At 71.4% G+C, this 45,495-nt stretch carries 50 protein-coding genes; 12 read left to right on the top strand and 38 right to left on the bottom strand.

Going from position 1 to position 45,495, the window contains the following annotated elements; genetic code table 11:
* Positions 1–11: 11 nt before the first annotated feature.
* Positions 12–782, bottom strand: coding sequence for a YwiC-like family protein (locus EII35_RS09270; protein WP_125228190.1), 771 nt, complete (start codon positions 780–782; stop codon positions 12–14).
* 226 nt (positions 783–1,008) lie between these two features.
* The gene (locus EII35_RS09275; protein WP_125228191.1) at positions 1,009–1,383 is read right to left on the bottom strand and encodes a hypothetical protein; all 375 of its coding nucleotides are present in this window, start codon (positions 1,381–1,383) and stop codon (positions 1,009–1,011) included.
* A 235-nt stretch (positions 1,384–1,618) separates the two neighbouring features.
* Between EII35_RS09275 and xseA the strand changes: the two genes are divergently transcribed.
* A complete protein-coding gene (gene xseA / locus EII35_RS09280) occupies positions 1,619–2,830 on the top strand; it encodes an exodeoxyribonuclease VII large subunit (RefSeq protein ID WP_125228192.1) in 1,212 nt (403 codons plus the stop codon).
* Entirely contained in the window at positions 2,823–3,014 is a 192-nt protein-coding gene (locus EII35_RS09285; protein WP_125228193.1) for an exodeoxyribonuclease VII small subunit, read from the top strand. The genes xseA and EII35_RS09285 overlap by 8 nt, the downstream gene beginning before the upstream one ends.
* 11 nt (positions 3,015–3,025) lie before the next feature.
* On the opposite strand, the gene EII35_RS09290 is transcribed toward EII35_RS09285, so the two are convergent.
* The gene (locus tag EII35_RS09290; RefSeq protein WP_125228194.1) at positions 3,026–3,826 is read right to left on the bottom strand and encodes an isoprenyl transferase; all 801 of its coding nucleotides are present in this window, start codon (positions 3,824–3,826) and stop codon (positions 3,026–3,028) included.
* Positions 3,827–3,885: 59 nt separating this feature from the next.
* Here EII35_RS09290 and EII35_RS09295 point away from each other — a divergent pair, with 59 nt between their 5' ends.
* On the top strand, positions 3,886–4,140 hold the full coding sequence (locus EII35_RS09295; RefSeq protein WP_125228195.1) for a hypothetical protein: 255 nt from the start codon (positions 3,886–3,888) through the stop codon (positions 4,138–4,140).
* Here the strand turns inward: EII35_RS09295 and EII35_RS09300 are convergent.
* The 18 genes from EII35_RS09300 to ssd form a co-directional block, all read right to left on the bottom strand.
* Positions 4,103–5,710, bottom strand: a complete 1,608-nt coding sequence (locus EII35_RS09300; RefSeq protein ID WP_125228196.1) for an alpha/beta hydrolase — start codon at positions 5,708–5,710, stop codon at positions 4,103–4,105. The genes EII35_RS09295 and EII35_RS09300 overlap by 38 nt on opposite strands.
* A 5-nt stretch (positions 5,711–5,715) precedes the next feature.
* Positions 5,716–7,389, bottom strand: a complete 1,674-nt coding sequence (locus EII35_RS09305; protein ID WP_185744248.1) for an alpha/beta hydrolase — start codon at positions 7,387–7,389, stop codon at positions 5,716–5,718.
* Entirely contained in the window at positions 7,386–8,216 is an 831-nt protein-coding gene (locus EII35_RS09310; RefSeq protein WP_125228198.1) for a PSP1 domain-containing protein, read from the bottom strand. Before EII35_RS09310 ends, EII35_RS09305 begins: the two co-directional genes overlap by 4 nt.
* A gap of 30 nt (positions 8,217–8,246) precedes the next feature.
* The gene (locus tag EII35_RS09315; protein WP_125228199.1) at positions 8,247–9,710 is read right to left on the bottom strand and encodes a DoxX family protein; all 1,464 of its coding nucleotides are present in this window, start codon (positions 9,708–9,710) and stop codon (positions 8,247–8,249) included.
* An 87-nt stretch (positions 9,711–9,797) separates the two neighbouring features.
* Positions 9,798–10,943, bottom strand: a complete 1,146-nt coding sequence (locus EII35_RS09320) for a DNA polymerase III subunit delta' (protein WP_125228200.1) — start codon at positions 10,941–10,943, stop codon at positions 9,798–9,800.
* A complete protein-coding gene (gene tmk / locus EII35_RS09325; RefSeq protein ID WP_125228201.1) occupies positions 10,940–11,584 on the bottom strand; it encodes a dTMP kinase in 645 nt (214 codons plus the stop codon). Before tmk ends, EII35_RS09320 begins: the two co-directional genes overlap by 4 nt.
* A complete protein-coding gene (locus EII35_RS09330) occupies positions 11,581–12,906 on the bottom strand; it encodes a hypothetical protein (protein ID WP_125228202.1) in 1,326 nt (441 codons plus the stop codon). Before EII35_RS09330 ends, tmk begins: the two co-directional genes overlap by 4 nt.
* Positions 12,907–12,930: 24 nt before the next feature.
* Positions 12,931–15,588: a type I DNA topoisomerase gene (gene topA / locus EII35_RS09335; protein ID WP_125228203.1), complete on the bottom strand. Its 2,658-nt coding sequence runs from the start codon at positions 15,586–15,588 to the stop codon at positions 12,931–12,933.
* 102 nt (positions 15,589–15,690) lie between these two features.
* Positions 15,691–17,184 carry a DUF7059 domain-containing protein gene (locus EII35_RS09340; protein WP_125228204.1) on the bottom strand — a complete coding sequence of 498 codons (1,494 nt, stop codon included), beginning with the start codon at positions 17,182–17,184 and terminating at the stop codon, positions 15,691–15,693.
* Positions 17,185–17,212: 28 nt separating this feature from the next.
* Positions 17,213–17,575 (bottom strand): Rv3654c family TadE-like protein, encoded by a 363-nt coding sequence (locus EII35_RS09345; RefSeq protein WP_125228205.1) that lies wholly within the window; start codon positions 17,573–17,575, stop codon positions 17,213–17,215.
* Complete coding sequence (locus tag EII35_RS09350) at positions 17,572–17,964, bottom strand: hypothetical protein (protein ID WP_125228206.1); 393 nt, start codon at positions 17,962–17,964, stop codon at positions 17,572–17,574. Before EII35_RS09350 ends, EII35_RS09345 begins: the two co-directional genes overlap by 4 nt.
* Positions 17,965–17,969: 5 nt before the next feature.
* The gene (locus EII35_RS09355) at positions 17,970–18,179 is read right to left on the bottom strand and encodes a DUF4244 domain-containing protein (RefSeq protein WP_125228207.1); all 210 of its coding nucleotides are present in this window, start codon (positions 18,177–18,179) and stop codon (positions 17,970–17,972) included.
* A 70-nt stretch (positions 18,180–18,249) separates the two neighbouring features.
* Positions 18,250–20,514 carry a DEAD/DEAH box helicase gene (locus tag EII35_RS09360; RefSeq protein WP_125228208.1) on the bottom strand — a complete coding sequence of 755 codons (2,265 nt, stop codon included), beginning with the start codon at positions 20,512–20,514 and terminating at the stop codon, positions 18,250–18,252.
* A 205-nt stretch (positions 20,515–20,719) separates the two neighbouring features.
* The gene (locus tag EII35_RS09365; protein WP_125228209.1) at positions 20,720–21,628 is read right to left on the bottom strand and encodes a hypothetical protein; all 909 of its coding nucleotides are present in this window, start codon (positions 21,626–21,628) and stop codon (positions 20,720–20,722) included.
* 38 nt (positions 21,629–21,666) lie between these two features.
* A complete protein-coding gene (locus EII35_RS09370) occupies positions 21,667–22,260 on the bottom strand; it encodes a type II secretion system F family protein (RefSeq protein ID WP_185744249.1) in 594 nt (197 codons plus the stop codon).
* Positions 22,257–23,030, bottom strand: coding sequence for a type II secretion system F family protein (locus EII35_RS09375; protein WP_125228211.1), 774 nt, complete (start codon positions 23,028–23,030; stop codon positions 22,257–22,259). Before EII35_RS09375 ends, EII35_RS09370 begins: the two co-directional genes overlap by 4 nt.
* Positions 23,027–24,163 (bottom strand): TadA family conjugal transfer-associated ATPase, encoded by a 1,137-nt coding sequence (locus EII35_RS09380; protein WP_125228212.1) that lies wholly within the window; start codon positions 24,161–24,163, stop codon positions 23,027–23,029. Before EII35_RS09380 ends, EII35_RS09375 begins: the two co-directional genes overlap by 4 nt.
* Positions 24,163–25,134 carry a septum site-determining protein Ssd gene (gene ssd / locus EII35_RS09385; protein WP_185744250.1) on the bottom strand — a complete coding sequence of 324 codons (972 nt, stop codon included), beginning with the start codon at positions 25,132–25,134 and terminating at the stop codon, positions 24,163–24,165. Before ssd ends, EII35_RS09380 begins: the two co-directional genes overlap by 1 nt.
* Positions 25,135–25,260: 126 nt before the next feature.
* Here ssd and EII35_RS09390 point away from each other — a divergent pair, with 126 nt between their 5' ends.
* Entirely contained in the window at positions 25,261–26,031 is a 771-nt protein-coding gene (locus tag EII35_RS09390) for a class I SAM-dependent methyltransferase (protein WP_125228214.1), read from the top strand.
* Between the two features lie 32 nt (positions 26,032–26,063).
* On the top strand, positions 26,064–26,510 hold the full coding sequence (locus EII35_RS09395; protein WP_125228215.1) for a phage holin family protein: 447 nt from the start codon (positions 26,064–26,066) through the stop codon (positions 26,508–26,510).
* Here the strand turns inward: EII35_RS09395 and EII35_RS09400 are convergent.
* The 5 genes from EII35_RS09400 to EII35_RS09420 are packed head-to-tail and all read right to left on the bottom strand — an operon-like array spanning position 26,488 to position 28,677.
* Complete coding sequence (locus EII35_RS09400; protein ID WP_185744251.1) at positions 26,488–27,135, bottom strand: NUDIX hydrolase; 648 nt, start codon at positions 27,133–27,135, stop codon at positions 26,488–26,490. The two genes, EII35_RS09395 and EII35_RS09400, sit on opposite strands and share 23 nt — an antisense overlap.
* Entirely contained in the window at positions 27,114–27,728 is a 615-nt protein-coding gene (nth, locus tag EII35_RS09405) for an endonuclease III (RefSeq protein WP_125228217.1), read from the bottom strand. Before nth ends, EII35_RS09400 begins: the two co-directional genes overlap by 22 nt.
* Complete coding sequence (locus EII35_RS09410) at positions 27,725–28,189, bottom strand: RidA family protein (RefSeq protein WP_125228218.1); 465 nt, start codon at positions 28,187–28,189, stop codon at positions 27,725–27,727. The genes nth and EII35_RS09410 overlap by 4 nt, the downstream gene beginning before the upstream one ends.
* Positions 28,189–28,347, bottom strand: coding sequence for a DUF4177 domain-containing protein (locus EII35_RS09415; RefSeq protein ID WP_125228219.1), 159 nt, complete (start codon positions 28,345–28,347; stop codon positions 28,189–28,191). The genes EII35_RS09410 and EII35_RS09415 overlap by 1 nt, the downstream gene beginning before the upstream one ends.
* A 45-nt stretch (positions 28,348–28,392) precedes the next feature.
* Positions 28,393–28,677: a WhiB family transcriptional regulator gene (locus EII35_RS09420; RefSeq protein ID WP_125228220.1), complete on the bottom strand. Its 285-nt coding sequence runs from the start codon at positions 28,675–28,677 to the stop codon at positions 28,393–28,395.
* 399 nt (positions 28,678–29,076) lie between these two features.
* Between EII35_RS09420 and EII35_RS09425 the strand changes: the two genes are divergently transcribed.
* Positions 29,077–29,631, top strand: a complete 555-nt coding sequence (locus EII35_RS09425; RefSeq protein ID WP_125228221.1) for a WhiB family transcriptional regulator — start codon at positions 29,077–29,079, stop codon at positions 29,629–29,631.
* Between the two features lie 20 nt (positions 29,632–29,651).
* Here EII35_RS09425 and EII35_RS09430 read toward each other — a convergent pair whose 3' ends face one another.
* Genes EII35_RS09430 through pheA form a run of 3 tightly spaced genes read right to left on the bottom strand, consistent with a single transcriptional unit; the run spans position 29,652 to position 32,626 of the window.
* Complete coding sequence (locus tag EII35_RS09430; protein ID WP_185744253.1) at positions 29,652–30,422, bottom strand: HAD family hydrolase; 771 nt, start codon at positions 30,420–30,422, stop codon at positions 29,652–29,654.
* Between the two features lie 14 nt (positions 30,423–30,436).
* Positions 30,437–31,702 carry a serine--tRNA ligase gene (serS, locus tag EII35_RS09435; protein ID WP_125228223.1) on the bottom strand — a complete coding sequence of 422 codons (1,266 nt, stop codon included), beginning with the start codon at positions 31,700–31,702 and terminating at the stop codon, positions 30,437–30,439.
* A gap of 21 nt (positions 31,703–31,723) precedes the next feature.
* Positions 31,724–32,626 (bottom strand): prephenate dehydratase, encoded by a 903-nt coding sequence (gene pheA / locus EII35_RS09440; RefSeq protein ID WP_125228224.1) that lies wholly within the window; start codon positions 32,624–32,626, stop codon positions 31,724–31,726.
* 67 nt (positions 32,627–32,693) lie between these two features.
* Here pheA and EII35_RS09445 point away from each other — a divergent pair, with 67 nt between their 5' ends.
* The gene (locus tag EII35_RS09445; protein ID WP_125228225.1) at positions 32,694–33,197 is read left to right on the top strand and encodes a WXG100 family type VII secretion target; all 504 of its coding nucleotides are present in this window, start codon (positions 32,694–32,696) and stop codon (positions 33,195–33,197) included.
* A gap of 298 nt (positions 33,198–33,495) precedes the next feature.
* On the opposite strand, the gene aat is transcribed toward EII35_RS09445, so the two are convergent.
* Complete coding sequence (gene aat, locus EII35_RS09450; RefSeq protein WP_125228226.1) at positions 33,496–34,209, bottom strand: leucyl/phenylalanyl-tRNA--protein transferase; 714 nt, start codon at positions 34,207–34,209, stop codon at positions 33,496–33,498.
* 110 nt (positions 34,210–34,319) lie between these two features.
* On the opposite strand from aat, the gene EII35_RS09455 reads away from it, so the two are divergent.
* On the top strand, positions 34,320–35,000 hold the full coding sequence (locus EII35_RS09455; RefSeq protein WP_260465083.1) for an EcsC family protein: 681 nt from the start codon (positions 34,320–34,322) through the stop codon (positions 34,998–35,000).
* On the opposite strand, the gene alr is transcribed toward EII35_RS09455, so the two are convergent.
* Entirely contained in the window at positions 34,979–36,103 is a 1,125-nt protein-coding gene (alr, locus tag EII35_RS09460) for an alanine racemase (RefSeq protein WP_125228227.1), read from the bottom strand. The two genes, EII35_RS09455 and alr, sit on opposite strands and share 22 nt — an antisense overlap.
* Before the next feature lie 66 nt (positions 36,104–36,169).
* Here alr and EII35_RS15920 point away from each other — a divergent pair, with 66 nt between their 5' ends.
* Positions 36,170–37,009 carry a hypothetical protein gene (locus EII35_RS15920; protein WP_185744252.1) on the top strand — a complete coding sequence of 280 codons (840 nt, stop codon included), beginning with the start codon at positions 36,170–36,172 and terminating at the stop codon, positions 37,007–37,009.
* A 251-nt stretch (positions 37,010–37,260) separates the two neighbouring features.
* Here the strand turns inward: EII35_RS15920 and EII35_RS09470 are convergent, their stop codons facing one another.
* From EII35_RS09470 to EII35_RS09480, 3 genes are read right to left on the bottom strand one after another with little or no spacing between them, the layout of a single operon-like run.
* Positions 37,261–38,688 (bottom strand): dihydrolipoamide acetyltransferase family protein, encoded by a 1,428-nt coding sequence (locus EII35_RS09470; RefSeq protein WP_125228228.1) that lies wholly within the window; start codon positions 38,686–38,688, stop codon positions 37,261–37,263.
* Positions 38,689–38,709: 21 nt separating this feature from the next.
* The gene (locus tag EII35_RS09475; RefSeq protein WP_125228229.1) at positions 38,710–39,687 is read right to left on the bottom strand and encodes an alpha-ketoacid dehydrogenase subunit beta; all 978 of its coding nucleotides are present in this window, start codon (positions 39,685–39,687) and stop codon (positions 38,710–38,712) included.
* A complete protein-coding gene (locus EII35_RS09480; protein WP_125228230.1) occupies positions 39,684–40,763 on the bottom strand; it encodes a thiamine pyrophosphate-dependent dehydrogenase E1 component subunit alpha in 1,080 nt (359 codons plus the stop codon). The genes EII35_RS09475 and EII35_RS09480 overlap by 4 nt, the downstream gene beginning before the upstream one ends.
* Before the next feature lie 367 nt (positions 40,764–41,130).
* On the opposite strand from EII35_RS09480, the gene EII35_RS09485 reads away from it, so the two are divergent.
* Both EII35_RS09485 and EII35_RS09490 read left to right on the top strand, forming a co-directional pair.
* Positions 41,131–41,331, top strand: coding sequence for a hypothetical protein (locus EII35_RS09485; RefSeq protein ID WP_125228231.1), 201 nt, complete (start codon positions 41,131–41,133; stop codon positions 41,329–41,331).
* Positions 41,285–41,614, top strand: a complete 330-nt coding sequence (locus EII35_RS09490; protein ID WP_125228232.1) for a hypothetical protein — start codon at positions 41,285–41,287, stop codon at positions 41,612–41,614. The genes EII35_RS09485 and EII35_RS09490 overlap by 47 nt, the downstream gene beginning before the upstream one ends.
* Positions 41,615–41,641: 27 nt before the next feature.
* Here EII35_RS09490 and EII35_RS09495 read toward each other — a convergent pair whose 3' ends face one another.
* Both EII35_RS09495 and argF read right to left on the bottom strand, forming a co-directional pair.
* The gene (locus tag EII35_RS09495) at positions 41,642–42,568 is read right to left on the bottom strand and encodes an Abi family protein (protein ID WP_125228233.1); all 927 of its coding nucleotides are present in this window, start codon (positions 42,566–42,568) and stop codon (positions 41,642–41,644) included.
* Positions 42,569–42,577: 9 nt separating this feature from the next.
* Positions 42,578–43,570 (bottom strand): ornithine carbamoyltransferase, encoded by a 993-nt coding sequence (gene argF / locus EII35_RS09500; protein ID WP_125228234.1) that lies wholly within the window; start codon positions 43,568–43,570, stop codon positions 42,578–42,580.
* 72 nt (positions 43,571–43,642) lie between these two features.
* Between argF and EII35_RS09505 the strand changes: the two genes are divergently transcribed.
* Positions 43,643–44,005, top strand: a complete 363-nt coding sequence (locus EII35_RS09505; RefSeq protein ID WP_125228235.1) for a PH domain-containing protein — start codon at positions 43,643–43,645, stop codon at positions 44,003–44,005.
* A gap of 24 nt (positions 44,006–44,029) precedes the next feature.
* Here EII35_RS09505 and EII35_RS09510 read toward each other — a convergent pair whose 3' ends face one another.
* Both EII35_RS09510 and EII35_RS09515 read right to left on the bottom strand, forming a co-directional pair.
* Entirely contained in the window at positions 44,030–45,334 is a 1,305-nt protein-coding gene (locus tag EII35_RS09510; protein ID WP_125228236.1) for a hypothetical protein, read from the bottom strand.
* Between the two features lies 1 nt (position 45,335).
* On the bottom strand, positions 45,336–45,495 hold a 160-nt coding region (locus tag EII35_RS09515), incomplete at its 5' end, for a sigma factor-like helix-turn-helix DNA-binding protein (RefSeq protein WP_312019302.1).

A 45,495-nucleotide genomic window follows, 5' to 3' on the forward strand; every position in this document is an offset into this window, starting at 1 on the left:
GCTGAACCCGCTCACCCGATGAGGGCCGGGACCAGAACCGCCGCCAGAATGAGCGTCGTGACGACCTCCCACATCCCCAGGGACCTGGCCGAGACCGGTCGCCCGCGCATCACGCCGAGGGAGGGCACCAGCCACGCCCTGAGCGCCGTCGCGAGGAAGAACGCCACCAGCCACCACCGTCCCAGGCCCACATCCCAGCAGGCGAACAGCACCGTGAAGGCGAGGTGCCAGGCCACCGAGTAGACGATGAAGTCGACGCGGCCGCGTTCCCGGATGTTGGTCTTGACGTAGAAGACGGTGCCGAAGAAGTAGCCGAAGCAGACGAGCGCCAGCCCGTACAGGGAGGGGCTCACCACCAGCGGCAGCAGGCAGGCGGCCGCGACGGTGGTGAGGTCGGACATCAGGGACCGCTCGTCGCGTCGCCAGGAGAACCACAAGCCGAGGGCGGTCAACGGAGCGAACACCAGCCCCCAGACCCACCAGTCCGGGCGGAGCCACAGCAGCGCCACACCCAGCACGACGGTGATCGACGCGTAGACGACGACGGCCTTCCGGTAGCGGGGCCTGAGGCGGGACTTCAGCCACAACCCGGCGGCGAAGAAGGCGAAGTAGCCGAGCAGCCACGTGGGCCCCAGCACGGCGATCGCGGGATGGAACGCCCCGTGGGCCAGCGCCCAGACGAGGGCCAGGACATAGGGCACGAGGACCATCGCCCAGGCCCCGTGATGATTGGGAACCCAGCCCTGGGACCTCGCCTTGCCTTGACCCGAACGACGCACCATGGAGGCGATCTTAGGACAGCCTCACCAATCGGGACGTCCGGGGCTGACTGTCGACGACGAGGCGTCGGACCCCCAAGCGGGCACGAACCGCCGCTTTGCTTCCGCGAGACGTCGTTTGAAACGTTCAAAACGAAGCAGACCGGCGATTCGTGACCACCACGCGGGAGGGCAGGGACACGGGGCGGCGTCGGCCGCACACCGACGGTGGCGACGACTCCGCCAGGGTTCAGTTGCCGGTCCCGCGGTTGTTGAAGGCCGCCGCCAGGTTCACCAGGACGATACCCGCCCACACCAGCGCCCCCATGAAGGGGCCACCCATCGACATCGAGATGGCGGTCAACGGTACCGCCATCACCAAGGAGACGATCCCCAGGATCAACCCCTGCGACGGCCCCTCCTTCCTGGGCCGGGCCGGGGCCAGCCCGAACTGCTGCTCCTGGGCGCGGGTCAGCGGCCCGGAGCTCATCCCCTGTTGCCGACGCATCTCGGCCAGCACCTTCTCGGTGAAGGACTCGACGAGAGCCGGCTCCATCTCGGACCCCAGGTCCTTGCGGGCCTGCAGCACTGCTTCGAACTCGGACTTGTCCAGTGGCTCCGTCATGGTGCAAGTCTAGATCCGGTCCCGGGCAGCCGCCCAGACCCTCTCACAACCTGTGCAGGAACCGCCGCTCTGCTTGCATGAAACGCGGATGTCAGCGCTGCCATGGAAGAAGGACGGCGATTCGTGTTCGGAGGGGGCGACGACGGGACGGGCTCAGGACAGGGATGGCGACACAACGTCGGACAACCGACGGTTCGTACCTTCTGATCGTCGTGCCCCGGGATACGCTCACTCCATGGCACTGTCCAGCTCGCCCGAACATCCCCAGGCCCTGGCCCGGGTGGTGGGGGCCGTCGCCGACTGGGTCGGCCGCCTGGGCGAGATCTGGGTCAGCGCCGAGATCATCGAGATCAAACGCCGCAATTACGCCACCCAGTTCCTCACCCTCCGCGACCGCACCAGCGACGTCTCCTGCACCGTCACGACGACGGCCTTCGTCCTCGACGCCGCCGGCCCCATCCCCGAGGGCTCCGAGGTCGTCGCCCGCCTCAAACCGCGGGTGTGGGAACGCACCGGCTCCCTCAACTTCGAGTGCCTCGAGATGCGGGTCGCCGGGGTGGGGCGCCTCCTCGCCGAGCTGGACACCCGTCGCCGCAAACTCCAGGCCGAGGGCCTGTTCGACCCGCACCGCAAACGCCCCCTGCCCTTCCTGCCGCGCCGCATCGGCCTCATCACGGGCCGCAACTCCGACGCGGAACGCGACGTGCGACGCAACACCCTGCGCCGCTGGCCTGCACGCTTCGAGATCGAGTACTCCCTCGTCCAGGGACCCCAGGCGGCCTCCCAGGTGATGGCGGCCCTGGAGCGTCTCGACGCCCACGACGAGGTCGACGTCATCGTCATCGCCCGCGGCGGCGGCTCCCTCGAGGACCTCCTGCCGTTCTCCGACGAGGGCCTCGTACGGGCCATCTCCCGCTGCCGCACCCCCGTCGTCTCCGCCATCGGCCACGAATCCGACACCCCGCTCATCGACTTCGTCGCCGACCTGCGCGCCTCCACCCCCACCGACGCGGCCGCGAGGATCGTCCCCGACCTCGCCGCCGAGCAGGAGGAGCTCGACGCCATCCGCCAGTGGCTGCGCACCACCGTCGAGGCCATCCTCCAGCGGGCCGCCCAGGAGCTCGCCCAGCTGCGGTCCCGCCCCGTCCTGGCCTCCCCCGCCGCCGCGCTGACCGGGCACGCGGAGCGGCTGGAACTGCTGCGTCACCGGCTCCGCACCGCCATCGACCGCCACCTCACCCGGGAGCAGGACCTCCTCACCTCCCGCCTCCAGGTGGTGCGGGCGCTGTCCCCCGAGGCCACCCTCAACCGCGGCTACGCCCTCCTCACCGACGGCGCCGCCACCGTCACCGCCACCACCGCCCGGAAGGGCCAGCAGCTCACCGCCCACCTGGCCGACGGCGAACTGGACCTGAAGGTCACTGCCACAAGGAGCAAAGATGAGTGAGACCCCGAGCTACGAGACCGCCAGGGACGAGCTGGCCGCCACCGTCGCCCAGCTGGAGTCCGGCGGCACCACCCTGGCCGAGACCATGACGCTGTGGAAGCGCGGCGAGGAACTCGCCGCCATCTGCCAGGCCCACCTCGACGCGGCCCGCGCCGCCGTCGACGAGGCACGGCAGGAGAGCTGAACGGTCCTCCGTCAGCGGCCGAAACGCCGCTCCCGCTGGGCGTAGCTACGCAGCGCCCGCACGAAGTCGACCTTCCGGAAGTCGGGCCACAGGGCCTCGCAGAAGTAGAACTCGCTGTGGGCGGACTGCCACAGCAGGAACCCGGAGAGCCGTTGCTCCCCGGAGGTGCGGATGATGAGGTCCGGATCCGGCTGGCCGGCGGTGTAGAGGTGCTCGGAGATCTCGTCGATCTCCAGGCTCGCGGCAACCTCCGCCAGGCTCTGTCCCTGCTCGGCCCGCTTGGCCAGCAGGGAGCGCACGGCGTCGCGGAGTTCCTGACGTCCCCCGTACGACACCGCCACGTTGATGTGCATGCCGTGGATCCCGACGGTGCGGTCGGCCGAGGCCCGCAGGCTCGCGGCGCGCTCCTCCGGCAGCAGGTCGAGGGCGCCGACTGCCTGCACCCGCCACCGTCCCGTGACGGCGAGATCACGCACCAGCTCGTCGATGACATCGAGCAGTGGGTTCAGCTCGTCCGCCGCGGAGCGGGTGAGGTTGTCAGTGCTCAGCACCCACAAGGTGATGACGGGGATCCCCGCCTCGTCGCACCAGTCGCAGAACTGCCTGAGCTTCGCCGCCCCGGCCCGGTACCCGGCCACGAGGGCCTGCCCGGGGGCGTTGAGCCGCGCCCAACGCCGGTTCCCGTCGGCCAGCACGGCGACATGGCGTGGCAGGCTCCGCTCGTCGAGCCGCTTCAGCACCGCCGCCTCGTAGGTGGAGTACAGCCACGCCGGGGGCCAGAGTCGGTCGAGGACCCGCGTGATGGCAGACATGACTACAGGGTAACGGTGCCGCGGACACCCCGACACCAACCATGGGCCACAATGGATGCATGACGACGAAACAGAGGCGATTCAGTCGATGGTGGGAGGCCAGGACCCCACTGGTGCGGATCGTCCTGTTCACCGCATCGCTGCTCCTGCTCTTCCTCGCGATGGACCTTCTTCTCTTTCGACGCCTGTCCCACCCGTTCATGTGGCTCTGGGGCACCGCGTTGGCGCTGATCCTGGCCTGGAGCCTGGAATGGCAACGTCGACGGAATGCGGAGTTCACCGAGCAGGACAGGATGCCCCCCGCTCAGGGATGATCCCCAGCGTGAGGTAGCGGGCGACGATGTTCTCGACGCAGGGGTCGCGCCGGTTGAGCGAGGTGTGTCCGGCCCCGTCGACGGTGACGAGGTGACCGGAGTCCAGCCCTGAGGCCAGCTCCTGGGCCGCCGCCAACGGGGTCAACGGGTCACCGGTGCGGCCGAGGACGAGGATGGGCGGGGCGCCCGCGGCCCGTAGTTGCAGCGGTGGCTTCGCCGGGGCGGTCCAGAACTCGCACATCGGCTGGGTGCCGAGGCTCGCAGCGAGGATCGGGGCCGCCGGACGGGCCTCGGCGACGGCGTCGAGGGCGGCCCGGAACCCCTGGTCGGGGCGGTCCGAGCAGGCGATGGCCAGCAGTGCGGAGGCCGCGGGCAGCCAGCCGTCGTCGTAGTCGACGTTGAGGTCGGCCGCATACAGCAGTCCGGCACCGTCACCGTCGAGGGCCTGCTGCACGTCCCTCGCCAGGGCCGGGTAGTGCTGCTCCCCCCAGTACAGGCTGCCCGCGATCCCCCGCACGGCCAGCGACTGGGTGAGGGTGCGGGAGCCGACGGCGAGCGGGGCGGCGTCGAGCTGCTGCAGCAGCGCCGAGATGCGGTCGAGAACCTGGGAGCCGCTGCCGCCGAGGCCGCACCCGTCCTCCGCCCCGCACCAGTTCGCGAACGTCCGCAACCCCTGTTCGAGGGCGGCCAGGCTCACCAGGGGACGCGCCCCGGTGACGTCGACCGCCCCGTCGAGGACCATCCGCCCCACCCGCTCCGGGAACAGCTCCGCATAGGTGGCACCCAGCAGGCTGCCGTAGGAGATCCCCAGGAACGAGACCCGGGGCATCCCGAACAGGTGACGCAGCAGGTCGAGGTCCCGGGCGCTGTCGATGGTGGAGACGTGGTCGAGGAGGATGCCGGAGTGCTCCCGACACGACTCGGCGAGCCCCTGCCACGCCTGCCGCAGCAGTGCCTCCTCCTCGCCGGTATCGGGGCTGCCGTCGGCCTGGTACGCCGCACTCAGGGCCTCGGGGGCGCACCGCACCGCGGTGGACTCCCCGGTCCCGCGCGGGTCCCAGCCGACGACGTCGAAGCCAGGGATGCTGCCCGGTTGCATCCCCTGGACGACGGGGCGGGCCGGGCCGCCGGGGCCGCCCGGGTTGAGGAACAGCGGCCCGAGCAGCGGCACCGTGGCGGGCAGCCGGGTCACCGCGATCTCCAGGGCGGCCAGCCCCGGCCGCTCCCAGTCGAGCGGCACCAGCACCGTCGCGCACTCCGCGGGCCCGCAGTCCTGCCACCGGAGTTCCTGCCCCCAGTACGCCTCGAGGCCCGGCCCCGGCGCGGCGGGCAGCCCCGTCACGTCGTCGCTGCTGACCGGGCGACGATCGGGGCTGTCGAATCCCGGCACCGCAGGGGCGCGATGCTCCGCCACCGGCCTCAGCGGTACTCCTGGCGTGGCGGGAAGCGGCTCCGCGCTGGCGCTGGGGCTGGGGCTCGGCCCGGGGGCCGGCTCCGGCGGGGGCGGGGCGGAGCACGCGGCGAGGATCCCCGTGCCGAGCACGAGGATCCCCAGGAGACGGCGGCTCATCGAGGTCAGGGCGTGCAGACGGTACCCTCCGCCGGGAGCGTGCCCTCGCGCAGGTACGCGTCGATGGCCTCGTCCACGCAAGGGTTGTTCGTGCTGACGGCCCCGTGACCCGGCCCGTCGTAGGTGAGCAGGTGCCCGGACTCGAGCTGCTCCGCCATCGTCACCGCGTGCTGGTAGGGGGTGGCGGAGTCGCCGGTGGAGCCGACGACGAGGATCGGGGCCGCGCCCTGACCCGTCAGTTTCAGGTGCGGGGCGCTGCCCGCCGTCCACAGCTCGCAGGTCGGTTCCATCCCCATGTGCGGGGCGAACAGCGGGGCCTTCGGGATCAGCTTCTGCCACTCACCCTCGAGATCGGCGATGCCGTGGTCGTAGCCGTCAACGCACCGGATGGCGGGGAAGGCGTAGGCCTGGGTGTCCCACCCATCCGGCTCGCGTCCGTTCAGGGCGTCGGAGGCCCGGAGCAGGGCCTCACCGTCACCCGCCATCGCGGCGACGATGGTCTCACTCAACAGCGGGTACAGCTCCGCCCCCTGGTAGAGGAACAGGGCGATGCCGGTGACGCCCACGGCCTGGTTGATCCTGCGATCGCCCACCTCGATGGGTTTCGCGTCGAGGCCGGTGAGGAACTCGGAGACCGTCCTGCCGACCTCCTCGCGGGAGTCGCCCAGCGGGCAGTCGCCCTCGGCGACGCACCAGTCGGCGTAGTTGTCGAAGGCCAGCTGGAAGCCCTCCACCTGCGCGACCTCCTGGTCGTTGGTGATGTCGACGGCGGAGTCGAGCACGAGCCGTCCCGTGTTGGCGGGGAACAGCTCGGCGTACATCGCACCGATGTAGGTGCCGTACGAGATGCCGACGTAGTTGAGCTTCTCCGCGCCGAGCAGGAACCGGATGAGGTCGAGGTCGCGGACGTTCTCGATGGTGGTGATGTGGTCCAGCAGGTCCCCGGAGGCGTCGCGGCACTGCTTGGCGAAATCGGCCCACGCCTCGCGCAGCGCCGTCTTCTCCGCCTCGTCGTCGGGCGACGAGTCGGCCGTGTAGGCCGTGTCGGTCTGCTCGGTGGTGCCGCACTGGACGTGGGTGGAGTCGCCGGAGCCGCGCGGATCCCAGGCGACGAGGTCGTAGCCCTCCCACGCGTCGGCACCCCACGAGCGGGCCAGGCTCTTCGAGCCGACGCCGGGGCCGCCGGGGTTGACGAACAGCGGCCCGAGGGTGGGGTTGGCCGACGGGACGCGCAGGACGGAGATGTCCAGGGCCGCCCTGCCGGGGTTCTCCCAGTCCAGCGGCACCTTGACGGTGGTGCACTGGCCGCCCTGGCAGGGCTCCCAGCTGAGCGTCTGCTCCCAGTACGGCTGGAGGGTGTCCCCCAGCGCGTCGGGCAGGGTGACGGTGGGGGTGCCGCTGGCCTTGTAGTCCAGCTGACGATCCGGGTTGATGGGCTCCGCGGGGGCCTCCCAGACGGCGTGCTCGGCGACGGGGACGGCCGGGACGCCCGGGGTCTGCGACCCGACGGCCGGCGGGGCCTGCGTCGACGGCGTCGCCTTGGGTGAATCGGGCGAGGGCGTGGATTCCGACTGCTTCATCCTCGGCAGCACCACCCCTCCGATGATGGCCGCCACCACGAGGCCGACCGCGAGGAGGACGAGTCCTCGCCGCGCCCACGTCACCCAGTCCCGCATCATGTCTCCTTTCTCAGGGCCCGATCCCGGTCCTCCCGGGCCCTGAAGGTGGAGCATACCGATGTGAGGGGACAACGCCTGATCCCTTCTGTCCCCCTGATGGACAACTCGTCGGTCGGAACGTGGTGCGCGACGACGGTGCCGCCGTCGATCTTCTCACCGATGGCGGGGGCGCGGCGCAGGAAGTCGACGTAGAGCGGGTGCTCGTAGGCGAGGCAGCACAGGAGCTTGCCGCATGCACCCTGGATCCGCAGCGGGTTGGAGGCGAGGTTCTGGCTGCGGGCCAGGCGCATCGAGACCGGTTCGATCTCGTCGAGGAAGAGGGTGCAGCACAACTCCCGCCCGCACATCCCGACCCCGCCGGCCAGCCGTGCCGCATCGCGGGAGGCGACCTGCCTCAGGTCGATGCGCGACGACAGGGCACGGGCCAGGTCGCCGACGAGGGCCCGGAAGTCGACGCGGCCGGGGGCGGTGAAGTACACCACGGCCACCTCGTCGCTGTCGCGGCTGGCGTCGACGACGTCGGTGGCGACGACCTTCATGGGCAGGTCGTGGGCGGCGATCCGCTCCGTCGCGATCTCGTGGATCCGACGGCGACGCTCCCGCCGCTCCTCGTCGCGACGCAGATCCGCCGGGCCGGCCCGCCCCGGGCACACCGGCAGCGGCGCGTCCACCTCGCCCTCCTCGGGCGCCCACACGACCCGGGCCACCTCGGGCCCGTCCTCGGTGGGGTACAGCACCCAGTCCCCGACGGCGTAGTCACCATCAGCCGGGTCGAGGTAGTGGAGTTGTCCGTGCTCCTCGAAGGTGACGGCCATGACGCGTGACATACGCCAAGCCTAGTGCGGGCGTCGTCGGGGTCAGGAGGTGCGCTCGGCCCTGGCGCGGGCCCGGGCGCGACGGAAGGCGCCGTCGATGCCCCAGGCGCCCCCACCGACCGCGATGAACAGCAGGCCGATGGCACCGAGCAGCAGGTCACGGTCGCCGGAGAAGCCCTCGACGCCCTTCATGAACGGGCTGAAGGCACCCCAGCGGTACAGCGCCAGCGTGGCGATCGACAGCACCAGCATGAGCAGGCCGGTGACCCGGACCATCAGGCCGATGACGAGGAACAGGGCGATCCCGGCGAGGGTGAAGCCGAGGACCCAGGCCATGAGCTGGGGCTGCGGGACCAGGGTGGTGGCGAGCCGCTCCGTCGTGGCCTCCGGGGAGGTGAGGATCTGGTAGCCGATGATGCCGAGGATCGTGGCCACCACGACGCGCAGCACGAGCAGACCGAACGACGGCAGGAACCGGTCGGTGGTCCGCGGCGGGGTCGTCTGCGGGGCGTGTACCTCGGAGCCGGAGGACTCGACGACGCCGAGTCGTTCGTTCCGGGCGGCCCTGGCGGCGGCGAGCTGTTCCTCCAGCTGACGTTCCGCGTCGAGTTCCTCAGCGGGGACGACGGGCATGGCGGCGGTGGGTTCCGTGCCCGGCTCCTCGGGCGTCTCGATGATCTCGGTGGGGGCCTCCGCGGCGGGCTCGACGTCGGCATCGCGGAACACCCCCTCGGGCACGGCGTTGACCGGCTGCGCCTGCACCTGCTCGGGGATGATCGGGCGGGGCCGCACCGGCTCGGCGGGCTCCTCGACCACCGGCTCGACGGCCTGCTCCACCGACTCGTCGCTCACCTCGGCCGGGGCCTCGGCGACGGCGGGTGCGGCGGGCTCCTCGGGGACGAGGCGCTGGACGACGGTCTCCTCGTCGGCGGGGTCCTTGGCCTCGGGGGCCTCGTGGAAGAGCGGGACCTCCTGGGTGACGGTGGTCTCGGACTCGGTCTCCACCACGGCCTCACGGGCGGGCTCGGGATCCGCGACGGGGGCGGGCTCGGACACCGCAGGCTCGTGGGCCACGGGTTCGTGCGGCGTCGGCTCCGCCACGGCGGGGATCTCGGGCTCCGTCACCGGGGTCGTCGGCACCGCGGGCTCCGGGACCACGGACTCCGCCGCCTGCTCCTCGTGGTCGGCGTGCAGGACCGCCGCCCGGGCCGGGATGACGGGCTCGTCGAGCTCGGAGGCCGGGATCGGCCGCAGCATCGTCGCCTCGTCCTCGTGCATCGCGTGCGCGGGGGCGTGCGGGTCCTCGAGCAGCACCCGGGTGGTGGGCTCGTCCTCCTCCGAGCGGGCCCTCGACGCGGGCGGGGTCACGCGCTCGGACTGTTCCGGGGTGTAGTCGTTCCATTCGGCAGGGCTGACGGTGGTGCCGTACTCGCTCTGCTCGTCCGCCCAGTCGGTATCCCGGGGCGTCCCCTGACGCACCCAATCGCCACCGTTGTGTGAAGACATGGATCCTCCTGAAGCCGTCAACAGTTGGATCCATCATGGCACCCGGCACCCGCCGCACGGCCGAGGCGCGCCCGCGACCCCCCGCGATCAGGAACGCGACGCCCGACCCAGCTCCACAAGCATCGCCTCCAGCGCCAGCACCGGGGCGACGTTGCGTTCGAGGGCCTCCCGGGCCTCGAGGATCGCGTCGAGGGCCCGCACCGTCTGCTCCGGCCGGGTGCCCCGCGCGAACGGCACGATCTCGTCGGCCAGGTCCGCGTTGATCAGCGGCACCCCCTCGGCCGTCTGCGTCACGAGCACGTCCCGGTACCAGCCGGTCAACTCCGACAGGGCCCGGTCGATGGCGTCGCGCTGGAACCGCTTCACCCGGATCCGCTGCTGCTCCTCGAGGTCCTTCACCGCCCCCTGGGTGCCCCGCGCCTTCGCCCCCTTGACCCCCATCCCCAGCGCCGCCTGGAGCTCCGCCATCTCCTTGGCGTCGAGATCGGCGGTGAGGGCCGTCGCCTCGTCGGAGGCGTCCTCAACGAGGTTCTCCGCCGCGTTGAGGCAGTCCGACAGCGACTTGAGCCTGAGCGGCAGGACCAGGATCCGGCGCCGCCTTGAGCGCACCTTGTCGTTGAGGGCCAGGGCCCGGGCGCGACCAATGTGGCCCTGCGCCGCCCTGGCGGTGTACCAGGCCAGGGCGTCGTGCACCCCGTCGCGACGCATCAGCAGCTTCGCGACGGCCGCCACGCTGGGGGTGACGAGCCGCAGCTCCCGGCAGCGCGACCGGATCGTGACGATGACGTCGTCGGCCGACGGCGCGCACAGCAGCCACACCGTCCTCGGAGCCGGCTCCTCGATGGCCTTGAGGAGGGCGTCCGCGCCGCGTTCGGTGATGCGGTCGGCGTCCTCCACCACGACGACCTGCCAGCGGCCGCCCACCGGCGAGACGTTGGCGCGGGAGACGAGGTCCCGCACCTCGTCGACGCCGATGCTGAGCTTCTCCGTCCGCAGCAGGGTCACATCCGGATGCGCCCCCGACAAAGCAGTTCGACAGTCGTTGCAGGTTCCGCACCCGTTGGAGGAGCACTGGAGTGCGGCCGCGAAGGCCCGGGCGGCGTTGGAACGTCCCGACCCGGGAGGGCCGACGAACAGCCAGGCGTGGGTCATGGCGTGACGGCCGCCCTCCACCGCCCGCTGCAGCGTCCCGATGGCCCGCTGCTGACCGACCAGCTCGTCCCACACGCTCACGGCGTCCTCCCGTCCCTCGCGGCGAGCCGCGCCGCCACCGCCTCCGCCACCGAGGCCGCGATCCGTTCCCGGGGTGCCCTGGCGGGGAGGATGAGGTACCGCTCCGGGGCGCGGCGCGCCAGGTGGAGGAAGTGCTCACGCACACGACGGTGGAAGTCGAGACCGGCAGCCTCCAACCGGTCCTGCTGCCGGATCCGCACCACGGCCTGCCCCGGATCGACGTCGAGCAGGACCGTGAGGTCGGGGACCAGACCTCCCGTTGCCCAGTCAGCGACGCGCTCGATCTCGACTGGGTCGAGCACCCTGCCCGCGCCCTGATACGCGATCATCGAGTCGACGTAGCGGTCACTCAGCACCACCTCACCCCTGGCCAGCGCGGGCCGGATCACCTCGTCGACGTGCTGCGCCTTGTCAGCGGCGTAGACGAGGGCCTCGGTACGGGCCTGGAGTTCCTGATGGTCCGGGTCGAGCAGGATCTCCCGGAGCTTGACCCCGATCCGGGTCCCGCCCGGCTGCCGGGTCACCAGGTGCGGCAGGCCCCGCTCCTCCAGCCACGCGGTCAACCGCCGCACCTGGGTGGACTTGCCCACCCCGTCGCCGCCCTCGAGGACGACGAAGAGTCCCTTGGTCGCGCCCGTCATCGCTTCACCTTCCGCAGCAGCCGCCGGAACTCCTCGAGCCGCTCGGGCCAGGCCGCGACGAAGGCCTCCCGCTCGGCGATGGTCCCCTGGCTCTCCCGCTCGGCCTGCCGGCCCAGCTCGAAGGCCTCCTCGACGCTGAGCCCTGCGAGTTCCGGCCCCGGCACCGTCACCGCACACCGTCGCAGGGCGGCATCGACCTCGTCGAGCCGCGCCATGAGCTGCCGACCCGCCTTCCCGTGGAGCCTCACGGCGACGGCGCCGCTGGCCTGCACCTGATCGGCGGCGGCCCGGGCGGCCGCCCAGTCCTGATCCGAGGAGTCGGGGCCGAGGGTGCGGCACCTCTCGGCCAAGATGTGGGCGCCGTGCTCGGCCCGATCCAGCAGCAGGGCCGCGGCCGGTTCCCGCGAGGCGTCGCCGAGACGTGGCGCCCTCACCGCACCGACGAGCAGGTCGATGGCGTCGAGGGCCTGCGCCCGGGGCGCCACCTCCGTCGCCACGGCCTCCTCCAGGCCACGCAGCCAGGACGGGTCGAGGACGCTGGCCAACCCGCGGGCATGGGCGTGGATGTCGCGCAGCACCGCGGCCAGCTCCTCGGCCCCGGTGAACCATGCGGTCACGAGCGCTCGTAGATCGGCGGCGAAGACGGCGGTGACGAAGGACTCCAGCGTCACGTCGCGACGCCGGAACCTCAGGATGTCGGGGAAGTCGGTTCCCCCCGTCGCCGGTGGGCCGAGTCGCTGCTGCAGGGACGGGAATTCGGTGACGTGGGTGGCGGCGATGGAGTCCATCGCGCCGAGGATGAAGTCACGTTGCCGCCCCGTGAAGCGACTCGACGGGGTGATGGTGGCCTCCCGGTAGCGGGCGGTGGCGACCCCGCCCCGCCGGACGGTGACCTTCTCGTCCCGGATCACCCCCAGCACCCTGCCGTCGCCGCGCAGCAGGTATTCGCTGCGCCGACAGTCCAGCCCCGCGACGGGCCCGACGGCGGCCCGCCGCACGAAGGGCCGGGTCCACGCGACGAGGTCGTCGGGGAGTTCCGCGGCCGCCCCGACCGGGGACACGTGCTCCGCGGGCAGATGGGGTCGCCACGCGGGGGCGGCGAGGTACCAGCTGCCGAGCCCGTCCAGCACCCGGTGCGCCAGCAGGATCCCGGCGCGCAGCAGCCGGTTGTCGGCGGTGTCGAGGATGGTCACGTCGATGGCGTGGCTGGAGGAACGCCGTTCCATGAGGCTGGTGATCCCCGCTTCCTCCGAGACCAGAGGTGGCGGACCCGCCGTGAACGGCAGGTCGAACCGCATCACCGCGGCACCTGAGCTGCCCATGTCCTCACCTCTCCCACACGAGGCTCAGGTCGTCTTCCTGGCCGTGGTCTTCCCCGTCCGCGACGTGCTGGTCCTCTTCGTCGCCGTCCTGCGGGCCGGTTTCTTCGCCGGTCCCTTGGCCCGCTTCTCCGCCAGCAGCTCGAAGGCCCGCTCCGCGGTGATCTCCTCCGGGGAGTCGTCACGGCGCAACGTCGCATTGGTCTCACCATCGGTGACGTACGGGCCGAACCGCCCCGACTTCAACACCACCGGCTTCCCGGATGCCGGGTCCTCACCGAACTCCTTCAACGGGGCGGCCGCGGCGGCCCGGCCCCGGGTCTTCGGCGCCGCGTAGATGCCGAGCGCCTCCGCCAGGGTGATGTCGAAGATCTGCTCCTCCGAGGTGAGGGAGCGGGAATCGGTGCCCTTCTTCAGGTACGGACCGTAGCGGCCGTTCTGGGCGGTGATCTCCACCCCGTCAGGATCGGTGCCGACGACGCGGGGCAGCGACATGAGCCTGAGCGCCGTCTCGAGGTCGATCGAATCGAGCGACATCGACTTGAACAGCGACCCGGAGCGCGGCTTGGCGGACTTCGGCGCGTCCTCCGGCAGCACCTCCGTGACGTACGGCCCGAACCGGCCGTTCTTCGCGACGACGAGGTTGCCGGAGTCCGGATCGACCCCGAGCTCGCGTTCCTCGTCGAGGGGACGGGACAGCAGCTCCTGGGCCACCTCGACGGTCAGCGCATCCGGGGCCATGTCCTCGGGTACGTTGGCGCGTCGCCCCTCGGCGTCCTCCACATAGGTGCCGTAGCGCCCGACTCGCACATCGATGCCGGAGTCGGCGAGCGGGAAGGTCGACAGCCCCTTGGCGTCGATCTCCCCCAGCTCCGTGACGAGCCGCTCCAGCCCCTTCGTCTCGTCCCCGGCGGGGCCGCGGTAGAAGTCGGTGAGGACCTGGAGCCGCTCCGCCCTGCCCCCGGCGATCTCGTCGAGGAGCTCCTCCAGCTGGGCGGTGAAGGCGTAGTCGACGAGCTCCGAGAAGTGCTCCTCCAGCAGCCGGGTGACGGCGAAGGCCAGCCACGTCGGGACGAGGGCCGAGCCCTTCTTGAACACGTAGTCGCGGGCGGTGATGGTGCGGATGATGGAGGCGTAGGTGGAGGGGCGCCCGATCTCCAGCTCCTCCAGCTTCGCCACCAGGGACGGCTCGGTGTAGCGGGCCGGGGGTTTCGTCTCGTGCCCGGCGGCCTTGATCTCGTGGGCGGCCAGCTCGGCCCCGGCGTTGAGCTGCGGCAGCCGCGACTGCTTGTCGTCGCTCGCGCGGTCGTCGTCGGTGCCCTCCACGTAGGCGCGGAGGAAGCCGTGGAACGAGATGGTGCGGCCCGACGCGGTGAGCTCGGCCCGCTCGAATCCCGCCGCCCCCGCCGGTGCGGAGATCGCCACCGAGATCTGCTCGCCCCGGGCGTCGGCCATCTGGGAGGCGAGGGTCCGCATCCAGATGAGCCGGTACAGCTTCGCGGCATCCCCCACCAGCCCCGTGTCGTCGGGGTGACGGAACGCGTCCCCGGCGGGGCGGATGGCCTCGTGGGCCTCCTGCGCGTTCTTCACCTTCGAGGCGTAGACCCGTGGCTTGGCGGGCACGTGGTCCTCCCCGAACAGTTCCTTCGCCTGGGCGCGGGCGGCGTTGATGGCCGCCGTCGACAGGGTGACGGAATCGGTTCGCATGTAGGTGATGAAGCCCTTCTCGTAGAGCTCCTGCGCCACCGACATGGTGCGCTGCGAGGTGAACCCGAGCTTGCGGCCCGCCTCCTGCTGCAGCGTCGTGGTGCGGAACGGCTCGTAGGGGCGCCGCACGTACGGCTTCGCCTCGACCCCGTCGACGGTGAACGTCGCCTCCTTGAGCGCGGCGGCAAGCTGCTCCGCCGCGGCCTGGTCGAGGATGACGGTCTGCCGGTTCGTCGCCTGCCCGGAGGCGTCGAAGTCCCGCCCCTGGGCGACCCGGACCCCGTCGAGTCCGGTGAGGCGGGCCGGGAACAGCCGCGGATCGGCGTCGGCCCCGGCGTCGAGGGTGGCATCGAGGTCCCAGTAGGCGGCGGGCACGAAGGCCATGCGTTCGCGTTCCCGATCGACGACGAGCCTGGTCGCCACCGACTGGACGCGGCCCGCCGACAGCTTCGGCATGACCTTCTTCCACAGCACCGGCGACACCTCGTAGCCGTAGAGGCGGTCGAGGATGCGGCGGGTCTCCTGGGCGTCGACGAGATCGGCGTCGAGGTCGCGGGGGTTGGCGACGGCGTCCGCGATGGCGCCGGGGGTGATCTCGTGGAACACCATGCGGCGGGCGGGCACCTTCGGCTTGAGCTCCTCCATGAGATGCCAGGCGATGGCCTCCCCCTCGCGGTCACCATCGGTGGCGAGCAGGAGCTCGTCGGCCTCCTTGAGCTTCGCCTTCAGCTCGCGGATGGTGCTCTTCTTGTCGGCCGCGACGACGTACAGCGGCGCGAAGTCCTCGTCGATGTTGACCCCGGTGCGGGCCCACTTGGCGCCCTTGAACTTCTCCGGGATCTCCGTCGCCTTCGTCGGGAGGTCACGCACATGGCCGCGGCTGGACTCCACGATGTAGCCGTCGCCGAGGTACCCGGCGATCTTCGTGGCCTTCGTGGGCGACTCGACGATCACGAGCCTCTTCAGCTTCTGAGCCATGTTTCCTCCTGTCCCGGTGCATGGGAACAATAGCCCACGCCCCAACGCGGGGGTGTGAATCCCCTCCTGGCGGCACGGGCATCTCCGGTCGTTGCCACCCCCTCACCCGGGGGCACCGCCCCTTCCCGTGGCGACACCGACCAGGTACTGCTCCTCCAGTGCCTGCCGGACCACCGGCAGCACCTCCGCCGCCACCTCGGCCACATCTGCCTCCAGGAGATGGGCCACGGCCGCCACGGTCCGGCCGACCGTCAGCTCCCCGTCGAGGGCGCCCAGCACCGCCCCCGTGACGGTGCTCAAGCGCAGACCCCGCAGCAGTCCCGTCCGCTGCCTGAGCACCAGGTGCTCCGGATCCGCGGCGCCCGGCTGCCCCGTCGTCTCCGTCACGACGTCGGTGAGGACGGGGGCGAGATCCAGGAGCTCGGCATCCGGCAGGGACGCCGCGTCGAGGGCACCGGCGTGGTTCGCGAAGACCTGCCCCACCGGCTGCGCCACCGCGTGCGGCCACGACTCGCAGCGGATCGCGGGCTCCTCGCGCCCCGAGCGGCTGAGCAGCAGCCACCCCATCCCGACCTCCGTCACGCCCAGGGCGTCGAAGTAGTCGAGCCAGCGACGATAGGCGGGCTCCCACCCAGGGGTCCCCGCCAACCCGGCGTCGGTCAGCCACATCTCGATGTAGGCGAACCGGTCCAGCCGCTCCCGTTCGAACACGAGGAGGTCGCAGCCGGAGCCCGCCACCCAACCCGCGAGACGTTCCTCCCACGGCTGGTCCCCGGTGATGGCCCAGTTGGTGAGCAGCTGGAGGTGCCCTCCGGGGCTCAGCAGATCCGGGGCCTGGCGCACGATCGTCGCCACGAGATCATCCCCGGTGAAGGTGGATTCCCGGTAGGTGAGCCGTTCCCCCTCGGGGGGACTCATCACGAACGGCGGATTCGACACGATGAGGTCGAACCGCTCCCCACGGACCGGCTCGAAGAGCGATCCCTCCCGGAAGTCGACGTCCATCCCACTCAGCGCGGCCCCGAAGCGCGCGAGGTCGAGGGCGCGGGGATTGAGATCCGTGGCGACGACCTCCCGACAGTGGCGGCTCAGGTGAAAGCTCTGCACACCGCAGCCGGTGCCGAGGTCCAACGCCCGCCCCACCGGGGTGCGCATGGTGATCTGGGCCAGGGTGAGCGAGGCCGGGGAGGCCCCGAGCACGTAGTCGGGCCGGGTCGGTGTGACGTGACCATCCAGCCCCGGGGTGAGGTCGCTCACGAGCCACCCGGAGGCCCCGTCGTCGGGCGAGCCATAGGGTCGAAGATCCACGACGGCGCGGCAGCCGTCGCCGACGATCGTCAGCACGCGGGCCTGGACGAGCGCATCCAGGTGGGGCCCGAGGGCGGCCTCGACGGCGGCCGGGCGGACCGCCTGCTGCAGCAGGAACAGCCGGATGAGCACCGCCTGGGGGTCGTACTCCCCCGCCAGCGCCACATCCGATGGGATCGTCGAGTTGCGCCCCAGCCCGGCCTGACCGGCCACCCCGATCCGCTCCAGCACGGCGTCGGTGGTGTAGTCGTGAGCGAGCAGGGTCTCCCTGAGGCCGTCGAAGTCCATGACCCCACTGTGCCATCCCCATCGCCCGTCACCCCGTCCCGGCACTCGAGGTGCGTTCAGCCGCGAGACCGACCTGACCGAGCCCCGCCCCGAGCGGCACCCGGACCGTGACCTCCACGACGAAGCTGCGCCGCTGCCCGAGCACGTGACACCCCGTCAGTTCCGCCTCGTTGGCCTCCGCCGTGAGCGCGGCCACCTCGCAGCCGTCCCCGCCGGCGGCGAAGGCCCTCGCCGCGGCCAGGGCCGTCAGGTCGGCCGCACCATGGGCCCGCGAGTCCGACACGAGCCATCCCACGAGGACGGCCGCACCGACGGCCAGCGCCACCAGGGCGAGGATCATCCCCGCCGCGAGCATCGTCCCGGAGCCGCGCTCGTCGAAACGCGCGGTCATGGTCCACGCCCCGGCTCCCACGGCACGAAGGCGCTGGCGCTGAGCGGCACCGCACCCAACCCGGGGATCGGCACCTCCTTCGCGAGCACCACCTCCACGCCCTTGCGGGTGTTCACCGTGCTCAACTCCACCCCGGCGGGGGCCCGCCCCAGCGCCTCATCCGCGGCGCGCCGGTCCCCGCGCGCCAGGTGCCGGGCCACCTCGGTGCTGCTGGTCTGCAACTCCGCCTTGACCACCCCGAGCAGGACCACACCCGCCAACACCCCGAGCATCGTCACCACGGCCAGCAGACCCAGCGCCAGCTCGACGGTGACCATGCCCCGCTGACCGCCGCCACGCCCCCCGGACCGGGCCGGGGAGCGTGGGACGGGATGAGCCGTCCCACGCATGACCGTCAGCTGTGGGGAGCGACCTTCACGAAGAGATCGGTGATCCACTTCATCATCGTGTCGAAGATGGCGTTGTCGTTGAAGATGCGCAGCAGCAGCATTGCCGCGGCGGCCGCCCCGAGCAGGCCGATGGCGTACTCGACGGTGGTCAGCCCCCGCTCAGCGAGACGACGGGCGGGCTTGGCGGAGCGGCGCACAGGAATCAGAGCGGACATGGTTTCCCCTTTCGGATGATCCCGGACGACTGTCGACCGGTGACATCCACACCATGGACAGCCGGAGCCCTCAGGAACGCTTGTCCACAGGTCGGAGCAGCTGATCGAGGAGGTCCGTCGCGGCCGCCCTGTCCAACATCTGGTTGGCGTTGCCGCACTTCGGGGAGACGACGCAGGCCGGGCAGCCGTCGTCACAGCGGCACTGCCGCAACCGCTCCAGCGTCGCGCCCAGCCATTCCTCGGCCACCTCATACCCCCGGGCTGCGAAACCGGCTCCTCCGGCCAGGGCATCGTGGACGAACACCGTCGCCAGGCCCGTGTCCGGGTGCAGGGCCGTCGAGACGCCGCCGATGTCCCACCGGTCGCACGGGGCGAAGGCGGGCAGCAGGCCGATCGCGGTGTGCTCCGCGGCGTGGGCGGCGGCACCGACCGCCAGCTCCCGCGCCACCGTGCCGGGGGTGATCCGTCGCGCGATCCGCTCCGGCACCGTGTACCAGACCGCCTGGGTGACGAGGACGTGCTCGTCACACTCCAGCTCGGTGGCGTCGAGGACGTCGTGGGTCACCTCGTCGCGCCGGAGATACCCCGTCACCTGCCACGTCAGCCGCACCTCCCCGAAGCACACCTCCGTCGCCCCCAGCGGCTTGCGGCTGAGTTCCCGGACGATCTCGATGTCCCGCCGCGACTCCGGCACGGTGTACCAGGTGGGGCGGGAGGCGATCACGAGGGCCTGGCGCTCCGCCAGGTTGAGGGAGGTCACGATGAACGGCTGGCCCTGGTGCAGGTAGACCGCGCCGACGTGGACGGTGCGATCGGCGGCCTCTGGGTCGACCACCCCGATGACGGCCCCCGTCGAACGCTCGATGATCTCGACGGGTCTCGGTCCGGTGGCGCGCAGGTCGATGTGGTCCACCGCCCGGTCGGGACGGGTCCAGAACCAGCGGCCGCCGCGGTCCCGCAGCACGCCCCCCGCCACCAGATGCGCGGCCAACGGCAGCGTCGTCGGACCGAACCAGCGGGCGTCGTCGGCACTGAGCGGCAGCTCCTGCGCGGCGGCGGCCAGGTGCGGGCCGAGCACGTGGGGGTTGCCGGGATGGCAGACCGCGGCCTCGACGGGGCTGTCGAGCACCAACTCGGGGTGGGACAGCAGGTAGGCGTCGAGGGGATTCTCGCTGGCGAGCAGCACGACGAGGGACTCCTGCCCGGCCCGACCCGCCCGGCCGGCCCGCTGCCAGAACGACGACAGTCTCCCCGGGAAGCCGGAGATGAGCACGGCGCTGACCCCGGAGACGTCGATGCCCAGCTCCAGCGCGCTGGTGGTGGCCAGGCCGAGGATGCGTCCCTCCTGCAGGGCCGCCTCGAGGTCCCTGCGTTCCGTCGGCAGGTAGCCGCCCCGGTAGGAGGCGATCCGCGACGGCTCGACGGCGAGTTCCGCCGCGGCCAGGGCAGTGAGCTCGGCCCCGGTCCTGGCGGGGACGAAGGCGAGGGCCTGGGCGCCGGCGTCCGCGAGTCCGGCCAGCAGCCGGGCCGTGTCGTGCCGCAGCGTGGTCGACGGCTGCCACAGCACGACGGTGCGCGGCGGTTCCGGGGCGGTGGACTCGGCGACCACCGCCACCTCGTCCTCCCCGATGAGGGCCCCGGCGAAGCTCGCCGCGTTGGGGGCCGTCGCGGTGCTGAGCAGCACCGTCGGGTCGGCGCCGTGGTGGGAGGCGAGGCGACGCAGCCGCCGGATCACCTGCGCGACGTGGGCCCCGAACACCCCCTGGTAGTGGTGGGCCTCGTCGACGACGATGTACCGTAGCCCGCCGAGCAGCGCCGCCCACCGCTCGTGGCGGGGCAGGACGGAGAAGTGGAGCATGTCCGGGTTGGTGAGCACCAGGTGGGCGTGCTCCCTGGCGAAGCGACGTTCGGCCTCGTCGGAGTCGCCGTCGAGGGTGCCGATCCTCACCCCGTCGGGCGCCAGCTCGGTGGCTGCGCGGGCCTGGTCGTGGGCGAGGGCCTTCGTGGGGGCCAGGTACAAGGTGGTGGGGCGGCGACGGAGGAATCCCCGCGCCGAGATGGTGGCCTCCCCGCAGGCGGCGGTGAACACCGGCATGAGGTAGGCAAGGGACTTGCCGCTGCCCGTGGGGGTGCAGATCGCGGCGTGGCGTCCGGAATGGGCGAGATCGGCGAAGGCCACCTGGTGGGTGAAGGGGCGTTCCAGCCCGGCGTCCCGCAGCGCGGCGAGGACCGAGTCGGGCAGCCACGCCGGCCATTCACCATGGCCGCCGGGACGCCCGTCGAGGCGCCGCACCGTCACGGCCTCGTCGGCCGAGGTCACCCAGTCCCAGTTCACCGGCACCACTCTGCCATCCCGACCACCGCCCCGCCGGTTCGCCTGTCTTGAGTCCGGTTCGCCTGCCATTTCCGCGGCTCGCCTGTCCTGTTGGGCAGGCGAAGTGAAAGAAGGCAGGCGTTTCCCACCCAAGGCAGGCGAAACCAGTGGGAGGTAGACGGAGCGACGGCGGGCAGGTGCGGCGGCGGGACGGCGAGACGTCGCCTCACAGCTCGACGGTGTACCAGCGCGGGCCGTCGAAGAGGTGGGCTCGGGATCCCCGGCAGCTGACGGCGCTCCACCGGCCGGGCGCGACGTCGATCGCCAGTCTGCCCCGCCCGGTCTCGACGAACCTGTCCCCCTCGATGCGCCCCGTCACCCACCGCAGCGGGTCGTCGTAGCTCCCGATGAGCCCGACCCGGTTCCCGGAGACGACCAGACCCAGCGGGCCGTCGACGTTCCTCGTCGGGATGAGCCGGGAGTGTCCCGACTGGATGTGCAGCAGCGGGAAGTCCGGATACGGGCACGCCCACACCTCGTCGTCGCCGACGTTGAGGGCGTAGACGTCGGCGATGATGCTCAGCCCTGCACCCCAGCGCCTCCCGAGGTCCCTGGACCAGGCGACGATGCCGTCGCTGCCGAGCGGCTCCCGCGTTCCGGACCCGGTCCCCCAGCCCCGATTCCCAAAGACCCCCTCGTCGAAGTAGCCGGTCCAGACGGTGTCGTCGGGCGCGACCACGAGGTGCTGGATGCCGTCGCCCAGGCAGCCCTCCCGGGTCACCCGGCCGTCCCGGTCGATCACCAAGGCGTTGTTCTCCGGGCCGGAGGACCTGAAGTGGCAGCGGGCCCCGACCACGAGGAAGGAACCGTCCGAGAACTCCTCGATGAAGGGGAAGGTGACCGGGACGGCGGCGGGGACGCAGGACAGCGGCGTCGTCGAATCGGCGTAGGAGGCCAGCACCACCGGCACCGGCTCCGCCAGCCGCGACACCGCCTGATGGTTGACCCGGGGTGGGTCCGCCAACTCGGTGCTCGTCGCCCACATCGCGACCGGACCACTCACCGAGACCGCGGCGGCGATCAACTGGTCCGCGCCCTCCGGGGGCTCGAGGACCCCGCAGTCCAGCACCTCCATCCGCGATCTCCCCGTCCATGGCTCCCACGGCCCTCTGGTCAGCCGAGGAACCGACTCACGAGCGAGGCTACCAACGGCACGACCCCCAGCAGCACGAAGGCGGGCAGGAAGCAGGCCATGAGCGGCTGCACCGATTTCACCCCCACCGCGCGTGCGGCCCGCATCGCCTCCTCCCTGCGGCGACGCCTGGCCTCCTCCGCGTGGACGCGCAGGCTCTCGGTCATCCCGGTCCCGCTGCGCAGCGACCGGGCCAGATCCCGGGCGGGCAGCCCCCACACCGGATGGTCCGCGAGTCCCAGCCAGGCCTCGCTCGGGTCCCGACCGAGATGCAGGGCAGAGACCACCCCACCCAGCACCTCCGCCGTCGCCGCCGGGCTGAGGTCCCGCATCGTGCCGGCAGCCGCCGTGAGCGTCGCCCCGGATTCCAGGCACACCGCCATGAGTTCCAGGGTCTGGGGCAACTCCGCCGCGACGCGGCTCCTCCCCTTGCGCCGCCCCGGCCGGAGCCGCTCCCACCACCGCCCCGACCGTCCCTGCGGCCGCGGGTCCTCCCGGATCCGCGCCAGCCGATCCGGCGGCCAGGCGAGCAGCACCGCCGCGGCCAGCCCCAACCCGACCAGCAGCCCGGTCATGGCGTCACCGCCAGCCGCTCGGTCCACACCAACCCGATGGCGACCAACCCCACCGCCGCCAGCACCAGCCATCCGCCCGCCGGATGGCCCAGCAGGAACGCGAGCGGGTTCGCGCCCGCTAGGAATCCCAGGCCGAGGGCGAACAACGGCAGCAGCGCCAGCACCCGGGCGCTCCCCCTGGCCATCGACAGCTCCGCCGTCACCACCCCGCGCAGCTCCCGCTCGGCGCGCAGGGCGTCCGCGACCTGCACGAGCACCGACGCCACCGGCGCCCCCAACCGCTCCGCGATCCGCCACGCCACCGCGAGCTGCCCGAAACCCTCCCGCCCCGGGGCCTCCGCCACCGCGGCCAGGGCGTCCGGGACATCCGCACCCAGCCGGGCCGTCGCGACGACGGGGGCCAGCGCCGCGCAGTCCTTCGCCGCCTCCGTCAACGCCGAGGTGGGGATCCGCCCCGCCCGCAGCAGCAGCGCCAACCCCAGGATGGCCCGGGCGGTTTCCTCCTCACGACGCCGCAGCCGCCGCTCCCGCATCGTCCTGGCGGCCAGCCACGTCGCCGTCGCCGCGGCCACGGTCCCGGCCGACACCCACGCCACCGCCCCGCCGCCGCCCAGCAGGACCGCCACCAGCGGCGGCACCGCCCACAGCGCCCGCGGCACACCCCTGCCGCGCCTTGGCCGCGGCGAGGACTCGAGCCGACGCAGCGAGGGCCGCGACCCGAACAGCACCAGCACCGCCACCGCGACGAGCACGCCGACGAGCCAGCTCACGGCACCCACCCCAGCCACCGCTCGAGCCGTTGCCTTCCCGGGCCCGGCTCCTGGCCGCCGTCGTGGAACCGCCACGCCGGCACCACCTCGACCAGCCCGTCACCGGCGCGCTGGCACACCCCCACCTCGGCGAGCCGCCGACCCCCGTCGGCCTCGCGTCGGAGGTGGAGCACAACCCGCAGCGCGGAGGCGACCTGCGCGTGGCAGGCCTCCCGCCCCAGCCCACCGAGGGCCGCGAGCGCCTCCAGCCGGGCCGGGACGTCGTCGGCGGAGTTGGCGTGGATGGTGCCGCAGCCGCCCTCGTGCCCGGTGTTGAGGGCCGTCAGGAGGTCCACGACCTCAGCCCCGCGCACCTCCCCCAGCACCAGCCGGTCCGGGCGCATCCGCAGCGCCTGCCGCACCAGCGCGGTGAGCGTGATGGCGCCGTGCCCCTCGTTGTTCGCCGGTCGCGCCTCGAGACGGACGCAGTGCGGATGCTCCGGCACCAGCTCGCGGGAGTCCTCGACGAGGATGATCCGCTCCCCCGCCGGCACCTCCGCCAGCAGGGCCGCCAGCAGCGTCGTCTTGCCCGTCCCCGTGCCCCCAGAGACCAGATGGGGCAACCGGCGCGCGACGATGGCCCGGCACAGCTCCAGCCCCAACGGCGTGAGCGACCCCGACTCGCGCAGCCGCGCCAGACTGAACCGTCGGGAACCGGGGATCCGCAACGAGATGCACGTGCCGGGGCTCGCCGTCGGCGCGAGGACCGCGTGGAGCCGCACCCCGCCCGGCAACCGGGCGTCGACGAAGGGCTGCGCGTCGTCCAGCCGCCGACCCGCGTTCGCCGCCAACCGGATGGCCAGCCGCCGCACCGCCTCGTCGTCGGGGAAGCCGAGCCCGACGACCTCCAGGCCCGCGCCCCGGTCCACCAGCACCTGGTCCGGGCCGTTGACCAGCACATCCGTGACCTCCGGATCCGCCAGCAGTTCCTCCAACGGCCCGGCCCCCACCGAGTGGCGACGCAGCTCGTCCAGCGCCTCCCGCAGCGACCGATCCGTCACCACCACCCCCATCGCCCGCATCGCCACGGCGACGTCGGCCGGGGTGTGGGGGCGGCCGAGCCTGCCCAGCCGCTGCTGCAACTCGTCGAGCATCACCGCACCTGCTCCAGCACCCGTCGCGAGTCCCGGGCCAGCCGCCTGGCCAGCCGGGACCCCACGCTGATCCCCTCCGCCGCCAGCCGCGGCACCCTCGGATCCTCGCGCACCTGCCCGATCAGCGGCGCCCCCAGCGCCTCGGCGACGGCGTCGGCGGCCAGCGCCCTGCCCCTCCCGCGACGCACCAGCACCCCGACGCCGTGCTCCCCCCACACCTGGGCGGCCGCGACGGAGGAGACATCCGCGCCCACCAGCCTCAGGACGAGGGCCTGACCGACCGACCACGCCCGGGCGGTGTCGCACCCGGCGTCGACCACGACGAGGTCATGGCTGCGGCGCAGGGCCCGCAGCACGGAGTCCACGGCCTCACGACCCGGGTCCCGCCCCAACCGGCGACCCCGCGGCAGGACCTGCACCCGGTCCACCGTCGCGAGATGCGGGGTCAGGTCCCCGATCTCCCCCTGCGCCTCGTGGAGGTCGTCCCAGCTCATCCCCGCCTGGGTCTCCGCCCCGAACAGCAGGTCCAGGCCGCCGCCGCGGGCCAGCTCAACCGCCACGGACCTCAGCCCCGCCTCCGCCGCCCGGGTGGCCAGCGCCGCGCACAGGGAGCTCACCCCCAGGCCGCCGCTGGCCCCCACGACCGCGACGACACGCCCCTCCGCACACTCGGCCCCGCCCGCCGTCATGGCCTCCGCCAGGCGCGACGCCTGATCGGGCAGCAGGAGTGCGGGAATGGACAACTCCGCCGACCGACGCAGCAGCTCCGGCTGGTCGAAACCGACGACCCACGTGCCCGGCGGGGCACCGAGGCCCGCCACGCCCGACGCCTGATCCGCGCCGACGAGACGCAGCGACGCCGCCTGCCACAGTTCCCTGAGCTGCTCGCGCCCACGGACCAGGGTCAGCTCGACGCCGAGCGCCAAGGCTGTCGACTCAACGGTCTCGATGAGGGTCGGGTCGCGAGACACCAGCAGAGGTGACGAGGATTCAACAGTGCTCACATCTACACTGTGGGCAACCGCGAGCCCGATCGTTCATCGAGATTGAAATCGGTGGATAACCTGAACCACACCGGCCCCTACCCACGAGAAGAGATGTCGAAGATCAACCCCCTGCCCCCCGAGGCCCTCACCTGGCTGGCCGTCTGGCCAGGGGTGCGAGGGCTCACCATCGGCAGCCACCAGCTGGCCCGCCGACTGCTGGAGGCCGGGCACACGATGTTCGCGATGGCGCACGAGGAACGCGACATCGACCGGCTCCGCGGCGGCGTCGGCATCACCCCGATCTGGGCCCGCCCCGAGGCGATGCCGATCGACCCGTGCCAGTTCGACGTGGTGTTCTGCCACCAGAGCTTCCACCACTTCGACGCCCCCCGCTCCCTCTCCGAGATCGCCCGGGTGCTGCGTCCCGGCGGCTGCTTCTCCGCCTCGTACGTCGTCCGCGACGACTCGGTCCCGTGGGTGCGGCGCCTCACCGCGCTGCTGCGCCACTACGACCCGATGGCGATGCGCGGCGAGTACGGCCACGACTCGCTGGACGCGATCGACCAGTGCAAGTACTTCCCCGAGGTCGAGCACCGCGCCTTCAGGATCTGGCAGGAGATCTCCCTGCCGGAGCTGCAGAAGCTCGTCGCCTCGCAACCGCTGTCCCGCAACCTCTCCGAGACGCAGTCCCAGCGGCTCCGCGACGAGGTGCGGGAGCTGTTCGAACACGCCGTGCGCCCCGGGGAGAACCTCAAACTGCCGTTCCAGCTGCTGGCGTGGCGCGCCTGGGTGAACCACGACGAGCTGACCGCCCCCGTCGCTCCGCCCGAGACCGGCATCCGGATCGACGTCCAGGTTCCCCAAAACCCCCGGTGGTCGTAGGGTAGGAACAACCTCGTGGCGAAAGGACGACCATGGCACAGCCCAATGCCTTCCAGCTCCTCCGGGACTCCCTGACGGAGTTCGTCTCCCGCGAGAGCGAGCTGGCGAAGGCCGAGATCCTGCCCGCGGCCAAGCACGCCGGAATCGGGTCCGGCCTGGTCGGCGGCGCGGTGGCCTTCCTGCTGCACGCCATCTGGATGCTGGTCATCACGATCGGTTTCGGGGTGGGCTGGATCTTCAACGCGTTGGGCGTCTCGTTCATGGGATCCCTCACCCTGGGCTTCCTCGTCTCCCTGATCCTCGCCGTCCTCTTCGCCGTCATCCTGGCGCTCCTGGCCCGCCGTCGGTTCCGGAAGGTCAAGGCCCCGACGGCGACCATCGAGGAGGCGAAGGCCACCTTCATCGCCCTCACCGACTCCCTGGCGGGTCAGCCCAGCGCGGTGTCCCCGCCCGACCTCACCGCGGAGCTCGATCACTGACCCGATCCCGCAGGAAGCGCTGCGGGACGGGCACGTGACGGTCCCTGGGCCAGGGTCGCTCCCAGCCGCCCACCCGGAGCACCGCGTCGAGCAGGTGGGCGGTCAGCCCCCAGATGAACCACTCCCCCGACGTGAACGCGGGACCGCGGTAGCCGCCGGGCAGGGTGGCCGTCACCCGGGTCGCCGGGTCCGCCAGGTGCCGCAGCCCGGGCCGCAACACCCCCGCCACCTCCGCCGGATCCGACGGGGTCAACGCGACGGGCTCCTCCCACGACGCAACGACGGGGGTCACCCGGTAGCCGCTGACCGGCACCCAGGCCGGGGGCAGGCAGCCGATGGGGGTCACGAGTCGCGGGTCGAGCCCCACCTCCTCCGTCGCCTCCCGCAGCGCCCCCTGGACGGGGTGCTCGCCGTCGTCGAGGCCGCCGCCGGGGAAGGAGATCTGTCCCGCGTGGGCGCGCAGCCCCGCGCTGCGTTCGGTCAGCAGCACCGTCGGGTCGGGCTCGTCGCTGAGGAGGATCAGCACGGCGGCACGACGCGCCCCCTCGGGGGCCGCCCCGAACTGGCCGAGCCGACGGGGCTCCCCCGCCGCCAGGGCAGCCCTCAGACCTGCGAGCTCGGACACAGATCCTCCAGGACACAGTCACCGCAGGCGGGCCGGCGGGCATGGCAGACGCGACGACCGTGCCAGATCAACCGATGACACAGCATGACCCACTCGGGGGCGGGGAATCGCTCCGCCACGGCCCTCTCGACGTCGTCGGGGCGGGCGGAGTCCACCCAGCCGAGCCGGTTCGCCAGCCTGATGACATGGGTGTCGGGGGTGATCCCGGGGACGCCGAAGGCGTTGCCGAGGACCACGTTCGCGGTCTTCCGCCCCACCCCGGGCAGCTTCACGAGCGCGTCGAGGCTGTCCGGCACCTCGCCGTCGTGATCCGCCACGAGCGACGCGGAGAGCGCCACCAGGGAACGCGCCTTGGTGCGGAACAACCCGAGCGAGGAGATCACCGACTCGACGTCGGCGACGTCAGCGCCGGCGAGGTCCTCGGGGTCGGCCCAGCGGGCGAAGAGCCCCGGGGTGACCTCGTTGACGCGGGCGTCGGTGGTCTGGGCCGACAGCACCGTGGCGACGAGCAGCTGGAAGGGGTTGTCATACCGAAGCTCGCAGTGGGCGTCGGGCCATGCCGCCGCGAGCCTCACCGCGACCTCCGCGGTCACGCCTGTCCGTTCAGCTCCGCGACGATCTCCACCTCGACAGGGGCGTTGAGCGGCAGGACCGCCACCCCGACGGCGCTTCGGGCGTGGGCGCTGCCGAACACCTCGCCGATCAGCTCGGAGGCGCCGTTGGCGACGGCCGGCTGGGCGGTGAACGACGGATCGGAGGCGACGAAGACGACGACCTTGACCACCCGGGCGATGCGGTCGAGCCCGCCCGCGGCCTCGGCGGCCGCGGCCAGGGCGTTGAGCGCGCACTGGCGGGCGGCGGCGACGCCGTCGGCCTCGTCGACCCCGTCACCGAGGCGCCCGGTGACGGTGAGGGCACCGTCGCGCATGGGCAGCTGCCCGGAGGTCCAGACCTGGTCACCGACCCGCAGCGCGGGGGTGTAGGCCGCGAGCGGGGTGACGACGGCGGGGAGTTCGAGCCCCAGGTCGGCCAGTCGCTGGGAGGGGGTGGACATCAGCCGGCCAGGGGGCGCTTGAAGTATCCGACCATCGTGTCAGGGTTCGGTCCGGGCGCGATGGCGACGAGTTCCCAGCCCTCGGATCCGAAGTTGTTGAGGATCTGCTGGGAGACGTGGCTGAGGATGGGGGCGGTCAGGTATTCCCACTTGGTCATGCCCCAAGCTTGCCACGTCCGTCGCCGCCACGACGGGTTCCACCCTCAGCTGGCCTTGGGCAGCTGCCCGTAGGTCTGCAGCAGGTCCCGCCAGCACTCGATGTCGGGCCGGGTGCGCAGCAGGTGACGACGCTCGCGCTCCGTCATGCCTCCCCACACCCCCCACTCGATGCGGTTGTCCAGTGCCTCGGCGAGGCACTCCATCCGTACCGGGCAGCCCATGCACACGTTGCGTGCCCGCTTCTGGTCCTTCCCCTCGGGGAACAGTGCATCAGCCATGTCACGACACCTGGCCTGAAGCGTCCAGTCACTCACTTCTGCCAAAGACATCCATGCCCTCCCTCGCGCATCGACACTTCGTTCATCGACGACGCTAGCGCATTCCCCGCGAAAGCAAAAGTGGTAGTAGGAGGGCTCGCGGTGGGCGAATCCGCTCCGGCTGCGGCTCGGGGTCGACCCTGAGGGGGCACCGGGGGAAGCCGGGGGCGCCTCAGGGGAGCCGCTCACCCGCCCAGCCGAAAGTTGGACAGCTCCGTAACCAAAGTGCTTGTCACGTCGAGGTTGACGGGACGGGGCCCATGAGTACGGATACTCACGCCGGACTGTGCTCCGTACTTGGTCAAGTCGGGTAGTACCCCCTACGGAATTCTCTGTTTCACGGCGTTCGATTCCGACACTCTGGAAGGGCAGCAACGAAACAGCAGCCCGACGGGGCAGGGAGGAACCACGATGACCATCGCGCTCGACACCACCATCCCTTGCGTCAAGTTCGCCGCCCTCTACCAGAACCCCCTGCTGGAGGACGAGGCCGGACGCGAGAGTGCCGCCGAGCGCCGTCAGCGCGCAGCGCTGACCGCCCGGGCCGCAGCACTCTGCGCCGGTTGCCCGTTCCGTGAGCAGTGCCTGACCGACGCGGTGGTCGGCCACGACGTCGCCGGGTTCGTCGCCGGAACCACCGAGCCGCAGCGCCGCGAGATCCGCGCCCGGCTCGGCGTGACGGTGGCCCCCGTCGACAACGACACCTACGCCGGGGTGAACTCCGGCCGCTCCTTCAACCAGGAGGAGATCGCCCGGCTCCGCACGGCGAACCCGACCCAGCCGCTGTCCAGCATCGCGGCTCGGCTCGGCTGCTCCGTCTCGACGGTGAAGCGTCACCTGCGCAAGGCCAACGCCATGAGCAAGGCCCCCAAGCCGGTGCGTCCCATGCCCCCGACGAAGGCCCAGGTCATGCAGGTCGCCGCCGAGGTGGTGGCCCCGGAGCCGACGGGCTCAGTCGCAGCCTGACCCGCGGACCCGAACACCCCTCAGCTGCCGGGGAACCAACGGTCGAGTTCGATCACGGTCCCCCCGGCCCGGAAGTCGGCGGTGACGTGGTCGGCGACGGCCCTGACCTCGTCGGGGGCGTTGCCCATCGCGACCCCACGCCCCGCCCAGGTGAGCATCTCGATGTCGTTGCGGCCGTCACCCAGGGCCAGCACATCGGCCTGATCCACCCCGAGGTCCGCGCAGACCCGGGCCAGGGCGTGGGCCTTGTCCACGCCGAGTGGGGCGATGTCGAGCCAGGCGGACCAGCCGACGAAGTAGGACACCTCGTGGAGGCCCAGGGAGTGGACCATCTCCTCGAAAACCTCCTCGGAGCTGTTCGGGTCGCGGATGACGACCCGCGCCGCCGGCTTCGTCCCGAGCCTCTCGATGGGTTCGATCACCATCTCCCCGTGGAGTTCCCCCGGCGGGAACGGCCGGGACACCCGCCACCCCAGGCCGTCCTGGACGGCGATCGCCGCCTGTGGCGCGATGCTCGCGACCTTGGCGATGGTCGCCGCCGGGTCGAAGCACACCTCGTGGAGGAGTTCCAGCGGGGGGTAGCGCAGGATCTGGGCGCCGTTGGCGCAGATGACCGGCCCGGGGGGCAGTTCCAGCTGATCCCAGGCCAGCTTCGTCGACACCCACGAGCGCCCCGTCGCGAGGACGACGGGCACCCCGGCGGCGAGGACCCGGTGCACGGCGTCCCTGATCGACGGTGGGAGGTTGCCCTCCGCGTCGACGATGGTGCCGTCGATGTCGAGGGCGACCAGCCGGGGCGTGAACGTCATCGCAGCACGTCCACGCCGCCGAGGAACGGTCGCAGGGCCTCGGGCACGTGGACGGACCCGTCGGCCTGCTGGTGGTTCTCCAGCAGCATGATGATGATGCGAGTCATGGCGCACAGGGTGCCGTTGAGGGTGGCGACGTGCTCGGTGCCGCCGTCGGTGCGGTAGCGGATGCCGAGCCGCCTGGCCTGGAACTGGGTGCAGTTCGAGGTGGAGGTGACCTCGCGGTAGCGCTGCTGGGTGGGCAGCCACGCGTAGCAGTCGTACTTCCGGGCCGCCGACAGGCCGAGGTCACCGGAGGCGACGTCGAGGACCTGGAACGGCAGCTCCAGCGCAGTCAGGAACTCCTTCTCGAAGCCGAGCAGCTTCTCGTGCCAGGCGGCGGCATCCTCGGGGCGACAGTGGATGAACATCTCCACCTTGTCGAACCAGTGGACGCGGAAGATGCCGCGGGTGTCCTTGCCGTAGGACCCGGCCTCGCGGCGGAAACAGGGCGAGAAGGCGGCGTAACGTCGCGGCAGCGACTCGGCGTCGAGGATCTCGTCGCTGTGGTAGGCGGCCAGCGCCACCTCGGAGGTGCCGACGAGGTACAGGTCGTCGGCGGGAAGGTGGTAGACGTCCTGCGCGGCCTGCCCGAGGAAGCCGGTGCCCGCCATCGCGGACGGCTTGACCAGGGCCGGGGGGATCATCGTCGTGAAGCCCCACTCCGAGGCCTTCGCCATGGCGAGGTTGAGCAGGGCCAGCTCGAGCTGCGCCCCCACCCCGGTCAGCACGTAGAACCGGGAGCCGGAGATCTTCGCGCCCCGCTCCATGTCGATGGCGCCGAGCCGTTCCCCGATCTCCAGGTGGTCCCTCGGGGTGAAGCCCTCCGCCTCGAAGTCGCGCGGGGTGCCGACGGTCTCGATGACCACGCCGTCGTCCTCGCCGCCGCGGGGCACCCCGTCGGCGACGATGTTGCCGAGCCCCATGACGAGTTCGTCGAACCGGGTCGACGCCTCGTCGGAGGCCTCCTTCGCCGCCTTGACCTCAGCCGCGAGCTCCCGGGTGCGGGCCAGCAGCTGGGCCTTCTCCTCTCCCTGCGCCCGCGCGACCTGCTTGCCCAAGCCGTTCTGCTCGGCCCGAAGCTGCTCGAACCGCGCGATCCCGGAACGCCTGGCCTCGTCCGCGGCGAGGATCTCGTCGACGAGCTCGACGGACTCACCGCGCGCCTGCTGCGAGGCGCGGACCGCGTCGGGATGGGTGCGGATGAACTTCGGATCGATCATGGGGGACAGCCTACGCCGCCCTCACCCTCCGAGGCCCTCCAACCAGCGACCGGCCTCGTCGAACGCCTCGTCGTCGAAGCCGCGACGGACGACGGCGGTCTGCTCGTCGGCCCGCGGGTAGGAGCCGAGGAAGACCACGTCGCGGCAGATCCGGTGCAGCCCGAGCATCGCCTCCGCCAACCTCCGGTCGGCGAGGTGCCCCTCCGCGTCGATGGCGAAGCAGTAGCTGCCGAGGAAGGTCTTGGTGGGGCGCGACTCGATCCGGCACAGGTTGACACCCCGCACCGCGAACTGCTGGAGGATCTCCAGCAGGGCGCCGGGGTGGTCCTCGTGCATGTAGGCGACCAGCGTGGTCTTGTCGGCACCGGTGCGTTCCGGCAGCTGACCGGGGCGGGCGACGACGATGAACCGGGTGACGGCGCCCGGGTTGTCCTCGATCGAGTGGGCGAGCTCCTCCAGCCCGTACAGCTCCCCGGCGACGCGGGCGCAGATGGCGGCGTCGTGGCGCGACGACGGGTCCGCGACCTCCTGGGCGGCGCCCGCCGTCGACCCGGCCTCGGTGACGTGGGCGGTGGGGATCATCGTGGCGAGCCAGTCGCGGCACTGGGCGGCCGCGTGGCCGTGGGTGAGAACCGCCCGGACCTCCTCGAGGGTGGTCCCGGGGCGCACGTAGAGGCCGAACTCGACGGGGATCACCACCTCGGCCCGGATGACGAGGGGGTCGCCGTCGACGAGTTTGTCGAGGGTCGCGGAGACGCCCCCCTCGACGGAGTTCTCGATGGGCACGACCGCGCCGTCGACCTGCCCCTGCCTGACGGCGTCGAGGGCCTCCCCGACGCTGGCGAAGGGGACGGCCTCCTCGTCGGTGATGCTGAGGAGGGCCTGGTGGGTGAACGTTCCGGCGGGTCCGAAGTATCCGAGCACGGCCTCAGGGTATCGGGGTTCGGACACCGGCACCCCGGGCGACCGTGAGGGTGGGTAGGGTGGCGGAATGGGAAGGCAGCCAGCGGATCGGGACGCGATGCTTCGTGCCGCAGGGCAGGTCGAGGCCAGCCACCAGAGGATCCACGAGTTGCAGCGCCGCCTGCAGTCGGATCTGCCCCGCCTCGCGGCGGTGCTCGGCGGTGGCCCCTTCGAGGCCTTCCAACGCGACTACAGCGCCTTTGACTCGCAGTTCGAGCGGGTGAAACAGGAGCTCGACGCCGTCCACTCCTCCCTCACGGGGCAGCAGTCGCGGCAGGTCGTCGGTGAGCCCCTGCCCGATGCGGCCCCGCCGGTGGGGCCCGAGTTCCCGGGGGGCCTTCCCGACGGCGCGTCGGAGCTGGCCGGCGCCAATGTCGAGCTGAACTCGCTGCTCACCGCACTCAACTCCGAGTTGGAGGAGACGATGCCCGGCTGGGACGCCGAGGCGAGGAGCGCCTGGCAGTCGGCCCGCCGGTCGTGGGTGGAGGCCAACCGGCGCCAGTCGGAGATCCTGACGCGACTGCTGGGCTGAGCGGGGCACCCCGCCCCTCACCCCTCTCCCCCCGTCGGCCTCCTCCACGCGCTGGTTCGCCTGCCTTGGGTCGGAAACGCCTGCCTTCTTTCAAAACGCCTGCCGAACAAGACAGGCGAGCCACACCCAAGGCAGGCGAACCCGCGACAGGCAGGCGAAACCAGCACGGTCACGAATCGCCGTCCTGCTTCTGCTGAAACGTTTCAAACGACGGGCGGCTCACGGAAGCAGAACGGCGGTTCGTGCCCGGCCCTGCGTGGGCCGTTGGCGCCCCAGGCCCCGGTCCCGGGCGTTGGTCTCAGGCGTGGGCGGGGCCCCGCAGCGCCTCGACGAGCTCCCAGCCCGCCACGCGGGGCGGTCGGTCCGTCCACAGCGGCCCTGGTTCCTCCTCGAGCGCTGTCCCGAGCATCCCCAGGTAGGCGTGCCGTGGCACCTCCAGCGACCCCAGGGACGCCAGGTGTGGGGTCTGCCACTGCACGTCGAGGAGCTCGACACCGGCGGCCCGCAGGTCGACGACGAGCCTCATGAGCGCCACCTTGGAGGCGTCCCGGCCGAGCTCCGGATGGTGGAACATCGACTCGCCGGCGAACAGCCCGGCGATCCGGACCCCGTAGAGCCCCCCGACGAGCCGTCCCTCGTCGTCCCACGTCTCGACGCTGTGCGCGTACCCGGCCTGCTGGAGCGCGGTGTAGGCGAACGAGATCCGCTCGTCGATCCAGCCGTGGGGGCGGGCCGGGTCGGCGCAGGCGGCCAGCACCTCGGGGAAGGCGCGGTTCACCGTCGTCGAGTAGCGGGACGCCGACTTCCGCAGCGATCGCGGCACCCGCAACCGGTCGAGGGGCAGGATGGCCCTCGACATCGGGGACCACCACCCCATCCACGCCTCGAACGGCATCGGGAAGACACCGCACTGATAGGCGACGAGGGCCAGGGCAGGGTCGAACTCGTCGCTGTAGCCGATGAGGTCCCCCCTGGGCCACTGCTGTGGGGCTCCGAACACGGATTCGAGCACGGGGCAAGTCTTGCAGGTCCCGGGGCCTCGCGGGGCCCGTTCCCTGACCCTTCCCTGAACCGTCCCCGAACCCCGTTGGTCGGCGGCCCCGGCTGTGTCACCCTAGAGGGGTGACCGGGAACAACGACGCGCTGGAACTGGCGGACGGCCTGACCGCCGATGTCTTCCACCAGGTGCTGGAGATCGCCATCGAGGGCAGGGGGAAACTGCCGGGGGCCAGGAAGGCGGCCCGCAGTGTCCTGGAACGCACCCGCGACCCGGAGGCGGCCGTGAAATGGGTGGCGAACCAGCACGTCGTCATGGCCAGCGGGCAGGGCTTCGCGACGAACTGGGGCGGGTTCCTGCTGTCCCTGGTGACGATCCCCGCGAACCTCGCCGCCAGCATCTTCGTCCAGGCCCGGGCGGTCGCCGCGATCGCCCACCTGCGGGGCTACGAGCTGTCCGATCCGCGGGTCCGCACCGCGATCCTCATGGTGATGCTCGGCCCGAGCGCCTCCGGTCGGCTCATCGAGTCCGGCGAGTTGCCGACCTCCCCCGCCGCCGTCGCGACGGCACCCGCCTTCGACGCGAAGCTCGACGAACGCGTCTCCCGGGCCCTGTTCGAGAACGCGATGAACCAGGTGGGCGGAAAACGGCTCGGGGTGTTCATCGGCAAGCGCATCCCATTCGTCGGCGGTGGGGTCGGCGCGGTCGTCGACGGCTGGTCCACGGCTGCGATCGTGCGTCACGCCATGCGGGAGTTCATCTCCAGGCGCCCGCGGATCACCCCTTACGCCGAGGTGGTCGAGTAGGTCCTGGGCACCCGAGCGGTGATGAGGCACATCGTCTCGTAGGTGATGGTGCCCATGAGGTCGGCGACCTCCTCCACCGTGATCCGCTCACCCCCCTGTGCCCCGATGAGGACCACCTCGTCGCCCACCTCGACGGCGGGCTCGGTGGGGCCGAGGTCGATCATGGTCTGGTCCATGCAGACCCGTCCGACGATCGCGCGGGACCGGCCGCCCACGAGCATCCGGCCCCGGTTGCTGAGGAGCCGCGAGTAACCGTCGCCGTAGCCGACGGGGACCGTCCCCACCCAGGTGTCGACGGGGGCGGTCCAGGTGCGGCCGTAGCCGACGGTCTCACCCGCCCGGACGCGTTTGAGGAAGGACAGCCGCGAGGTCCAGCGCGCTGCGGGGGTGAGTCCCTGCCATGGGGTCGAGAGGTCGGCGCGACACCCGTAGGCCATGATTCCGGGCCTGACGAGGGTGGTGCCGGTGAGGTCATGGCCGAGGATGGCCCCGGAGTTCCCCGCATGCACCCATGGCACCTCCCCCACCTCACCCCGGATGTCGTCGGTGATGGCCAGGAAGCGACGCAGCTGGGAGCGGGTGAACTCCTCACCGTCGGGCGTGTCGGAGACGGGTAGGTGGGTGAACACCCCGTCGAGGCGAAGATTCGTCGCCCGGGCGACGGCGCGGGCGGTCCCGACGGCGGCGTCGGGTTCGGCACCCACCCTACGCATCCCGGTGTCCACTTTAAGGTGGACACGCGCAGTGGTCCCCACCTCCCGTGCGGCCTCGTCGAGGAGTGCGATCTCCCGGGTCGTGGCGACGGCGAGGGTGAGGTCGAGGGTGACGGCGCGGGCCATGTCCTCGGGCAGGACGGGGGACAGTTTGAGGATGGGGGCGGTGACCCCCGCGGCCCGCAGCATCTCCCCCTCCGAGACGTCGGCAACCCCCAGCCACTGGGCGCTGTCGTGCTCCGTGACGTGCCTGGCCACCGCCACCAGACCGTGTCCGTAGGCGTTGGCCTTGACGGGCAGGAGGACGGCCCTCCCGGGGTGGAGGCGACGCACCAGCGCGAGGTTGGCATCGATCGCCGAGAGGTCGACGTGGAGGGTGGTGGGCGTCATGGGTCCATCCTTGCGCACTCCGAGAGATGGCCGTGGGTCGAGCCGACGGATGGCACAATGTGACGCATGTCCAACAACCAGTGGAACGGCGCCCAGGATTGGAACGCCCAGCCCCAGCAGAACAACGCCCAGGAATGGGGCGCGCAGCCGACCCAGGATTGGAACGCGCAGCCCCAGCAGAACAACGCCCAGGAATGGGGCGCGCAGCCGACCCAGCAGCAGGACTGGGGACAGCCCTCCCAGGACTGGAACGCCCAGCAGTCCCCCCAGCCCACCTCTGACGACTGGACGACGGTCGCCACCCCGCAGAACGAGCAGCCCGCGGCGTCGCCGCAGAGCGCCTCGGGCGAGTGGAACGTCGAGCAGCCCGTCCCCGCCACCGAGCAGACCACGTGGACCGGGGCCGTCCAGTCCTCCGCACCCGAGCACTCCTCCCAGAACACCTGGGGCCAGCAGCAGGACTGGAACACCCAGCCCGCACAGCAGCCCCAGCAGGACTGGAACGCCCAGCCGGCCCAGCAGCCCCAGCAGGACTGGAGCCAGCAGCAGCCCCCGCAGCAGCAGTGGGGCCAGCAGGCCGCCTACGGCGCCCCGCAGCAGCAGTGGGGCCAGCAGCCGATGGCCGTCCCCGGTCAGCCGAACTTCTTCGCGGCCCTGTTCGACTTCAAGCTCAACAACCGGGTCGTGCCGTCCGGTGCCAGCACCGCGTTCCTCATCGTGTTCATCGCGCTGGCCGCACGCCTCGTCTTCGGTCTGGTGGCGGCGTTCAGCGAGTACAACTCCGGCCTCACAATCGCTGGGGTCTTCGTTGCCCTGGCCGAGTTCGTGGCGCTGACGATCGCGGCCCGCGTCCTCATCGAGGGCGTCGCCACGCTGGTCAAGCGCTCCGAGTCCGACAAGGAGTGACCGCAGGCCCCAACCGCGAGGGGTCCCGCCGATCCGGCGGGGCCCCTTTCCTTATCCCGGAACCGCCCGGGTCGCGACGTGGGCGGGGTCGTCCGTGGGCTGCCCGTCGCCCTCGTCGTCCACCCCCACGACGCCACCACACAGCGCCCCCACCGAGCACGAACCGCCGCTCTGCTTCCACGAGACGACGCTTGAAACGTTTCAAGCGAAGCAGGGCGGCGGTTCGTGACCGCACCTGTCCGCGCGCCCGCTCAGAACAGCAACGCCAGGGCCGGTTCAGCGAGGATCTCGGCGACGTCGTGGAGGAAGCGCGAGCCCTGCTCCCCGTCGATGATCCGGTGGTCGAAGGCGATGGAGAGGGTGGTCACCCACCGCGGCACGACCTGTTCCACCCCGCCCTGGCTGACCACCCACGGGCGCCGCTGGATGGCCCCCATGCAGAAGATGGCCGACTCGTCGCCGTTGATGATCGGCGTGCCACCATCCACCCCGAACACCCCGACGTTGGTGATCGTGAAGGTGCCTCCGGCATAGTCGGCGGGCTGGAGCTTGCCCTCCCGGGACACCGCGACGAGCTGGTTGATGGCCCCGCAGAGCTCCAGCAGGCTGAGTTCCTGGGCGGCCTTGATGTTCGGCACCATGAGCCCCCGCGGGGTCGCCGCGGCTATCCCGAGGTTGACGTCACCGTGGAAGACGATCTCCCCCGTCTCGTCGTCCCACGACGTGTTGAGTTCGGGGTTGCGCCCCAGGGCGAGGCAGATGGCCTTGGCGTAGACGAGCAGCGGCGAGATCCGCAGCCCCGCGAACTCACGTCTCCCCTTGAGGGTCTCGACGAAGTCCATCGTGCCGGTGACGTCGACGGTGATCCACTCGGTGACGTGGACGTGGGTGGACACCGACCGAACCATCGCCTCGGCGGTGACCTTCCGCACCCCCTTGATGGGGACGCGCCGCTCACCCCGCCCGGACCGACGCGCCTGGTCCATCCCCTCCGGACCGTGGTCGCCGAAGCTCGCCGCGTCGTTGAGGACCGTCCCGCTGCGAGGCTCCTGCTGGAACGCCCACGCCGCCTTGACGTCGTCGCGGGTGACGGTGCCGCCGATGCCGGTGCCCACCACCTGCCGGATGTCGACGCCGAGGTCCTTCGCGAACTGCCTCACGGGCGGCTTGGCCCGCACCCCGTCGGGGCCGCTGGCCAGGACGAGGGCGGATTCGACGGGGGCCTCCCCCGCCTCGGGCAGCGGGTCGCCGACGGGGGCCGCCCGGACCGGTTCGGCCGGGGCGACGTCGTCGGGGCGGCGGGAGGGCTGGTGGGGTTCGTAGACGGCCTCCACCGCGTCGCGGATCCCCCGCCCCTCCCCGCCGACGGCGGCTCGGCGGCGCCGACGGGTGCGCGGGGCCTCGTCGTCGGCGGGGCCGTAGCCGACGAGGGTCGCCTCGGTGCCGTCCTCGATCTCGATGATCCCGGAGCCGACGTCGACGGTGGTTCCCTCCGCGACGAGCAGCGCCGTGACGGTGCCCGCCCAGGGGGAGGGAAGTTCGACGAGGGATTTCGCGGTCTCGATCTCGACGAGCACGTCGTTGACCTCGACCTCCTGGCCGACGGTGACCCGCCAGGCGACGATCTCCGCCTCGGTGAGGCCCTCACCCACGTCGGGGAGCAGGAATGTGCGTTTCATGGGTGTCTCCTGTGCTCGGGGTCAGTGCTGCAGTGACCGGTCGACCGCGTCGAGGATCCGGTCCACGCCGGGCAGGAACTCCTGCTCCAGACGGGCGGGCGGGTAGGGCATGTCATACCCGGTGACCCGCAGGACCGGGGCCTCCATCTCGTAGAAGAGGTGCTCGTGGAGGTGGGCGGCGATCTCCGCGCCGAGGCCGAGGGTGCGGGATGCCTCGTGGACGACGACGGCGCGTCGGGTCCGTCGCACGGAGGCGGTGAGGCTCACCCAGTCGATGGGGGCGAGGGAGCGCAGGTCGATGACCTCCAGCTGGGTGCCCTCCTGCTCGGCGACGGCGGCCGCGTCGAGGCAGGTCCGCACCATGGGCCCCCACGCGATGAGGGTGGCACGGTCGCCGGAGCGCACCACCTCCGCCTGGTGGAGCGGGCTGGGGCGACGCTCGGCCGCGACGGTGCCGCGGCTGTGGTAGCGGCGCTTGGGTTCGAGGAAGATGACGGGGTCGGGGCTGGCGATGGCCTGCTGGATCATCCAGTACCCGTCGTGAGGGGTGGCCGGGGAGACCACCTTCAGCCCCGGGGTGTGACAGAAATAGGCCTCGGGGGATTCGGAGTGGTGCTCGACGGCGCCGATCCCGCCGCCGTAGGGGATGCGGATGACCATGGGCATGGTCTGCCGTCCGGCGGTGCGGAAGTGGAGCTTGGCGACCTGGGTGACGATCTGATCGAAGGCCGGGTAGACGAACCCGTCGAACTGGATCTCGACGACGGGTCGGTAGCCGCGCAGGGTGAGGCCGACGGCGGTGCCGACGATCCCGGATTCGGCGAGTGGGGAGTCGATGACCCGGTTGGGGCCGAACTCGGCCTGGAGGCCCTCGGTGATCCGGAACACTCCCCCGAGCCGCCCGATGTCCTCCCCCGCGAGGAGGACCTTGGGGTCGGCCTGGAGGGCGCGGCGCAGGCCCGCGTTGATGGCCTTCGCGAGCGTGAGTTCCTGGCTCATGCTTCCTCCTGAGCGACCCAGTCGGCGTACTCGCGGCGCTGGGTCTCGAGCGCGACGGTGTTCTCGGCATGGACGTTGTCGAAGAGTTCGTCGAAGGTGAGGTCCTGCAGCGTCGGGATGGCGGCGCGGATCTCGACCCCGAACTGGCGGGACTCCTCGTCGAGCGCGGCCAGCCAGGCGTCGTCGATGGCTCCCTCCTGGCGCAGGTGGGCGGTGAGTCGGGCGATGGGGTCGCGTCCGGCCCAGCTGCGGGTCTCCTCGTCGGCCCGGTACTTGGTGGGGTCGTCGGAGGTGGTGTGGGCTCCCATGCGGTAGGTGAAGGCCTCGATGAAGGTGGGGCCGTCGCCGCGGTGCGCCCGGTCGAGGGCCCAGCGGGTGACGGCGTGGACGGCGAGCACGTCGTTGCCGTCGACCCGGATGCCGGGGAAGCCGAAGCCGTGGGCCCGCTGGTAGAGGGGGATGCGGGACTGGAGGGCGATGGGTTCGGAGATGGCCCACTGGTTGTTCTGGCAGAAGAAGACGACCGGGGCGTTGTAGCTGGCGGCGAAGACGTAGGCCTCGTTGACGTCACCCTGGGAGCTGGCGCCGTCGCCGTGGTAGGCGATGGCTGCGGCATTGGGACTCTCGGTGTTGCCGACGAGTCCGTCGAGTTGGAGCCCCATGGCGTAGCCGGTGGCATGGAGGGTCTGGGCGCCGATGATGATCTGGTAGTTCTTGAAGCGTTCGAGTCCTTCCCAGGCCCCGGAGTCCGAGCCCCGGAACAGGGCCAGCACCTGGGTCCATGGCAGGCCGAGGGTGATCAGGGCGGCGTGCTCGCGATAGGTGGGGAAGACGACGTCGAGGTCGCCGAGGGCGCGGGCGGAGGCGACCTGCGCGGCTTCCTGGCCGAGGACGGGCGGCCAGAGCCCCAGTTCGCCGTGACGCTGCAGGGCGGTCGCCTCGGTGTCGAACCGCCTGGCCAGGACCATGTCGCGCAGCCAGGTGCGGAGGTCATCGACGCTGGCCTCGCAGTGGAACCGGTCGTGGTCGATGCGCCTCCCCTCGGGGGTCAGCAGTTGCACCATCTCGTCGGACATCGTTCTCCCATCGCCTGCCTACGCTTCCGTAGCCTACGCGAGCGTAGGTAGCGTGGCGGGTTGCTGAACCCCACAACATCCCGCGGCAGATTTGTTGGACCCCCGCCACACCGCCCCGACGACCCGGACCGGCTCGGCGTCGTCCTTCTGGCCGAAGGGGGCACGCCTGTCGGGTTCCGGTGTCGTCGTCGGCTCGGGCCCGGGCCCTGACGGCGGTCGCGCGCTGACAAGGCTGAACGGCCACCCTCCCCGGACGGTGGGCTCGCGGGCCGGGTCGAGGTTCCGCGCGGCAGGGGCCACGGTCGTCACCGTTTCGCGTGGGTGGCACTCCATAAACTTCGCGAGAAGTCGTTGGGAGGGAATGGGCATGACCGAGTGGCGGATTGATCCTGCTGGCGTCAAGGGCGTGGTGGCGCAGACCCGAGGCGCCTCGGAGGAGTTGGGGGCGGCCTTGGCCCCGGAGAGTTTCGACTCCCCGCTGGGGAAGCTCAAGTGGTGCCCCCACCCGGAAGGCCTGACCCATGACCGTCGAGAAAGTGATGGTCACCCCGGCCGAGCCGACCTATGAGAAGATCTGGACGGCGTTCGCCGCGTTCGTCCCGGACGGGGGTGTGCTCTCCGACGGCTTCCCCGTCTCGCTGATCTCCGGCAAGGATGAGCTGTGGCTCAACCTCCACGCCCCCCGCCCCCTCGACGACGACCGGGACGCCCGTCCCCTCCTCGTCGATCCCCCCACACGCATCGCGTGGTGGACCGACGTCATCATCCCCGACTGGAATGCCGAACCCGGCCTGCTCATCATGAAGCTGCTGGCCGACTATCTCGACGGCTCCCTCCACGACCGGGCCTGACCCGAGGGGCTCGGAAGGGGCAGGGTGTCATCGGGTGACGGCACCGGGCCCCGACCACCACTCGGTCACCCATCCCGCGCGGAAACCCATCGCCTCCGCCTCGGATCTTGGGGCCACCAGCTCGACGAGCCGCTCCCCCCACCGGTCCATCGGCGCGACGGTGTGCAGCAGCGACGCCACCGCAGCAGCCACCGCGTGCAGGGTGCGGTCCTGATCCGACGACCACGGCCTGGGCCACGGGACCGGCTCCGGCGGCACCATCGGGTGGCTCGGCAGGGTTGCGTCCCACAAGCGCTCGTGGTGGGCGCAGATGTTGCGCACCCTCACGAAGGACTCCAGCCAGTTCTCCAGAACCGCCGCCGTCAGCCCCAACGACTGCGCCACCGCCTCCTTGTGCGCCGACTTCCGCAGCGCCCGGAACACCCGGGACAGCTGCCCGAGACTCAGCACCTCCACCATGAGCCACGACGGCGGCAGCTCGGGGCTGCGGTACCGCGTCAGGTACTCCTCCAGCGCGGGATGCGGCTGATCGACGGCCTGCTGCACGTTGCCCAGCAGGATCTTGTGGTCGGAGGCGTTGCCGAACAGCGTCGACCTCAGGTACCAGTGCGGGTCCCCGTCGACCTGACTCATCACCTCGCTGAGCGCCGACCGGTACGCCACCTCGATGCGCGCCAAACCGTCGAGGACGAGCAGCCGGAGCCTCCGGTCGAAGGTGTACCGGTCGAGGAGGTCCTCGAAACTCACCCCCTCCCGGTAGCGGTGTCCCGTGCCGGGCATCTCGAAGCCCCGCGAGTACGGCTGCAACCGGTAGTAGCCGATGAGGAACAGGGTGCGGGCGGCGGCGTCACGGTCGGCGACCTCCAGGCCGCGCTCGATCATGAGGTCGATCAACTCCGACGAGCTCAGCGGCGGCTTCCGGAACACCCCGCCGCCACGCCTCGGGCCACCCATGGCGTCCCCTCAGTCGGCGAGGGTCGCGACCAGCAACGCCTTGATGGTGTGCATCCGGTTCTCCGCCTGATCGAAGACGATGCTCGCCGGGGACTCGAACACCTCGTCGGTCACCTCCAGCGCCTCCAGACCCGTGACCTCGTGGACCTCGCGTCCCACCGTCGTGTTGAGGTCGTGGAACGCAGGGAGGCAGTGCATGAACCGCACCTCGGGATTCCCCGATGCCGCGAGCATCGCCGCATCCACCTGGTAGGGGCGCAGCAACTCGATCCGTTCCGCCCACAGCTCCTTCGGCTCCCCCAGCGACAGCCACACGTCGGTGTGGATGAAGTCGACCCCGGCGACCCCCTCGGCGACGTCATCGGTGATCGTGATCCGCGCCCCCGTCATCGCGGCGATCTCCTCCGCCCGGGCACGCACCTCGTCGACGGTCTGGAGCTCTTTCGGGGCGACGAGCCGGATGTCCGCACCCACCATCGCAGCGGAGACGAGGTTGGAGTTGCCCATGTTGTTGCGGACATCACCGACGAAGGCCCACGACGTCTCCGCCAACGGTTTCCCGGAGTGCTCCCGCATGGTGAGCTGGTCGGCGAGCATCTGGGTGGGGTGCCAGGCGTCGGTGAGGCCGTTCCACACCGGAACGCCTGCGTGGGCGGCCAGCGTCTCGACGGTGTCCTGCGCGAACCCGCGGTACTCGATCCCGTCGTACCAGCGTCCCAGCACACGGGCCGTGTCCGCCGCCGACTCCTTGTGCCCGATCTGCGACCCGGCCGGGTCGAGGTAGGTGCTGTGACCACCCTGTTCCATCATCGCGACCTCGAAGGCGCAGCGGGTCCGGGTGGAGGTCTTCTCGAACAACAGGGCGATCCGTTTGCCGAACAGGCGCTGCCCCTCCCGGCCCGACCGACGCTCCGCCTTGAGCTCGGCTGCCATGTCGATGAGCCAACTCCACTCCTCAGGGGTGAGGTCGGTCTCCTTGGTGAAGCTGCGTCCCTTGAGCATCGGCCCGCCTTTCATCGTCGAAGATCCAAGACTACCGACACAGTGAGCCCACCCGCTTCTACCCTGTCCGACATGAGTGATGCCCCTCTTCGGATCTGGGTTTTCGTCGCGGAGATCCCCGTCCCCTCCGAGATCGGACAGTTCCTGGCCCCGGGGGAACAGCCGAGGCTCGCCTACCGCGGCTATCGGGACTGGACGGTGTTCACGGATCGGCGGTTCATCGTCCGTGACGCACAGGGCATGACCGGGAACAGGACCGAGATGTTCTCCCTGCCCCATGCCGCGGTCAACGCCTGGTCGATCCGGGATCCGGGGCCGATGAACCTTGCCTCCGAGGTGAATCTGTGGACCTCCCCGGGGTTCATCAAGGTGAGCGTGGACCGTCGGGTGAATCTGCAACGCCTCACCATGGCGCTCACCCACGCCCTGGCCTGAGCGGCCGGGGCGTGGGTGAGTGTCTCACTTGCAGGTGAGGTCCTCCTGCGGGAGGTCGGACAGCGCGATCGCCGACACCCCGTTCGACCCGTCCTGCGCCTGGGTCGTCCGCACCAGCATCGCGGTCTCGCCCCAGACGATGTTGTACTGGACGTTGTCCTGCGACGTGTCCTCGAGCGTCGCCTGGGTGCGGAGGTTGTGGATCCGGCGGGCCTCGGGAACCATCCAGTCGCCGGCCAGGCCGCCGTAGGTGTCGATCCACCAGTTCTTCATCTGGACCGGTTCGCCCCAGCTCGGGTGGTGCAGGAAGACCCCGCCGGTCTCGCCACTCTCCACCAGAACCGTCAGGTCACCGTCACGATCCATCACGGACCGGTCGACGTCTCCCTCGAGCACCGGCGTCATCCTGCCGTCGGGATCGATGAACACGGCACCCTTGTCCACGAAGCCGACCTGACCGTCGCCGTTCACCGGGGGCAGGGGTTCGAAGGTCTGGTTCTCGAGGACGAGTGTCGCCTGGGTGCCGGCCTTGAGGTCCACGTGGTAGAGCCTCGCATCGTAGAAGGTCGGATCGCCGCTGTTCGGGGTGACCTTCCCGACCGTCACCCACAACTGCCCCATCGAGACGCCGTAGGTGGTGGTCGCCTCGGAGACCCCGGGGATCTCGACGGGTTGGCTGGCGGCCCCCGCCTGACGGTCCCAGACCATGATCTGGTTGCCGGGCCTCTGGTACACCACGAATCGGCCATCGGTTCTCGGCTGCCCGCGTGAGATGTCCACGTTCTCGTCGATGACGGTCTCGCCATCCTGCGTGGACTCCACGCTGAGCGTCGCGGTCTCCTCCCCGGTGGTCACCGACCTCAGCCGCACGGCCGGAGCGAGGAGAGCGACCGTGTCCTCGTCGTCGAAGGCCGGCTCGGCCTCGAAGGCCGCATGCCAGGACTGCGGCATCGGCAGCACACACTTCGGCTCCTCCCCCGGCTTCGGCGGGGCCTCGCCGGTCGAAGTGGTCGGCTCCGAACCGGTGGTGGCTTCGGTGGAGGCCGTGCTCGGCGTCGATGACGGGGCCCCTTCGGGAGCGGCGCTCGGCACCTCCGACGGCTTCACGCTCGGCACCGTCAGGACGTCCGGGCTGTGCCGGGACGACAACCCGTTGAGGTACAGCGCGCCCACCCCGGCGCCGACGGCGAACACCGCCACCGCGGTGACGGCGGCGATCCGCTGCCGGGCGCTCCGCCGCTGGCGGGCGTACTCCCACATGCCCTGCGAGTTGAGGGATGTGTCGCTGGACTGGTTGTGGAGCAGGTTTCTCAGGTCTCGAGTGTCCATGTCAGGCTCCAATCGTCTCGAGGTCGACCACGCGCATCTTGTTCAGCGCGCGGGCAGTGGTTGACTTGACGGTGCCGACCGCAATCCCCAGTTCGTAGGCCGTCGCGGCCTCCGTCAGGTCGGCCAGATAACGAAGAGTGATAACCGCCCGTTCCCGCGGC

Source organism: Arachnia propionica (assembly GCF_003932785.1).
GTDB lineage: Bacteria > Actinomycetota > Actinomycetes > Propionibacteriales > Propionibacteriaceae > Arachnia > Arachnia propionica_B.

Coding starts and splice junctions, on each gene's coding strand:
- EII35_RS09270 (WP_125228190.1), bottom strand. CDS start 782: ATGGTGCGTCGTTCGGGTCAAGGCAAGGCGAGGTCCCAGGGCTGGGTT.
- EII35_RS09275 (WP_125228191.1), bottom strand. CDS start 1,383: ATGACGGAGCCACTGGACAAGTCCGAGTTCGAAGCAGTGCTGCAGGCC.
- xseA (WP_125228192.1), top strand. CDS start 1,619: ATGGCACTGTCCAGCTCGCCCGAACATCCCCAGGCCCTGGCCCGGGTG.
- EII35_RS09285 (WP_125228193.1), top strand. CDS start 2,823: ATGAGTGAGACCCCGAGCTACGAGACCGCCAGGGACGAGCTGGCCGCC.
- EII35_RS09290 (WP_125228194.1), bottom strand. CDS start 3,826: ATGTCTGCCATCACGCGGGTCCTCGACCGACTCTGGCCCCCGGCGTGG.
- EII35_RS09295 (WP_125228195.1), top strand. CDS start 3,886: ATGACGACGAAACAGAGGCGATTCAGTCGATGGTGGGAGGCCAGGACC.
- EII35_RS09300 (WP_125228196.1), bottom strand. CDS start 5,710: ATGAGCCGCCGTCTCCTGGGGATCCTCGTGCTCGGCACGGGGATCCTC.
- EII35_RS09305 (WP_185744248.1), bottom strand. CDS start 7,389: ATGATGCGGGACTGGGTGACGTGGGCGCGGCGAGGACTCGTCCTCCTC.
- EII35_RS09310 (WP_125228198.1), bottom strand. CDS start 8,216: ATGTCACGCGTCATGGCCGTCACCTTCGAGGAGCACGGACAACTCCAC.
- EII35_RS09315 (WP_125228199.1), bottom strand. CDS start 9,710: ATGTCTTCACACAACGGTGGCGATTGGGTGCGTCAGGGGACGCCCCGG.
- tmk (WP_125228201.1), bottom strand. CDS start 11,584: ATGACGGGCGCGACCAAGGGACTCTTCGTCGTCCTCGAGGGCGGCGAC.
- EII35_RS09330 (WP_125228202.1), bottom strand. CDS start 12,906: ATGGGCAGCTCAGGTGCCGCGGTGATGCGGTTCGACCTGCCGTTCACG.
- topA (WP_125228203.1), bottom strand. CDS start 15,588: ATGGCTCAGAAGCTGAAGAGGCTCGTGATCGTCGAGTCGCCCACGAAG.
- EII35_RS09340 (WP_125228204.1), bottom strand. CDS start 17,184: ATGGACTTCGACGGCCTCAGGGAGACCCTGCTCGCTCACGACTACACC.
- EII35_RS09345 (WP_125228205.1), bottom strand. CDS start 17,575: ATGACCGCGCGTTTCGACGAGCGCGGCTCCGGGACGATGCTCGCGGCG.
- EII35_RS09350 (WP_125228206.1), bottom strand. CDS start 17,964: ATGCGTGGGACGGCTCATCCCGTCCCACGCTCCCCGGCCCGGTCCGGG.
- EII35_RS09355 (WP_125228207.1), bottom strand. CDS start 18,179: ATGTCCGCTCTGATTCCTGTGCGCCGCTCCGCCAAGCCCGCCCGTCGT.
- EII35_RS09365 (WP_125228209.1), bottom strand. CDS start 21,628: ATGGAGGTGCTGGACTGCGGGGTCCTCGAGCCCCCGGAGGGCGCGGAC.
- EII35_RS09370 (WP_185744249.1), bottom strand. CDS start 22,260: ATGACCGGGCTGCTGGTCGGGTTGGGGCTGGCCGCGGCGGTGCTGCTC.
- EII35_RS09380 (WP_125228212.1), bottom strand. CDS start 24,163: ATGCTCGACGAGTTGCAGCAGCGGCTGGGCAGGCTCGGCCGCCCCCAC.
- EII35_RS09390 (WP_125228214.1), top strand. CDS start 25,261: ATGTCGAAGATCAACCCCCTGCCCCCCGAGGCCCTCACCTGGCTGGCC.
- EII35_RS09395 (WP_125228215.1), top strand. CDS start 26,064: ATGGCACAGCCCAATGCCTTCCAGCTCCTCCGGGACTCCCTGACGGAG.
- EII35_RS09410 (WP_125228218.1), bottom strand. CDS start 28,189: ATGTCCACCCCCTCCCAGCGACTGGCCGACCTGGGGCTCGAACTCCCC.
- EII35_RS09415 (WP_125228219.1), bottom strand. CDS start 28,347: ATGACCAAGTGGGAATACCTGACCGCCCCCATCCTCAGCCACGTCTCC.
- EII35_RS09420 (WP_125228220.1), bottom strand. CDS start 28,677: ATGTCTTTGGCAGAAGTGAGTGACTGGACGCTTCAGGCCAGGTGTCGT.
- EII35_RS09425 (WP_125228221.1), top strand. CDS start 29,077: ATGACCATCGCGCTCGACACCACCATCCCTTGCGTCAAGTTCGCCGCC.
- serS (WP_125228223.1), bottom strand. CDS start 31,702: ATGATCGATCCGAAGTTCATCCGCACCCATCCCGACGCGGTCCGCGCC.
- EII35_RS09445 (WP_125228225.1), top strand. CDS start 32,694: ATGGGAAGGCAGCCAGCGGATCGGGACGCGATGCTTCGTGCCGCAGGG.
- alr (WP_125228227.1), bottom strand. CDS start 36,103: ATGACGCCCACCACCCTCCACGTCGACCTCTCGGCGATCGATGCCAAC.
- EII35_RS15920 (WP_185744252.1), top strand. CDS start 36,170: ATGTCCAACAACCAGTGGAACGGCGCCCAGGATTGGAACGCCCAGCCC.
- EII35_RS09470 (WP_125228228.1), bottom strand. CDS start 38,688: ATGAAACGCACATTCCTGCTCCCCGACGTGGGTGAGGGCCTCACCGAG.
- EII35_RS09475 (WP_125228229.1), bottom strand. CDS start 39,687: ATGAGCCAGGAACTCACGCTCGCGAAGGCCATCAACGCGGGCCTGCGC.
- EII35_RS09480 (WP_125228230.1), bottom strand. CDS start 40,763: ATGTCCGACGAGATGGTGCAACTGCTGACCCCCGAGGGGAGGCGCATC.
- EII35_RS09485 (WP_125228231.1), top strand. CDS start 41,131: ATGACCGAGTGGCGGATTGATCCTGCTGGCGTCAAGGGCGTGGTGGCG.
- EII35_RS09490 (WP_125228232.1), top strand. CDS start 41,285: ATGACCGTCGAGAAAGTGATGGTCACCCCGGCCGAGCCGACCTATGAG.
- EII35_RS09495 (WP_125228233.1), bottom strand. CDS start 42,568: ATGGGTGGCCCGAGGCGTGGCGGCGGGGTGTTCCGGAAGCCGCCGCTG.
- argF (WP_125228234.1), bottom strand. CDS start 43,570: ATGCTCAAGGGACGCAGCTTCACCAAGGAGACCGACCTCACCCCTGAG.
- EII35_RS09505 (WP_125228235.1), top strand. CDS start 43,643: ATGAGTGATGCCCCTCTTCGGATCTGGGTTTTCGTCGCGGAGATCCCC.
- EII35_RS09510 (WP_125228236.1), bottom strand. CDS start 45,334: ATGGACACTCGAGACCTGAGAAACCTGCTCCACAACCAGTCCAGCGAC.